This is a genomic window from Gordonia phthalatica, from assembly GCF_001305675.1.
Classification (GTDB): domain Bacteria; phylum Actinomycetota; class Actinomycetes; order Mycobacteriales; family Mycobacteriaceae; genus Gordonia; species Gordonia phthalatica.
Map to the genome: position 1 here is coordinate 4,107,798 of NZ_CP011853.1, position 57,671 is coordinate 4,165,468.

At 66.4% G+C, this 57,671-nt stretch carries 46 protein-coding genes and 2 pseudogenes (2 of these 48 cut by a window edge); 27 read left to right on the forward strand and 21 right to left on the reverse strand.

All coding sequences use genetic code 11. From position 1 onward, the window contains the following. Both ACH46_RS19315 and ACH46_RS20950 read left to right on the forward strand, forming a co-directional pair. The gene (locus tag ACH46_RS19315) for an IS3 family transposase (RefSeq protein WP_417935242.1) occupies positions 1-745 on the forward strand (it extends 526 nt beyond the left edge of the window). Within the gene, positions 1-745 belong to an annotated coding region that runs on past the window's edge; the region does not span the whole gene. Positions 746-782: 37 nt separating this feature from the next. Continuing rightward, positions 783-986 (forward strand): annotated as a pseudogene (locus ACH46_RS20950) (metallophosphoesterase); the annotation flags it as partial. An 11-nt stretch (positions 987-997) separates the two neighbouring features. Here the strand turns inward: ACH46_RS20950 and ACH46_RS19320 are convergent. The 5 genes from ACH46_RS19320 to ACH46_RS19340 all read right to left on the reverse strand — a co-directional run bounded on the left by ACH46_RS19320 (position 998) and on the right by ACH46_RS19340 (position 6,832). Then, the gene (locus ACH46_RS19320; RefSeq protein WP_226995584.1) at positions 998-2,461 is read right to left on the reverse strand and encodes a site-specific integrase; all 1,464 of its coding nucleotides are present in this window, start codon (positions 2,459-2,461) and stop codon (positions 998-1,000) included. 17 nt (positions 2,462-2,478) lie between these two features. Further along, complete coding sequence (locus ACH46_RS19325) at positions 2,479-2,844, reverse strand: helix-turn-helix domain-containing protein (protein WP_062392913.1); 366 nt, start codon at positions 2,842-2,844, stop codon at positions 2,479-2,481. Next, positions 2,841-3,992: a tyrosine-type recombinase/integrase gene (locus ACH46_RS19330; RefSeq protein ID WP_062392914.1), complete on the reverse strand. Its 1,152-nt coding sequence runs from the start codon at positions 3,990-3,992 to the stop codon at positions 2,841-2,843. The genes ACH46_RS19325 and ACH46_RS19330 overlap by 4 nt, the downstream gene beginning before the upstream one ends. Positions 3,993-4,542: 550 nt before the next feature. Next, positions 4,543-6,078 (reverse strand): acyl-CoA synthetase, encoded by a 1,536-nt coding sequence (locus ACH46_RS19335; protein ID WP_058253280.1) that lies wholly within the window; start codon positions 6,076-6,078, stop codon positions 4,543-4,545. Positions 6,079-6,193: 115 nt separating this feature from the next. Continuing rightward, positions 6,194-6,832 (reverse strand): TetR/AcrR family transcriptional regulator, encoded by a 639-nt coding sequence (locus tag ACH46_RS19340; RefSeq protein WP_020171231.1) that lies wholly within the window; start codon positions 6,830-6,832, stop codon positions 6,194-6,196. 98 nt (positions 6,833-6,930) lie between these two features. On the opposite strand from ACH46_RS19340, the gene ACH46_RS19345 reads away from it, so the two are divergent. From ACH46_RS19345 to ACH46_RS19370, 6 genes are read left to right on the forward strand one after another with little or no spacing between them, the layout of a single operon-like run. Then, complete coding sequence (locus ACH46_RS19345) at positions 6,931-7,818, forward strand: CoA transferase (protein ID WP_035734503.1); 888 nt, start codon at positions 6,931-6,933, stop codon at positions 7,816-7,818. Positions 7,819-7,841: 23 nt separating this feature from the next. Continuing rightward, entirely contained in the window at positions 7,842-9,047 is a 1,206-nt protein-coding gene (locus ACH46_RS19350; protein WP_020171229.1) for a thiolase family protein, read from the forward strand. 52 nt (positions 9,048-9,099) lie between these two features. After that, a complete protein-coding gene (locus tag ACH46_RS19355; protein ID WP_006897082.1) occupies positions 9,100-10,773 on the forward strand; it encodes a long-chain-fatty-acid--CoA ligase in 1,674 nt (557 codons plus the stop codon). Further along, entirely contained in the window at positions 10,770-11,567 is a 798-nt protein-coding gene (locus ACH46_RS19360) for an enoyl-CoA hydratase/isomerase family protein (RefSeq protein ID WP_008382197.1), read from the forward strand. Before ACH46_RS19355 ends, ACH46_RS19360 begins: the two co-directional genes overlap by 4 nt. A 23-nt stretch (positions 11,568-11,590) precedes the next feature. Further along, positions 11,591-12,754: an acyl-CoA dehydrogenase family protein gene (locus ACH46_RS19365; RefSeq protein ID WP_062394403.1), complete on the forward strand. Its 1,164-nt coding sequence runs from the start codon at positions 11,591-11,593 to the stop codon at positions 12,752-12,754. Continuing rightward, a complete protein-coding gene (locus ACH46_RS19370; RefSeq protein WP_006897079.1) occupies positions 12,751-13,236 on the forward strand; it encodes a MaoC/PaaZ C-terminal domain-containing protein in 486 nt (161 codons plus the stop codon). Before ACH46_RS19365 ends, ACH46_RS19370 begins: the two co-directional genes overlap by 4 nt. Before the next feature lie 174 nt (positions 13,237-13,410). Here the strand turns inward: ACH46_RS19370 and ACH46_RS19375 are convergent. After that, positions 13,411-14,876 (reverse strand): IS3 family transposase gene (locus ACH46_RS19375; protein WP_375295706.1). Its coding sequence is split into 2 segments (ribosomal slippage): positions 13,411-14,507 and positions 14,507-14,876, totalling 1,467 coding nucleotides; the frame shifts between segments, so codons are not numbered across the junction. 361 nt (positions 14,877-15,237) lie between these two features. Between ACH46_RS19375 and ACH46_RS19390 the strand changes: the two genes are divergently transcribed. From ACH46_RS19390 to ACH46_RS19420, 6 genes are all read left to right on the forward strand, one after another. Continuing rightward, the gene (locus tag ACH46_RS19390) at positions 15,238-16,437 is read left to right on the forward strand and encodes a tyrosine-type recombinase/integrase (protein ID WP_062394406.1); all 1,200 of its coding nucleotides are present in this window, start codon (positions 15,238-15,240) and stop codon (positions 16,435-16,437) included. A 136-nt stretch (positions 16,438-16,573) separates the two neighbouring features. Next, on the forward strand, positions 16,574-18,880 hold the full coding sequence (locus tag ACH46_RS19395) for a tyrosine-type recombinase/integrase (RefSeq protein WP_082399944.1): 2,307 nt from the start codon (positions 16,574-16,576) through the stop codon (positions 18,878-18,880). 53 nt (positions 18,881-18,933) lie between these two features. Then, positions 18,934-19,329, forward strand: a complete 396-nt coding sequence (locus tag ACH46_RS20955; protein ID WP_226995691.1) for a nuclear transport factor 2 family protein — start codon at positions 18,934-18,936, stop codon at positions 19,327-19,329. 128 nt (positions 19,330-19,457) lie between these two features. Further along, positions 19,458-21,227 carry an ABC transporter ATP-binding protein gene (locus ACH46_RS19405; RefSeq protein ID WP_062395657.1) on the forward strand — a complete coding sequence of 590 codons (1,770 nt, stop codon included), beginning with the start codon at positions 19,458-19,460 and terminating at the stop codon, positions 21,225-21,227. An 80-nt stretch (positions 21,228-21,307) separates the two neighbouring features. Beyond that, positions 21,308-22,174, forward strand: coding sequence for a hypothetical protein (locus ACH46_RS21380; RefSeq protein WP_157851103.1), 867 nt, complete (start codon positions 21,308-21,310; stop codon positions 22,172-22,174). A 1,015-nt stretch (positions 22,175-23,189) separates the two neighbouring features. Then, positions 23,190-24,434 (forward strand): IS256 family transposase, encoded by a 1,245-nt coding sequence (locus tag ACH46_RS19420; RefSeq protein WP_062394411.1) that lies wholly within the window; start codon positions 23,190-23,192, stop codon positions 24,432-24,434. 682 nt (positions 24,435-25,116) lie between these two features. Here the strand turns inward: ACH46_RS19420 and ACH46_RS19425 are convergent. Both ACH46_RS19425 and ACH46_RS19435 read right to left on the reverse strand, forming a co-directional pair. Next, positions 25,117-25,350, reverse strand: coding sequence for a hypothetical protein (locus tag ACH46_RS19425; RefSeq protein WP_062394413.1), 234 nt, complete (start codon positions 25,348-25,350; stop codon positions 25,117-25,119). 359 nt (positions 25,351-25,709) lie between these two features. Next, entirely contained in the window at positions 25,710-26,423 is a 714-nt protein-coding gene (locus ACH46_RS19435; protein WP_062394416.1) for a ParA family protein, read from the reverse strand. Between the two features lie 620 nt (positions 26,424-27,043). Here ACH46_RS19435 and ACH46_RS19440 point away from each other — a divergent pair. Further along, positions 27,044-28,063 (forward strand): IS30 family transposase, encoded by a 1,020-nt coding sequence (locus ACH46_RS19440; protein ID WP_193392986.1) that lies wholly within the window; start codon positions 27,044-27,046, stop codon positions 28,061-28,063. Here the strand turns inward: ACH46_RS19440 and ACH46_RS21385 are convergent. Further along, positions 28,003-28,677, reverse strand: coding sequence for a hypothetical protein (locus ACH46_RS21385; protein WP_157851105.1), 675 nt, complete (start codon positions 28,675-28,677; stop codon positions 28,003-28,005). The genes ACH46_RS19440 and ACH46_RS21385 overlap by 61 nt on opposite strands. Before the next feature lie 187 nt (positions 28,678-28,864). Next, positions 28,865-30,010, reverse strand: coding sequence for a glycosyltransferase family 4 protein (locus ACH46_RS19445; RefSeq protein WP_120298916.1), 1,146 nt, complete (start codon positions 30,008-30,010; stop codon positions 28,865-28,867). A gap of 28 nt (positions 30,011-30,038) precedes the next feature. Here ACH46_RS19445 and ACH46_RS19450 point away from each other — a divergent pair, with 28 nt between their 5' ends. After that, a complete protein-coding gene (locus ACH46_RS19450) occupies positions 30,039-30,815 on the forward strand; it encodes a class I SAM-dependent methyltransferase (protein ID WP_062394420.1) in 777 nt (258 codons plus the stop codon). Between the two features lie 293 nt (positions 30,816-31,108). Here the strand turns inward: ACH46_RS19450 and ACH46_RS19455 are convergent, their stop codons facing one another. From ACH46_RS19455 to ACH46_RS19485, 7 genes are all read right to left on the reverse strand, one after another. Next, entirely contained in the window at positions 31,109-31,609 is a 501-nt protein-coding gene (locus ACH46_RS19455) for a hypothetical protein (protein WP_062395659.1), read from the reverse strand. 33 nt (positions 31,610-31,642) lie between these two features. Further along, positions 31,643-34,228 carry an ABC transporter permease gene (locus tag ACH46_RS19460; RefSeq protein ID WP_062394422.1) on the reverse strand — a complete coding sequence of 862 codons (2,586 nt, stop codon included), beginning with the start codon at positions 34,226-34,228 and terminating at the stop codon, positions 31,643-31,645. A gap of 3 nt (positions 34,229-34,231) precedes the next feature. Then, on the reverse strand, positions 34,232-35,041 hold the full coding sequence (locus ACH46_RS19465; RefSeq protein ID WP_062394424.1) for an ABC transporter ATP-binding protein: 810 nt from the start codon (positions 35,039-35,041) through the stop codon (positions 34,232-34,234). A gap of 140 nt (positions 35,042-35,181) precedes the next feature. Next, entirely contained in the window at positions 35,182-37,014 is a 1,833-nt protein-coding gene (locus ACH46_RS19470; protein ID WP_062395661.1) for a phosphoenolpyruvate carboxykinase (GTP), read from the reverse strand. 117 nt (positions 37,015-37,131) lie between these two features. Then, positions 37,132-37,515 (reverse strand): DUF6802 family protein, encoded by a 384-nt coding sequence (locus ACH46_RS19475; protein ID WP_226995692.1) that lies wholly within the window; start codon positions 37,513-37,515, stop codon positions 37,132-37,134. Further along, positions 37,515-38,666 carry a hypothetical protein gene (locus tag ACH46_RS19480; protein ID WP_062394428.1) on the reverse strand — a complete coding sequence of 384 codons (1,152 nt, stop codon included), beginning with the start codon at positions 38,664-38,666 and terminating at the stop codon, positions 37,515-37,517. The genes ACH46_RS19475 and ACH46_RS19480 overlap by 1 nt, the downstream gene beginning before the upstream one ends. Then, positions 38,663-39,406, reverse strand: a complete 744-nt coding sequence (locus ACH46_RS19485; RefSeq protein WP_062394430.1) for a hypothetical protein — start codon at positions 39,404-39,406, stop codon at positions 38,663-38,665. The genes ACH46_RS19480 and ACH46_RS19485 overlap by 4 nt, the downstream gene beginning before the upstream one ends. A gap of 131 nt (positions 39,407-39,537) precedes the next feature. On the opposite strand from ACH46_RS19485, the gene trmB reads away from it, so the two are divergent. The 5 genes from trmB (at position 39,538) to ACH46_RS19510 (ending at position 45,732) form a co-directional block, all read left to right on the forward strand. Then, a complete protein-coding gene (gene trmB, locus ACH46_RS19490; protein ID WP_417935309.1) occupies positions 39,538-40,341 on the forward strand; it encodes a tRNA (guanosine(46)-N7)-methyltransferase TrmB in 804 nt (267 codons plus the stop codon). After that, the gene (locus tag ACH46_RS19495; RefSeq protein WP_082399946.1) at positions 40,341-40,994 is read left to right on the forward strand and encodes an NYN domain-containing protein; all 654 of its coding nucleotides are present in this window, start codon (positions 40,341-40,343) and stop codon (positions 40,992-40,994) included. The genes trmB and ACH46_RS19495 overlap by 1 nt, the downstream gene beginning before the upstream one ends. Positions 40,995-41,110: 116 nt before the next feature. After that, complete coding sequence (locus tag ACH46_RS19500; RefSeq protein ID WP_062394434.1) at positions 41,111-44,101, forward strand: MMPL family transporter; 2,991 nt, start codon at positions 41,111-41,113, stop codon at positions 44,099-44,101. A 33-nt stretch (positions 44,102-44,134) separates the two neighbouring features. Continuing rightward, on the forward strand, positions 44,135-45,313 hold the full coding sequence (locus ACH46_RS19505) for a lysylphosphatidylglycerol synthase transmembrane domain-containing protein (RefSeq protein ID WP_062394435.1): 1,179 nt from the start codon (positions 44,135-44,137) through the stop codon (positions 45,311-45,313). A gap of 23 nt (positions 45,314-45,336) precedes the next feature. Continuing rightward, positions 45,337-45,732, forward strand: a complete 396-nt coding sequence (locus ACH46_RS19510; protein WP_062394437.1) for a DUF3054 domain-containing protein — start codon at positions 45,337-45,339, stop codon at positions 45,730-45,732. A 27-nt stretch (positions 45,733-45,759) separates the two neighbouring features. Here the strand turns inward: ACH46_RS19510 and ACH46_RS19515 are convergent, their stop codons facing one another. Then, complete coding sequence (locus ACH46_RS19515; protein ID WP_062394438.1) at positions 45,760-47,394, reverse strand: NTF2-like N-terminal transpeptidase domain-containing protein; 1,635 nt, start codon at positions 47,392-47,394, stop codon at positions 45,760-45,762. A 130-nt stretch (positions 47,395-47,524) separates the two neighbouring features. On the opposite strand from ACH46_RS19515, the gene ACH46_RS19520 reads away from it, so the two are divergent. Genes ACH46_RS19520 through ACH46_RS19530 form a run of 3 tightly spaced genes read left to right on the forward strand, consistent with a single transcriptional unit; the run spans position 47,525 to position 52,452 of the window. After that, positions 47,525-48,250, forward strand: coding sequence for a pirin family protein (locus tag ACH46_RS19520; protein WP_120298776.1), 726 nt, complete (start codon positions 47,525-47,527; stop codon positions 48,248-48,250). Positions 48,251-48,281: 31 nt separating this feature from the next. Further along, positions 48,282-50,327, forward strand: a complete 2,046-nt coding sequence (locus tag ACH46_RS19525) for a M13 family metallopeptidase (RefSeq protein ID WP_062394442.1) — start codon at positions 48,282-48,284, stop codon at positions 50,325-50,327. A 34-nt stretch (positions 50,328-50,361) separates the two neighbouring features. Then, a complete protein-coding gene (locus tag ACH46_RS19530) occupies positions 50,362-52,452 on the forward strand; it encodes an MMPL family transporter (protein WP_062394443.1) in 2,091 nt (696 codons plus the stop codon). On the opposite strand, the gene ACH46_RS21390 is transcribed toward ACH46_RS19530, so the two are convergent. Beyond that, complete coding sequence (locus tag ACH46_RS21390; RefSeq protein WP_157851106.1) at positions 52,433-53,146, reverse strand: PadR family transcriptional regulator; 714 nt, start codon at positions 53,144-53,146, stop codon at positions 52,433-52,435. The two genes, ACH46_RS19530 and ACH46_RS21390, sit on opposite strands and share 20 nt — an antisense overlap. Positions 53,147-53,182: 36 nt before the next feature. Here ACH46_RS21390 and ACH46_RS21715 point away from each other — a divergent pair. Further along, a pseudogene (locus tag ACH46_RS21715) lies at positions 53,183-53,575 on the forward strand (FAD-binding oxidoreductase); the annotation flags it as partial. Positions 53,576-54,319: 744 nt separating this feature from the next. On the opposite strand, the gene ACH46_RS20965 reads toward ACH46_RS21715, so the two are convergent. Continuing rightward, the gene (locus tag ACH46_RS20965) at positions 54,320-55,333 is read right to left on the reverse strand and encodes a DMT family transporter (protein WP_082399833.1); all 1,014 of its coding nucleotides are present in this window, start codon (positions 55,331-55,333) and stop codon (positions 54,320-54,322) included. A 182-nt stretch (positions 55,334-55,515) separates the two neighbouring features. On the opposite strand from ACH46_RS20965, the gene ACH46_RS19545 reads away from it, so the two are divergent. Then, on the forward strand, positions 55,516-56,406 hold the full coding sequence (locus ACH46_RS19545) for a LysR family transcriptional regulator (protein WP_062394449.1): 891 nt from the start codon (positions 55,516-55,518) through the stop codon (positions 56,404-56,406). Positions 56,407-56,559: 153 nt separating this feature from the next. Then, the gene (locus tag ACH46_RS19550) at positions 56,560-57,453 is read left to right on the forward strand and encodes a R2-like ligand-binding oxidase (RefSeq protein WP_236995139.1); all 894 of its coding nucleotides are present in this window, start codon (positions 56,560-56,562) and stop codon (positions 57,451-57,453) included. A 90-nt stretch (positions 57,454-57,543) separates the two neighbouring features. Here ACH46_RS19550 and ACH46_RS19555 read toward each other — a convergent pair whose 3' ends face one another. Further along, positions 57,544-57,671, reverse strand: the end of a protein-coding gene (locus tag ACH46_RS19555) for a L,D-transpeptidase (RefSeq protein WP_062394453.1). It continues 1,036 nt past the right edge of the window; only the last 128 of its 1,164 coding nucleotides appear in the window; its start codon lies beyond the right edge, outside the window; it ends in the stop codon at positions 57,544-57,546.

Consider the following 57,671-nt stretch of genomic DNA (forward strand, 5'->3'; position numbering starts at 1 on the left):
GCACGACGAGGACACGTCCTACGGTGCCCCGCGGATCACTGCCGACCTCAACGACGGGAAACCCGCTGGTGAGCGCGTCAATCACAAACGTGTGGAGCGGGTCATGCGCGAACACGGGATCGCCGGCTACCGGAAACGACGACGGGTCAAGACGACGGTGCCAGAACCGGCAGAGCAGAAGTACCCGGACCAGGTGAAACGGGACTTCACCGCGCCGGCACCGAACAAGGTGTACGTCGGCGACATCACGTATCTACCGTTGGCGATCCCGGGTATCGACGGGAAGGCCAAGAACCTGTATCTGGCCACGGTCATCGACTGCTTCTCTCGCCGGCTCGTCGGGTGGGCGATCGCTGATCACATGCGCATCGAGCTGGTCATCGACGCGCTACGCGCGGCCGAGCGTGACCGCGGGAGTCTGCGCGGAGCGATCTTCCACTCCGACCACGGATCGGTCTACACCTCGAAGGACTTCGCTGACGCCTGCCAGGACATGGGCGTGACGCAGTCGATGGGCGCGGTGGGTACCAGTGCCGACAACGCGTTGGCCGAGTCGTTCAACGCGGCATTCAAACGCGAGGTCCTGCGCGATTCGGCGAGTTGGCCCGATGAGAGGACGTGTCGACGGCAGGCGTTTCGGTGGTTGACCCGCTACAACACGCGGCGGCGGCACTCGTTCTGCAACAACATGTCCCCGAACGATTACGAGCGGAGCGTCTCCGATAGAATCGGAGACGCAGCTTAATTCACCCCTGTGTCCACTATCCGGGGGGAAGCCCCATCTCCAGGTATCCGGACACACGCACGGCGGGCAGATGTGGCCGCTGCGTTACGCCGCCGCTGCTGCCGCCGACACCGCAGTCACCGGACTCGACTTCTACAAGGACACCACCGTGTTCACCACCTATGGGGCCGGCGCCTGGGGACCGCCCGTCCGAGTGGGTGCGCCGCCTGAAATCGCCATCCTGCAGTTGCGCAGCGCCTGATCGACCGACAGTCATTGCTCGCGTTGGCCGTTTCGTGCTGCAACGTATGCGCCAAACTGACTCGATCCGCGGAGTGCATGATTGATCGCCGTCTGTGTGTGGATGCCGAGTGCGTCTGCAAGGACAGGAGGCGGTGAGGTCTGGGTGATGGTTTGCCAGGTACCGAGACGCGTTGTGAGCGAGGGAAATCCGAGTGCCTTGAGGCGGCGCCTCAGGTGACTTTCGTTGAGATGGTTCCCAGGCTGATAACCGGGGAAGACCCACACCGATTCGCTATGCGCGGCGGTCTGCCGGTTGGTTGTCGCCTCGGCGACCTCGGCGACGAGCCGATCCAATGGCGACTCCAATACGATTGGGTGCTTTCCGAGGGTGATGGTGCAGGTCTCCTCGCGGTTGATCTGATCCCATCGCAATGCGGCGACTTTGTGAGTGGGCTGCCCGAACACCACGATCAGCGCAGCGGCCAGGCGATCGCGCGGAGTCAGCGCGTCGTTGGCAAAGAGCCGTGTGAGTTGTTCGACTTGCATGGTTTCGGTCAGGGCTCGTGTCGTGCCGCGTTGGTGAGGCGCGATCGTCAGCGGGGGCAATCGATACGTGGCGACTACCCACGGGAGAAATCGGCTCAATAGCCGGTTGGTTTCGGTGCCGGACGCGACGAACGTATCGACCTGACTTTGATCGACGTCGGTGACCGATATCTGCAGCATGTCGAGGAAGTTGAGGAAGTCGATTGCAACGGTCACTCCCTGCTTGGCGGCGAGAAACGTTCCGTTGGTGCACTTGTCGTCGAATCGTCTTGACACATGCCACCGAATGTAGCTGCGGATCACGAGCTGATTGTCAGGGTTGGTGAGCGTCGCGAGCTTGCTGTCGGCCCACGCGGTGAACCTGGTCCGGAAATCCACTCGGGCGCCATCGATGCCGTGCTCATCGAGGAGGGCGCGAATGTGCACGGACGAACGGTTCACCGGTAGCGCTGCCAGCAGTCGCTGGTCCACAGTGTCGGCGGCGGCGATCTGTTGGAGCACGGCGCGAACAGTTGGGTTTCGCAGCCACGTGACCCCGCTGTTGGCGCGAGGCATCTGTTTAAGCGCAGCTGCGAGGCCGGCCAGTTGCGGATTGACGACACCGGTGTGCGGGTTGGTGAGGAGTTCGTCGACTTGATGGGCGAGCTCGCAGCGCCAGCAATGACCGCGACGGTAGAGCTCGGCCTCGGCTCCGCATTCGACGCAATCGACGTTGAGTTGGATGCCGCTACAGGTGCGGCACAGGTATTGGCCGGTCGGTGTGCGTCCCGGGACAATTCCTGAGTGTGCGCATTCAACACATTGCCCGACAACGCGTTTGGCTTGGTTGTAGCAATAGCAGCAGATTGGGGTGTCCTGCCACCACGCGGCGGTGAGATAGGCCTCACCGCATCGTTCGCACGGCTCGTACCGGTCAGGTTCGGGTGCGGGCTTCCGGCGTGCCATCATCTATCATCACCGCGGGCCTAGGTATCTCGTGGGCCGTCGTCGGAATCGACCACGCGAACGCGACGAACCCCGGGAGCCTTCTTCGGTCGGGCTTCTCCTGCCGGCAGAATGTCGGGTGCGGTTCCGGTTGCCCTACCTTGCATCACCACGACGGGCTCGAACAATTCGGCGGGGGAGCAGTCGAGGATGTCACACAGCGCGGCGAAGACCCGGCTGTTGATGCGTTCCGGTTTGCCCGTCATCAATCGGTACGCCTGAGGTTGAGAGAGAGTGATACCGCGGCTCCGAAGGAGGGTGACCAGTTCGGTCGACTTCCACAGATTGCGGTCGGCCATGAGTTTTCGCAGGTTCCAATGGAAATCGACGCGCTTCTGAACGTTCATGCCTGGTTGCTTTCGCCGTAGGGGACAGCCGCGGATGCGAGTCGCTCGCGGATCATGCGCTGCAGGGTCTTCTGTCGGTAGTCCGAACTCACCTGGGTGTAGAGCGCCGTGGTGGATGAATGCTCGTGGCCCACCTGTTGTTGCACGAACAGCGGATCGTAGCCGTCCTCGATCAAGTGCGTGACGTACGACCGGCGAAACCCGTGAAGCGACAGACCATCTGGCAAACCGGCACGTCGACGATGGCCTGTGAATCGAGTGGCGTACGAGTTCAAGGTCAACTGGTCACCGCGTTCTGACGGCCACAGCCAGGGCGAGTCCGCCGCATGTCCCATGAGTTGTCGGCATCCTTCTGCGCCCACCCACGCCTCAAACACATCCGGACCCCAGTCCATCAGGGGAACCGTCAAGACAGTACGTCGCTTGTGTGCGGAGCCACGCGACCCTTTGCCGTACCGGACGTAGACAGCACCAAAGGCCTTATATTGCGGCACATGTGGATTCGGTCCGAAGTCATGGATCTGCAGTCGTAGGAGTTCTTGACGACGAAGGCCGTAGCCGTAAGCAACCTTTGCGATGCAGGAATCGCGCAGCGTGGTCAGCCAGGCCTTGTTGTTCTTCGCGTAGAGACGCTCAACTTCGTCGTCGAAGTAGTCGAACAGGGTCTGAACTTCATTGCGGGAGAACGCTCTCCGTTCTGGCTCCGCCTCGTTGTCAGAGACATGGACCGGAAGATTGTAGGCGAAGCAGATCTGCGACGGGTATTCGCCGAAGACCTGGGCGCACAGGTCTGGCCACCGGTAGACCGGCTCGCAGAGAAAGCTACAGAAGCCCCTGACCACCATCAGATAGGCGCGAATGGTTGACTTGGCGGCCGTCCCGCCATTGCGTGCGTTCAGCGTGGTGACGTACTCGTCGACGTCCTGCGGCATCCATCGCCACGGGTAGTCGCCAGAGACTGCCTGAAAATCCTGAAGGACTCGCAGGTAGCCATAGATCGTGGATGCACCCAACGTGCGTGCCATCAGCGCCGATTTCCAACCCTCGAGCATCTCTGTCCAGATCTGCTCTTCGGGACGAAGCAACTCGGCGCCAGACGAGACGAGTCGTAACGGGGCGCTACCAGGCAGTGGGTGTTCACCACTCATAATCCAGCACCATACGCCTCTATTCATCCAATGAATAGAGTTTCGGCAAATATCAGTGGGGCAGACCCGCGCCGGCGCCGACAACGATTCGGGGCCACGCTGTATCGAGCAACCAGTAAGGAGGCAGTGGTCCATACATGCTGCAGAAGAACTGAATCCACTCAGACGTGCAGAATCGTCACAGTGACATATTGCGCGCTCGCGCCAGGTGATGTCAGACGGGAGACCCGGCGAACTCACGGTGCATCGCACCTCATCCCGCGACCTTTCCATGCATCAGATGAATTATCTTGTCATGTCTGCACGTAGATCGGACGGAACCGTGCAGCTGCGTCATGCCGCGGGAGGCGAACAATCCGCGTTCCCGCTGGTTCTGGCGTTTTACCAATGATCTCGAGTATTCACCTGTTTGCGAACTCGATAGATAAGAGTGCCGATAATGTACGTTATGACAAGTAGGCGACGCCGAGTATCCCGCGAACTCGACCTCTCCCAGAGCGGGCCAAATGGCAGGTGGCTTGGTAGAGGAGCCTAACGAGCTATCCGATTGTTAGCTGGTGGCGACTGTGCCTTCCGTGATTGCATCACGCAGCACGTGCTTGAGAATCTTCCCCGAGGGGTTACGGGGAATGGGCCGGGTGATGAGCTCGCGCGGAAGCTTGTAACCCGCAATGAACTGGGATCCGTACTCGCGGAGCAACTCCAAGGTGACCTCGCGGCCCTCGACCGGGGTGACGACGGCGATGAGGCTCTCCCCGAACATCTCGTCCGGCCGCCCGACGACCGCCACATCGGCCACGTCCGGGTGGCCGGCGAGGGCCTGTTCGACCTCCACCGAGTACACGTTGCGCCCGCCCGTGATGATCATGTCCTTCATCCGATCAACGATCGTGATAAACCCGTCGGCGTCCCGGACCGCCACGTCGCCGCTGTGCAGCCAGCCGTCGCGGAGCGCATCGGCGGTGGCCTCGGGCTTGTTCCAGTAGCCCTTCATGATGGTCTCGCCTCGGTAAATGATCTCCCCGGGCTCGCCGACCGCGGTGTCGTTGCCCTCGTCGTCGACGATCCGCGTCTCGGCGTTAGTGATGGACGCCCGTCCGGTGGCATCTGGGCGGGCGCGTACTTCGTCCGGAGTGAGGAAGATGCCGGTCGGGCCGCCTTCGGTTTGGCCGCACAGCTGGAAGAACTGCACGTGCGGCAGGGTGGCGAGCAAGCTGGTCGCCGCGCTCGGCGGCATTGGTGCGGCGCCGAAGAAGCCCAGCCGCCACGCGGACAGATCGCGCGTGCCGAGCTCGGGGTGCTGCAGCAGCATCTGGTACATGGTGGGCACGCCCAGGAACACGGTGATGCGGTGCTTCTCCAGCGCATCCAGGACCGCCTTGGGCTCGAACGCTGGCAGCACCACGTGAGTGGTGCCCAGGCTGAACCCTGACATAACGAACAGGACCAGCTCCGCGCAGTGGTACATCGGCGCGACGTGCAGATTCCGGTCGAAGATATTCATACCGAGTGCGGAAACCGAGTTCCCCACCCACAGCATGCGGTGATGGTCGAACAACGCTCCCTTGGGACGCCCGGTCGTGCCCGAGGTGTAGAGGATAATGCAGTCGTCGTCCTCGATGACCTCCACTTCCGGCGCGGTGGTCGGCATGGTGTCTGCGAGCCGCGCGATGCCCTGCGCGGCGGGCTCGTCCAGCACCAGACTTTGCGGCGCGGACGGCAGCGGATCGAGTTCGTCGAGGCCGGCCACCACCACCGCGAGCCCCTCGGAGTACAGCAGCACCGTCGCACCGGAGTCCTCGAGCAGGTAGCGAAGTTCGCGGGCCGGCACGCGAGGGTTGAGAGGCACGGCAATGGCCCCCAGTCGGAACGCTCCGTACAGGCCCAGGATGTACGCGTCGGAGTTCGGACTCAGCAGTGCCACCCTGTCGCCCTTGCCGACTCCGAGCGACGCCAACGCGTGCGCATACTGATTGATCCGGGCCGCGAGCTGCTCGTACGAGTAGGTGCTCTCGCCGAAGATCAGTGCGGTCTTGTCCGGGTGCCGGCGGGCATTGAGCGCGAGGGCGCCTCCGAGAGTGGCCATGGTGACTCCTGAGGTGTTGAAGACTCCGGGATCGGGTATGTGACCCCGGACACAGCAGAAACAGTAACCGCCAACGCGGTTCTTGTACAGACGTTCAGCGAAAGAGAAACTCGGGTCAGGTGGCTGACCCGTGGGAACGATCGACAGCTCCTCCCCCGGACACGCTCACGCCGAGCTCGGGCTTGCTGTGCCCCTCGGTGTGGGTGAAGGTCCCGAGGTGGGTCCAGACGGCATCCACCAGCGGCTGCAGGAACAGTCGGCCCATCTGGTTGATGATCACGTCGACCACCTGGACGGAGTCGGCGCGGCCCCGCGAGGCCGCGCCGGTCTCGCGCATCGCAACGACCTCCCGGTGGGTAAGTTCGGTGAGCCGCTCCAGCAGTTGCCCCCGCTGGCCGCCGGGTTCGAGTAGCGCCCGTCGGAGATAGTTGACCACCTCCGGGTTTCTGACCAGCATTTCCGCGACGGATTCATTCCGGACGCGAGCGATTTCTTCGCCGGCCCCGTCGGTCGGCGCCGAAGCAAGGGCCGACGCAAAACGCTCCACGACGATCTGCTCCACAGCCTCGCGCAGGCCGTCTTTGGACCCGTAGTGATGGACCACCAGCCCTACGGTAACCCCGGCGGCGGCCGCGACCGCACGCATCGGTGTGCGGTCCTCGCCGTTGGCCGCATAGAGCTCGAGAGCAGCGTTACGGATTCGCGCTTTGGCGGTGAGGTCCTGGTCGCCGGAGTGCTGGGCGGGGCGGTCCACGCGGTCTCCCTTCGGTTGACGAACGAGTCTACTGGGATGTGCCAGCCGTTAACGCTATACAGTGGACAAGTTTACTGACTACTTGTATAGTCGCTGAAATGAGTCTTCGATCGCTCCGACCCCTAGCCGGCATACAGGTCGTCTCATTGGCTACCAACCTGCCCGGTCCGCTAGCCGTGGCAGGCCTACGCGACCTCGGCGCCGCGGTGATCAAAGTGGAGCCGCCGGTGGGTGACGCCTTGGCCGTGGCCGCGCCCTCCTGGTACTCAGAACTGACACAGGGGGTGGAGGTTCGTCGGGCCGACCTCAAGAGTCGTAGCGGACTGGAGGAGCTGACCACGCTGCTCGATACGGCGGACGTGTTGGTGACCGCCATGCGCCCGTCAGCGTTCTGCCGACTCGGCCTCGGCGATCTCAGCGACCGCTACCCGCGGTTGTGCCATGTGGAGATCGTGGGCTACGACGGCGCCGACGAGGAGGTCGCGGGCCACGACCTGACCTATCAGGCGAGATACGGCACCATCCGGCCGCCGCACCTGCCGCTGGTCCCGGTCGCCGACACCGTCGGTGGGGAGCGGGCCATCTCGGCCGCCCTGGCCCTGCTGCTGGCCCGGGGACAGCACGACTCCGGCGGACATCAACGCATCACTCTCGACGCGGCCGCGTACGACTCCGCGGCTGCCCTCCGGCACGGCCTGTTTGGCAATGGAGCACCACTGGGCGGGGCTCTGCCCTCCTACAACATCTATGCCACCGCCGACGGCCACATCGCCCTGGGGGCACTCGAACCGCACTTCGAGGCCCGCACCAGAGAAGTACTCGATTGCGACGGCACATCCGCCGCCTACACCCGCGCCTTCGCCGCGCACACCACGGCCCACTGGGAGGATCTGGCCGCGCGCCACGACATCCCGCTCACCGCCGTTCGCGATGCCCACCCGGCCACAGCGCAGACCACTCACGCGCCCACGGCGCCCACCACCTGACCACCTTGAGGAAGGACCCAGTCATGACCGACTCCCCCCAGCCCCGTAGTTCCCGAGCCACCCGCGAGGCCGTGATCGTCGATGCCGTCCGGACCCCGGTCGGCAAGCGCGGCGGGGCGCTGGCCGCCTGGCATCCCGCCGATCTGCTGGGGGCCACCCTCAGTGAACTGGTTCGCCGCAGTGATGTGGCGCCGGAGAAAATCGACGACGTGATCGCTGGCTGTGTGATGACGCACGACCAGCAGAGCTCCAACATCGCTCGCCATGCGGTGCTCTCCTCCGGCCTGCCCGATTCGGTGCCGGCCGTGACCGTGGACCGACAGTGCGGCTCGGGGCAGCAAGCTGTCGCATTTGCCGCCCACGGTGTGGAGGCGGGGTCCTACGACCTCGCCATCGCATGCGGCGTGGAGTCGATGTCACAGGTGGCGCTGCCATCCTCATTACAACCCGGCGCCCCGCTAGGCCCGCAATACTCCCCCCGCGAACTGGCCCGCTACGACGGCGGACTGCTGGCTCAAGGCCCGTCCAGTGAGCTGATGAACACCCGCTTCGACCTCAGCCGGGAGGAACTCGACGCCTTCAGCCGCCGGAGCCACGAGCGGGCGCTGGCTGCCACCCGCGACGGCCGCTTCGAGACCCAGCTGGTTCCGCTGCGCCGCGACCCGCTCGATGACTCCAGCGAGCCCGTGACCGCGGATGAGGGGATCCGGGCCGAGCTCGACCCAGAGAAGATGGCGTCCCTGCGGGCGGTGTTCGCCGAAGACGGCAAGACCACCGCAGCCAACTCCTCCCAGCTCAGCGACGGCGCCGCCGCACTACTCATCGCCGACCGCGAGTTCGCCGAGGCCCACGGGCTCACCCCCCGCGCCCGCTTCGTGGTCCACGCGGTCGCCGCGGCCGATCCGATCATCCAGTTCACCGCAATCCTCGAGTCCACCCGCAAGGCCCTGGACCGGTCGGGGCTCACGGTGGACGATATCGACCTGTTCGAGGTCAACGAAGCGTTCGCGGGAGTACCGCTGATGTTCCAAAAAGAGTTCGGCGTCCCCGACGACAAACTCAACGTCAACGGCGGCTCGGTGGCTGTCGGCCACCCCCTCGGATCCACCGGCGCCCGCATGATGACGGACCTGCTGACCGAGCTCGAACGCACCGGCAGCCGATACGGGCTACAGACCATCTGCGAAGCCCACGGCACCGCTAACACCACCATCATCGAACGCCTCTGACGAGCCCCCTCCGTCCCAGCCACCGTCCCAACCCCACTTCAGGAGCACCAACATGACGTCCCACCCCATCGTCACCGGTCTGCCGTCGACACACGGTGACAGTTACCAGCTCAACACCACCACCCTGCTGCGGCACTCCGCCCGGACCTACCCCGAGCAGGAGATCGTATTCCGCACCATCGACGGGGGCTGGGACCGCTACACCTACGCAGACATGTTCGAGCGGGTCGGGAAGTCAGCCCACGCGCTCACCGGGCTGGGGGCCGGCCCCGGAACGGTGGTGGGAATCCTGGATTGGAACTCCAAACGCCATATGGAGCTGTACTGGGCGATTCCCGGTATCGCATCGGTGATGCTGCAGATGAACCTGCGGCTCGCCCCGGTGGACCTGGCCTATGTCACCGACCACGCCGAAGCCTCGATCGTGCTGGTCGACGAGTCCCTGCTGCCCGTGGCCGAGGCGCTGGTCGAGCAGGGCGTCGGGGTGAAGACCTGGGTGGTCATGACGGACAAGCCACTCTCGGAGATCTCCACCACCCTGCCCGGGGTCGTCCACTGGGAAGACGCGCTGACGGCCGCGGAATCGACCTTCGACTGGCCGATGATCGACGAAACTTCGGCGTACAGCGCGTGCTACACCACCGGCACCACCGGCCGCCCCAAGGGCGTGTACTACTCCCATCGCGGGATCTACCTCCACACTCTTGCCGAGGCAGCGCAGTTGAAGATGGGCGACGACGACACCGTCATGGTCATCACCCCGATGTTCCACGGCCAGGGCTGGGGACTGCCGCAGTCGGCCATCTACTCGGCCGCCAAGGTCGTGCTGCCCGGACGGTATACGGCCGAGGACACCTCTGTGCTGGTTGACGCGATGATCTCCGAGTCCGTCACCGTAGCCAACGGTGCCCCCGCGATCTTCGAGCCGATGCTCGACTACATCCGCACACTCAAGACGCGCCCGGACTTCAGCCGCGCCCGTCTGCTGTCCGGGGCGACCGAACCGTCGCTCACGCTCATGCGCGGCTTCCATGACCTCACCGGCGCCGACATCATCCACGCCTACGGCGCCACGGAGACCACTCCGCTGGTCACCGTCAACGCAGGCCTGAAGCACACGCTGCGGGACGTGCTCAGTGAGAAGGAGAAGTGGGATCTCAAGCGGGCCCAGGGTCTGCTGGTCAACGGGATCGACATCAAGGTCGTCGGACCGGACGGAACCGAACTACCCCACGACGGTGTCTCCCAGGGCGAGGTGCTCATGCGCGGCCCGTGGATCATCGAGCGCTACCACAAGATGGAAGACAAAGGCGGCGCGTTCGCCGATGGGTGGTGGCGCAGCGGCGATGCCGGCACGATCCGCCCCGACGGCTACCTCAAGCTGACCGACCGCATCAAGGACGTGGTCAAAAGCGGCGGCGAATGGATCTCCTCGATCGACATGGAAAACGCGATCGTCGCCCACCCACAGGTCCGCGAAGCCGCCGTGGTGGGGATCGAGCATCCCAAGTGGCAAGAGCGCCCGGTTGCGATCGTCGTCCAAGAAGACGGTGCCGATCTTGACGTCGACGACATCCACGCCGTGTTGGAAGACAAGTTCGCCAAGTGGCAACTGCCCGACATCGTCATCTTCGCCGACGCGCTGCCGCGCACCAGCGTCGGCAAGTTGGACAAAAAGACGCTACGCACCGACCACGCCGATCTCTACCGGGGAGCCGAGGAATGAACAACCGGAGCGGACACGATGATGTGGTGCGCAGCGAACGACGCGGAGCCGTCGCGATCCTGCGCATCAACCGACCCGAGGCCCGGAATGCACTGAACGCCGCGGTGTTCGCAGCCTTGAACGGGCACCTAGCCGAGCTGCGGACCGATGACTCCGTGCGCGCCATAGTTTTGGCCGGCGCGAGCGGCGTGTTCTGCGCTGGAGCAGACATCACCGCGTTCGACGCCCTGCGGGCCGATCCGTTGATCGGGCAGCGGCGGGCCTCCGGGGGGACTCTATGGGCCGACCTGGAGAACTTCCCCAAACCGGTGATCGCAGCCGTCGAGGGCCTGGCCCTGGGGGGCGGGCTCGAACTCGTCCTGGCCTGCGACACCAGCATCGTCGGCCAGGGTGCCCGCCTTGGATTACCCGAGGTCAAGCTCGGCGTCATCCCCGGCGGCGGCGGCACCCAACGACTCATCCGGGCGCTCGGCAAACCTCGCGCCATGGCACTGCTGCTCAGCGGCGACCTGGTCACCGGGACCGAGGCCGCCACCCTCGGCCTGGTGGGAAAGGTGGTCGACGACGACGAGGTCGTCGAACAGGCGATCGCCCTGGCGCAGCGGATCTCGGCTAATTCCCCGCTGGCCGTGGCCCTGGCCAAAGACGCCGCCCTGGCCGCGCAGACCGGGTCGATAGCCGCAGGGCTCGAGCACGAAAAGCGCAACTTCGTCTATTCACTCGCCTCAGACGACAGCCACGAGGGCCAGGCCGCCTTCGTGGCCAAGCGTTCGCCGAACTTCACCGGCCGCTGACCCGGCCCGACAAGGACAAGATCATGACCACCACCCTGTTCCCCGACCACCGCCCCACCTGGCAAACCGAGTCCCACGAGTTGCTACGGGACCACGCCCGCGCCTTCTTCGCCAGAGAAGTCACCCCCCGCCAGGCGGACTGGGCCCGGCAGGGCCACGTCGACCGCGAACTCTGGAACAGAGCCGGAGCGGCAGGCCTACTGCTCACCGACATCGCCGAAAAGGACGGCGGCGGGGGAGGCGACTTCGGCCACGAGGCTGTAGTGGCCCAGGAACTGGCGTACGCGCACGACAGCGCGTTCGGCTTCACCGTGCACTCCACGATCGTCAGCCACTACATCAACGCCTACGGGACCGAGGAGCAAAAGCGCCGCTGGCTACCCGGGCTCGCCTCCGGCGAGAAAGTGGTGGCCGTCGCCATGACCGAGCCTGGTACCGGCTCAGACCTGCAGAACGTCAAGACCACAGCCATCCGCGACGGCGACCACTACGTGGTCAACGGCGCCAAGACCTTCATCTCCAACGGCACCCACTGCGACTTGGTTGTCATCGTGGCCAAGACCGATCCAGCGGCCGGCGGCAAGGGCATCTCCCTACTAGTCGCCGAGGTCGACAATAACGTCGCGGGCTTCTCCCGCGGCGCCGTCCTCGAGAAGATCGGCATGCACGGATGGGACACCCGCGAACTCTTCTTTGACGACATGCGGGTACCGGTGGAGAACATCCTTGGCGAGGAGGGCTCCGGCTTCGCCGAACTCATGACCCAGTTGCCGCGGGAGCGACTCATCATCGGAGTCGCCGGCGTGGCGGTGGCCGAGGCCGCGGTGATCGAGACCATCCGGTACGTCAAAGAGCGCGATGCGTTCGGCAAGAAACTCCTGGACTTCCAGAACACCCAGTTCGTACTAGCCGAGTGCAAGGCCGAAGTCTACGCCGGCAAGGCGCTGATCGACGACGGCATCCGCCGCCAGATCGAGGGCACCCTGGACGCCGCCGGCGCCTCCATGATCAAAATGTGGGCCACCGACATGCAGTGCCGCGTGGTGGACAAGTGCCTACAGCTGTTCGGTGGCTACGGCTACATGATGGAATACCCCATCGCCCAGATGTACGCCGCCTCCCGCGTGCAGCGGATCTACGGCGGCACCAACGAGATCATGAAGCTGCTCGTAGCCAGGTCACTGTGAACGCCGCGCCCCCGAGTCCGTCCGTCTACGCCGAAGACTTCACCCCGGGCCAGATCCTCGAACTGGGCGATCACACCGTCTCCAAGTCCGAACTGGTCGACTTCGCCACCCGCTGGGACGCCCAGTGGTTTCACATCGATGAGGAAGCCGCTGATCAGGGACACTTCCGCGGACTCATCGCCAGCGGGGTACACACCATCGCCATCGCTCAACGGCTGCTCACACAAACAATGCTCAACCAATGGGCAGTGATCGCCGGGCTCGGATTCGACCGGGTACGGTTCCCGGTGCCCGTCCGACCCGGCAACGTTCTCACCGGAACCGCCCAAATTGCCGAGATCACTCTCGACGGAACACGCGGGCGAGTGAAGATAGAAATGCGGCTGACCGATCAGGACGACCACACCGTCCTCTACGCCGAACTGACCATCGTCATGTGGCAAAGAGAGCAGGCCACGACACCGTCCGGAGGCTTCAACTGACACACGGCAGGACGTCACCAGAAAGAGCCACGGTCCCGCCCTACATCGACGAAGCGACCTTCATCTCGTATCCGCAAGTCAGCGTGGGACGTGACGACCCCACCTCACGACGGTGGCTCAAGGTAGTCAAACCCCCGTCCCGGAACTTGTCAAGGTGATTGAGTCCAACGGGTGTTACGCGGCGGCCTGACCCGCCGCAGGTTCGGTGCCGTCGATTGCGGCAGGCTGGTTGATCCAGGCCTCGGTGGGCAGGTCCAGGATCTTCGGCCCTCGGTCTGTGGTTCCGAATCGTTCGGGGTGGGCGCGACGAGCCTCCGCGAGGACGTCGGAGCGCTCGGCCGCCTTCTGGGCAGCGAGCCCGAAGTGGACGTCTGCGGGGGTGTGCAGACCGATTCCACTGTGCCGGTGGTCGTGGTTGTACCAGGTCACGAACGTTTCCATGAATTGTCGGGCATGGTGGATCGACCCGAAGCGGTCCGGGAACGCCGGACCGTACTTGAGGGTCTTGAACAGCGATTCGGAGTACGGGTTGTCGTTGGAGACCTTCGGCCGCGAATGCGACCGGGTCACCTCCAAGTCGGCGAGCAGAGCGGCGACGGGTTTGCTGGTCATCGACGTCCCACGGTCGGCATGCACCACACTCGGAATGCCATGCACGGCAAAGATTTCCGACATGAACTCCACGGCAAGCGCACCGGATTCACGGGTTTGGACGTGCGCACCGACGATGTAGCGAGAGTAGATGTCGACCATCACGTAGGCGTCGAAGTAGACGCCCTTGACCGGGCCGGGGAGCTTCGTGATGTCCCAGGTGTAGACCTGCCGAGGCGCGTCGGCCACCAGTTCCGGGCACACCCGTGCGGGATGTCTCGCCTGCCTGCGGCGGTCGGTGACCTGCGTGTTCTCCCGCAGGATCCGGTACATCGTCGACACCGAACACAGGTAGGTGCCTTCGTCGAGGAGCTGGGCGTAGACCTCGAGCGGAGCCTGGTCGACGAACCGGTCGCAGTCGAGCAGCGTGAGCACCGCCTGACGTTCGTCCGGTGTGAGCTTGTTCGCGGGCACCTGCGCCGCCGCTGGCGCCGGCCGCGCCGGTGCCAGCGACCGTGCCTTGATCCTGGCGGCGGTTGACCGGGTCACCGACGTCAAGGTCGTCGCCGTCCTTGTGGTGACGCCGGCATCGGTGAGGGCGTGGTGGGCGGTCATCAGCGCTTGTTGTGCGGCTCGTCGGTGTCCGCGCTCTCGGAGAGAGATTCCAAGAGCGCGTGTGCTTTTCCCATGATGTCTAGGGCCGCTTCGGTGGTCGCGAGGCGCTTGGTGGTGCGGTCGAGCTCTCGGCGCAGGCGGGCGATCTCGGCCTGCTCGGCGGTGAGCTTGCCGATCTTCGCGCCGGCTGGTGCGCCGTCGAGGACGCCGGCGTCGCGTTGCTTGCGCCATTCGCTGATCAGCGACGAGTACAGGCCCTCGCGGCGCAGGTAGGCGCCGCCCTCGTTGCTCGCGCAGGCCTGCTCGTATGCGGCCAGGTGTGCGAGCTTGTCCGCCGGGGTGAAGGCGCGGCGTCGGCGCGGGCCGTCGGAGCGTGGCTGCAAGGAGTCCATGCGGGCATTGTCCCCGGACACGGCCAGGCTGGAAATCGTCATCGAAGAGTTGATCCGTATCTCGCCCTGCAGGCGGGGTTGCTGTGAACCGTTGGACTCAACTCACCCTGACACGCAGGGCGGCGGGGTTGCCTGGAGGTCGCACGATCAGGGTCAGATCAGCGAGGCGGGTGCGGGCGCGTGATGGAGAGACACGGCTGACCACTCCCCCGGTGTCGGTGTCACTCACGTGTTGTCCTTCTTCTCCTGGACGCGAATGGCTTCCGGCGGCACCCACAGAGTCAGCGTCATGGAGGAGACTCGGTTGGCGCTACTGACCGTGAGTTCGCAGATTGCGCGCCACAGCCCATTGGTCCTGTTAACTGCACCAACACGTGTACCGAACCTGCGGTGGAGGCAGTTGATGGACGATCTGAGACGTAGCGTGCTCGAGGGGCAGGTCGACGTGCCCGCGGTCGGCGAGGTCTGCCGGCGTCTACCGCCAAACGTTCCGCCGTACGTGGTGGCGATCAACGGCGTTGAGGTCGCGCCGATCGTCGACTATCTGACGAGCCTGACGCTGTCAGATATGAGCCCGTTGACGGTGCGATCGTATGCCCATGACCTGCTTCGTTGGTGGAGGATTCTGGCGGTGGTCAACGTCGACTGGGATCGCGCCACCACCTCTGATGTCGAGCTTCTGGTGGGTTGGCTGCGGATCACGCCGAATCCGCAACGCCTACGCAGCGACCAATCGGCACCGCAACCCGGATCGGTGAACCTGCGCACCGGAAAGCCGCTGCTGGCCAGAGGATATGCGCCGTCGACAATCAACCATGCACTGACCGTTGTCTCCGGGTTCTACGAGTTCCACCTCCTATACGGACGCGGTCCGCTACTTAACCCGGTTCCTGCGTCTGCCGCGCGACGCCGGATGACCCGCCACCACAGTCCACTCGAACCTGATGCGCCGCAGCGGCGAGGACCGCTGCGTCAACGGAGCCCACGTCGCGTTCCTCGATCGATCCCAGATGGCCTGTGGGACGAGCTGTTCACGACGATGTCTCACGACCGTGACCGTGCGCTGCTGGCCTTCTACGTCTCCTCGGGCGCCAGGGCCAGCGAACTATTGGGCGTCACTGGAGCAGACGTGGACTGGGCGAACAAGAAGCTGTGGGTGGTGTCCAAGGGCAGCCGCGAACTGGCCGCAGTACCGGGCTCCCCCGAGGCGTTCACCTACCTGGCCCGGTATCTCCGACAGTGCGGAACACCAGGACCCGCCGAACCGGTGTGGCGGACCCTTCGTGGTGATCCCCGGCCGCTGACGTACTGGGCGATGCGGCGAATCATGCAGCGCGCTAACGTCGTATTGGGCACGAACTGGACTCTGCACGACCTGCGGCACACCGCTGCCACCCGGATGGTCAACGACCCCAATCTGACGCTTCCTGAGGTGCAGACCATCCTGCGCCACCGGCACCTGTCAGCGACCGAGCAGTACCTGCAACCACGGGTCGAGGAACTTCACGACAAACTCCAGGAGCATTTCACCCGTTCCCGCCCCGAACCCACCTACAGCCCCGGGTACGACGCCGACGACATCGCGACGGTGTTCGGTGAATAGAAGCAGCGAACGTGCCCGGATACCCCGCCAGCCCGACGACGCAGTGCCACCCACCCGGTACACCAGACCCACGATCATCGCTCAGCCCGCCGCGCCGCGGGCAGTGCACCGCTACGGCGACCTGTCAGCGGCCCCGATGTCGACGATTGTTGCCCTCGCTACCAGCGTGTGGCCCGAGCCAGTCCATCGGCGGCGCAGCCGTAACCGCGGGCTGGACAAGATCGGTGACTACCTGCGCGGTCATCCCGGCGACACGTGGCAACAACGCTGGGACGCATGCGAACTCAACACTCGACTGTTGCCCGCCGGCGACGCCTCCCCCACAGGCACAACGACTGCCCGCGCCGAGTTCGCGCAGGGCCTTGAAGCGCTGTTCGCGCTGCGCGTGATCCGCCCGACATTGCAGGCCTTTCGGGCCAACAAACTGATGCGCTACTCCCACGAGTTTGCCCAGGCCGAAGGCGATCCCGAGCTGGAGCGCTTCATCACCGCCGTCAACGAGACCGATGCCGGCGACAAGTTCAAACGGTGGGCGATCTTCGACGTGTGCACCGCTCTGACCTACCAAGGCATCCCGATCGCCGATCTCACACCCGAAGCATTCATGGACTACGCAGTCCGCACACGCGAAACCACCGGGCGCAACGGTGAACACCTCGGCAAGTACGTCGGACACATGGCCTGGCAGGTCCTGCACGGATGCGGGCACTTCCGAGCCTCAGCACCACCCACCCTGCGGGGCGCCCTCCGTGCACCGCAGCTGACAACCACACAGATGGTTGACCAGTATCCGGTCGCCAGCCAGCCGGTACGGCATCTCCTCATCGACTACCTCGATCGCCGCGGCGCCGAGATCGACTACGCCTCCCTGGCACGACAGGCACACCTCATCACGAAGCTGTTCTGGCTGGCGATCGAACAGCTCAACCCCGGACAAGCCGACCTCCGTATCTCCCAAGAGCTCTATGCCCGGTGGCGAGAACACATCATGGTCTGCGATGACGGCAGCCCGCGCACCGACCAGGCAACTGTCCTCGGCGCGGTGCGGACCATGTACTTCGACATCAACCTGTGGGCCACGCACGAACCGGAAAAGTGGGCGCAGTGGGCCGCGCCTTGCCCCGTCCCACGCAGCGACATCCGCATGCTGATGAACCACAGACACCGCGTCCGCGAGCGAACCCACGCCACCATCCGCACCCTGCAACCGCTGCTACCGGCACTCATCGACGCCGTCGCCACCCGGTACGAGACGTGGCGCACCCTCCTCGACGCCGCCAGTGGCGTCGACGATCGCCTTCAGTTCAGCGTCGGCGACCGGACCTACACCCGCATCTACTCCCGTGAAGACCGCAGCCTAGCCGCCCAAGGCGCCACACCACGAGTCCGGGTGCACGACCACCAGGCCGACAAAGGCATCGATGTCACCCGACAGGAAGACGCCGCGTTCTGGGGATGGGCCATCGTAGAAACACTGCGGCACAGCGGACTACGCATCGAAGAACTCACCGAACTGTCCCAGCTCAGCGTGCGACAGTACCGACGACCCAACGGTGAAGCCATCGCGCTACTGGTAGTGGCACCGTCCAAAACCGACCGCGAACGAGTGATACCCATGTCTGCGGAACTGTTCCACGTCATCGCCTGCATCATCCGCCGCATCGCCGCCGGAAAGTCGACAGTGCCGCTGGCCACCCGGTACGACGACTACGAACGCATCACCAGCGTCCCGCAGCCGTTCCTGTTCCAACGCCGCATCGGCCAACGCATCGAAGTAATGACCACCGGCGCGATCGGCACACACCTGCGGGCCGTGTGCGCCGACATCGCCACCACCGACCCCCGCTTCGAAGGAATTCACTTCCGGCCCCACGACTTCCGCCGACTGTTCGCCACAGAACTGGTCAACAACGGCCTACCCATCCACATCGGCGCCGCCTTGCTCGGCCACCTCGACCTCGAAACCACCCGCGGCTACGTCGCCGTCTTCAACGACGACGTCACCCGCCACTACCAAGCCCACCTCCAACGCCGCCGCGCACTACGCCCACCAGAGGAATATCCGTCCGTCACCGACGCCGAATGGGCCGAGTTCGAAGCGCACTTCGACAAACGCAAAGTCGAACTCGGCGGCTGCGGTCGCCCCTACGCCACCCCATGCAGCCACGAACACGCCTGCATTCGCTGCCCCATGCTCCACGTCGACCCCACGATGCTCCCGCGCCTCGACGACATCGAAGCCAGCCTTCTCAAGCGACGAGACCGCGCCCACACCGAGAACTGGCTCGGCGAAATCGAAGGGATCGATCTCACCCTGTCGTTTCTGCGCAGCAAGAGAACCGAAGTGCAGCGCCGACTCCGACGACACACCGACCTCGGACTGCCAACGACAGCCCACCCACCTGCTGGATCGGCGGCGCCCCCTAGTCCGTCAGCTGGGTGAACAGCTCAGCAAATCTAGAGTGTCGGCGCTTCCGCCTCCTGCAGGATAAAGTCGTGAGCAGCGATACCGAGGTAGACCGAGAATTGGCGACCCTGGAACCGATCTTCCATCGCCTCCCGCCGCGAACTGATCGTCGGGCGATCGAAGCACTGCTCGAGCCTGACTTCCTCGAGGTAGGCGCATCCGGAGTGGTGTACACCCGACACTTCGTCCTCGACGTCGTTGAACAGCGGTATCGCGATGGCCAGGATCCGAATGACGCAGCCTGGACGATCACTGACTTCCGCTCCATAGCTCTTGCCACCGACGTGTATCTCGTCACCTACCGTTTGCGCTTCCAGGAGCGGTTGTCGCGGCGCTGCACACTGTGGAGGCGGCGAGGCTCGACGTGGAAAGCCGCCTACCATCAGGGAACGACATGCGATCCAGCCGATGCCACCCCGAGTTGAGATGACACCATCGGCGGCTGGTCTCGCGTTCCACCGTCACGTCTGAGCCAAGGCTGCCAGGAGTTCAGCCGGCACGACGAGGATCTTTGCCGCGACAGCGAGTTGATGGCGGCTTTAGTGTGGCGAACATGTCGGGGAAGACAAGCAGTGATGATGTGTCCGAGCACGGTGGTTGGGGTTTGCTGGCCCGGTGGATGCGCCCAGAGCTGGCGGTGCTCAGTGTCGGGCTCGTTCTGGGTCTGGTCAGTACCGCCGCGCAGCTGATCAGCCCGCTGGTGACGCGAGAAGTGCTGGAGAGGCTGGAATCCCGTAGCTCGGTCCTCGGGGCCGCACTGGTACTGGTGGCGGTGCTGGTGGTCTCCACCGGTGTCGGATATGTGCAGATGGTAATGCTTGGGTCGATGGCTGAGCGGATCGTGCGGGCGACTCGGCGGTCGATGCTCGCCGCGCTGTTGCGGGCGCGCATCGGCGCGACCCGTACCGCTGGCGAGATGGCCTCCCGGGTCACCTCCGACACCACGCTGATTCGCGAGGCCGCCACCAGCAGCGTTGTGTTGCTGGTCAATGGGGTCGTGTCTTTGGTGGGCAGCCTGGCGTTAATGGCCTACCTCGATGTCGTCCTGCTCGCGGTCGCCGCAGTGGTCATGGGGCTGACGCTGGCGTTGTCGCTGGCGTTGATGCCCCGGTTGTCTCGGGTGCAGCAACAGGTCCAAGAGCAACTCGGCCAGCTCGGCGCGCGACTGGACGGCACCGTACGCGCGATCCGCACCGTCAAGGCCTCACGCGCTGAGAACCGCGAGCTGGAAGCTCTCAACCGCCACGTCGAGGATGCCCGGACCCTCGGAGTTCGGGCGATCCGGCTCGAAGCCGCGGCCGACGTGTTCAGCGGGCTGGCGATCAACCTGATGCTCATCAGCGTGCTGACTGTGGGGGCGTGGCGGGTATCGACCGGCGCGCTCGACGTACCCAGCCTGGTGGCCTTCCTGCTGTACGTGTTCGCCCTCAACGCACCCATCGGAATGATCATGGTGAGCATCCGGTCCGCGCAATCAGGGTTGGCCGCAGCGCGGCGCATCGACGAAGTCACCACCCTCGAACGCGAAATCGACCCGCCCAGCGCGGGGGCGGATCATCGCATCGACCCGCACCGGCCGGTGCTGGAGTTCGACAGCCTCACCGTGCGCTACACCCCCGATCAACACCCCGCGCTGCGGTCGGTGAGCATGCGTGTCCCGCGGCGCGGGCACCTGGCGTTGGTCGGGCCGTCCGGAGCGGGCAAAACTACGGTGCTCTCCACACTGCTGAGGTTCGTCAATCCCACCGCCGGCCGCGTCCTGCTCGACGGCATCCCGTACGAGCAGTGGACCATCCCCGCGGTGCGGTCCCGAATCGGCTACGTCGAACAAGACGCGCCGCTGGTGCCGGGCACCGTGCGCGACAACATCACCTACACCGCCGCCGAGGCTTCCGAATCAGACATCTGGCAGGCCCTCGACACCGTCGCCCTCAGCGACAAAGTCCGGTCCCTGCCCGAGGGTCTCGACCACGAGATCGCCGCGACCACACTCTCCGGTGGTGAACGTCAACGCATCGCGGTGGCCCGCGCGTTGCTGGCCCGCCCCGAGGTGCTGCTGCTCGACGAAGCCACCGCCCAACTCGACGCCCGCACCGAATCCGCCATCACCACCGCCATCCGTCAACTATCTGAACACGGAGCAGTCATCACCATCGCCCACCGCCTGTCCACGATCATCGACGCCGACCACATCATCGTTCTCGACAACGGCACCATCCGCGCCCAAGGCACCCACACCGAACTCCTCAACCAGGACGCCCTGTACCGGGAACTGATTGCAGCACTACGCATCTCAACACTGTCATCTACAGACGCCAAGTGAGTCAACGTTGCCTCCGAGGCCGCGGTATGTCCGATTGAGCAGACCAAGGTCCGGAGCCCACCATGTGTTAGACAGGCGTTATGCATCGGTACACGATCCGCGACGCCAGACCTGACGATGCGCAACAGATTGCTGCCGCTGCGCTCAGCACGCTGTGCGTCATCACTGCAGTAGGTGAAGCATCAGCGACTCCTGAGGCAAAGGAGTGTACAGCGCGTGCCTATAGTGCCGGCAGTTGCCTAGTTGGTCTTCAATTGCCGGGTGTCTCCCCACTTACGTCCGCCGTGCAAGCAGCAATCAGGTCTGGGCGCGGTGATGTCGTAGATAAATTTTCGCGACGACTACCCTCAAACGACGCCGGCAATGCACAACGACGAGAGATTGAGGCGGCAAGAAAGTCGGTCTCAAACACCGTTTACGTAAGCCCCGAGTCCGGCGAAGGCTCGATCAACCGAGCCCCTAAACCAGGCACTATATCCCCACGTGGCGGCAATGACGGTACAGCTAATGGTTACGTGTGGACTCTCCACAAAGAGTACCCAATCGTCCGGATCGTCAGCGGCGGAGGAACGGTCACCCTGGATACCATCGATATCGACTTTCGTCTAGACCTTTACACCTTGAACACGGCGCAATTGTCGCAAGAATTTGAGGCGCGAAACGGAATCGGCACGTTCGGGGTGAAGGATTTCACCTGCCAAGTCAAGATGGATCGGCCAATCCTGCCCGACCCGGTACGCGGAAGTTTTTCTGGATGCATCGGCTCTCCGAAAACCACTCATCTCGGCCCGATCGACTCCCAAGTCTCACACAACTACTACAATGAACCGAACTGGGTCCATATTCGATTTGAGTCGTATGATGGCGAGAAGGGCGTGTCCTTCGGGACATTTGAGTACAAGAGCCAGAATTGGACGAAGAATGGTAGCGGTGACCAGTATTTCTGACGATATGTCGCGTGAACGTCGCCGTAAAGTTGTAGAGGCGGCCGCATGGGCTAGCGAGAACTGGCGGACGGTAGGTGAACTGGTCGCCAGTTCGGACGACGCCGGCGCAGCGGCCGCTGTACTTTCTGAACGGTACGGTTTCGACGCCATGCAGGCCGATGTGTGTCTGTCTGTGAGCTTTCGCCGGCTCACGAAGTCGGATCGAGCTGCGTATAAGAAAGAGTTGGAGGAGCTAGACAGGCTGGGACAGACTGGCCAGCCTCGAGAATAACCATCTGGGTCTCAATATCCGGCACGACTCCAATGAACCCGTGCCGTCCGAGCTACGCCGATCGCTCGGACGGCACGGGTTCTGCCGCGCGGGCTACCGGCCCGTGCGACGTTGGAAGGCATCGCGACGGTAATCGGACGCACCTATCAGTCGGTCCTGGAGGCGGCACTGCGTGACGCCGGATACCTCGACGGTCCGTGGACCACCTCTGCCGACCATTAATTGAGTAGCTTCCGGATCGACTGAGACGTCGGGGGCGACGAGAAGGAAGGCCCATCAAAGATGACAGTGCCCGCAATAGGCGCGGCCCGATCCGCGCGGCACCCGACGACGTGAACTACTACCTTCAGCAATCCGATTGCGCCGACTGCCCGAAGACGGGACACTCAGGCTCCACGCTCGCTGCAACCACCTGTTCCATCTCGACGACGAAGTGCAAAACTCGGTCGACGGTCCGACAGACTTGACTAGTGCAGAGAAGACAGTTGGAGCCAGGCGAGCTGTCGCGCTGGCATGGTTGGCTCGATACGGGCACCGGATGCTCTCACCCGCAGGGAGACCCCTTCGGGCGCTGCCGAGTACGGGCGTCCGCAGTTGGGGTCGAGCCGCACCAGGTTGCGTCCATGAAGATGGTGTACGAACCGGACCTGAACGAACTGGCCGGCGTGTCGTAGCCGCACGAAAGACGGTCACCGCGTGATTCTTCGAGAGAGCTACCAACTCGACTCGACGAAAGAGCACGCGATGACCACTGCCCACGATATCGACCTCCGCCAGCTTGTCGAAGGCCGACTCACCGGCGCCAGCCCCGACCTGCTGCGCGAGCTGCTGACGATGTTCATCCACGCCCTGATGAGCGCCGAAGCCGACGCCCTGTGCGGCGCGGGCTACGGCCAACGCTCCGACGAACGCGTCAACGTCCGCAACGGCTACCGGCATCGGGACTTCGACACCCGCGTCGGCACCCTCGACGTGGCCATCCCCAAGCTGCGGCAGGGTTCGTACTTTCCGGACTGGCTGCTGCAGCGGCGCAAACGCGCCGAACGTGCCCTGACCTCGGTCGTTGCGACCTGCTACCTGCTCGGCGTCTCGACCCGAAGGATGGAGAAACTCGTCGACACCCTCGGGATCACCTCGCTGTCGAAGTCCCAGGTCAGCGTGATGGCGAAAGACCTCGACACCCAGGTCGAGGCCTTCCGGAACCGACCCCTCGATCAGGGGCCGTACACGTTCGTCGCCGCCGACGCCCTGGTCCTCAAGGTCCGCGAGAACGGACGGGTGGTCAACGTACACGCCCTGGTCGCGGTGGGGGTCAACGGCGACGGCTACCGCGAGATCCTGGGGCTGGACGTCACCTCCGCCGAAGACGGCGCCGGCTGGCTGACCTTCTTCCGCGGGTTGGTCGCCCGAGGCCTGTCCGGGGTGCAGTTGGTGACCTCCGACGCCCACGCCGGCCTGGTGTCCGCGATCGGCGCCACCTTGCCCGGCGCGTCCTGGCAACGATGCCGGACGCACTATTCGACCAATCTCATGGCGGTGACCCCGAAGTCGTCGTGGCCCTGGGTGAAGACACTGCTGCACTCGGTGTACGACCAGCCCGACGCGGATTCCGTGCACGCACAATACGATCGAGTGATCGATGCCCTCGAAGCCAAGCTGCCGAAGGTCGCCGAGCACCTCGACGCCGCCCGGGTCGACCTGTTGGCGTTCACCGCGTTCCCCAAGCAGATCTGGCGGCAGATCTGGTCCAACAATCCCCAGGAGCGGCTCAACAAGGAGATCCGCCGTCGGACCGACGTGGTCGGTATCTTCCCGGACCGCACCGCTCTGATCCGACTTGTCGGAGCGGTGCTCGCCGAACAGCACGACGAGTGGATCGAAGGCCGCCGCTACCTCGGACTCGACGTACTCGCCCGCTCCCGCACCGACACGCCCACCGACAGCGTCACCGAAGACACCGAGGAGGTGACACCGGCCTTGACCGCCTGACCCACCGACGAGGAATCACGCGACGACGTCGTACACCACCTCACGGGACTTGACCCCGCACCATGTCCACGACGACAGGCCGGGGCGGGGTGAACAGCCGTAGGGTCCGTTGATCGGGCCACGACTCCCACATGCTCGACCTCGATGCCTCCGCCGATCCGCCGGCGGTTCGCTCTATGAAATGTGGATGGGATGCGCGGAACGCTTCCCGTTCGTCCACACATCCCATCCATCGCTCAGCATAACGCACGATCGAACGAATGTGCGAACACGGGTTTGTGGTTCTGGATTAAATCCAGCAGGCGCCTCCAGGGGCCACCCTCCCCCTCCCCCGCCGAATCGCCGACGTGGCAACCGACCAGGACGGGAGGGCGGCAGCGCAGCGCAGCGGAGACTCACCCATTAGCGGCAATACAGCAATACAGCCTTCGTGCCGCGCATCTCGCCTGCATACGTGATGCGTGCACGTGATGCGTGCACGCACCTAGCGGAACGACTCAGCGCACATCAACGAGATCGGGATGGCCTTCACTGGGCACATCAGGAACGTCGGGACTCGCTACGAGGCGCTGGTGGTGCTGCAATCACCACCACAGGACCGCCGCTTCTCCCCTATCCCCCGCATGCATGGGTTCATGGAGCGGCTGACGTTGCAACGTTGTAGCGGTACAACGTTGCAATGTCAGAAGTGTCGAGGGCGACCAGGTTTTCCCTGACTGAGGCCAGCAGCTTCGCCTTCAGCGCGGATCGCGGCGATCACTTCTTCGGGCGACATCTCCGCCATCAGCTTGCGCATCGCGTACCTCGCGATGGCACTCCGGGAGTCGATTCTGGGCTTACTGCGGCGGCCCGCGATGCACACTTCCTCGAGAAAGTCGTCGGTGGCTTCATCGAAGTAGATCGTGCTTGGCCCCACAGTTCGCCCCTTTGTAGTGGTAGCTGGAGGCGCTGCCACTGTTGGCGTCGTCGCCTTCTTCCTCGCCTTCGGGGCCACAGGCTTTGCTGTCGGCCGTGAGGGTGCTGATGTGTCCGCAGCGGGAGCGGGGTCCGAGGAGCGGTTGCCTGCGGTCGCGGCGGGTTCCGCTGGCGCCGCGGAAGTCCTCCCCTCGTTCAGCGTCTCGTTCTCCGTCTTCTGAGCAACAGGGTCGGCCACTAGCTGTGCTGGCGACGGTTCGGCTGGCTTGGGCGCTGGGTGCTTCGCCGGCGGCATTGGCCGGACCCGGGTGCGCTTCTCGCGCTGCCTCATCATGGCTTCGAGACCATTCGCACTCGTACTCATCCGACATACTCCTGAACAAACTTGGCGGTTGCTTCGTACGCCTCGGCGACCGGCTGCAACACTTTGGCGGGTGGATTCTCCGAGGTGATCGCGATTCGCTTCGTCCGACGTTCGACAGCAGTGACCCGAGGGATCGGTGGCCCGACCCGGACCGGGGTGCCCTCCACCGCAGCAGCCAGTCGACGCAGTTCGCCGGCCGGAGGAACGGGCGGAATCATGGTCGGCGAGATAATGAGTGGATAGTCAGGCATGTCGTTGATCAGCTCTTCGGTGGCCGTCAGGTCAAGGTTCCGCAGAGGAGTTGGAACGATGATCGCGTGCGCTACCGTCAATGCCCCGAATGCAGCAGGCGAGATGCCGGGATGCGTGTCCACCACAACCCACTCGGTGTCCCACTCACTCGCCCACCGTTCGAGGGCATCGGCAACAACCTCTTGCTGGGGCATCTGGTCGTAGAGGTCTGGATGCCCCGGCACTAGCCGCGGTTTGCCGTGACCCTTCAGTGGATGGGGTGTCCTGCCATGCGCGAAAGCGTCCAGAATCGGGATTCGTGTCCTCGTCTGCGGCCGATAACCCCACTTGCCGGTGACTCCCCCGCCATCGTGCTCGAAGTCGACCAGGACCGCATCGAGCAGGTAGGCCAACTCGTACGCGCCGGTGCTCTTACCAACCCCTCCCTTCCGGGAGTGGTGCACGACAATTTTCGCCATTGTGGCCCTCCATAGTTAGAACGTTGTAACCGCACAACCCTGTTGAGGGTGTTGCACTAAAGGTGGTCAGTTATGGAGCGTTTCGCGGTTATAGCGGCATACAGTTGTAACTGCACAACCTGGCACCGTTTGAACATTGCAACGTTGGAACCGTACAACGCTGTAACCGGACAACAGTGTGACGCTACAAGGTTGTCACGTCACAACAGCACAACTTTTGCATGGTGAAACGTTGTCCAGTTAGAACTTTCCACGGTTGAAACGCTATAGCGTTTCAATGCTATAGCCTTGTTCCAGGGTAACTCTACAACATTCTAACAGCTTAGCCCTGTAACGCCACAACGTTAAAACGCTGCCACTTTGTAACGTTACAACCCTACTCGGCACCCGAAGCGAGAAGCCCCCTACACGGGCGGGTTTGTAACGTTACAAATGCTCCAGCTACCGTGTTTCGGCCGCCGACATCTGGCCGGCAGGGGAGAGGAAAGGGAGAGAAAACCCGCGTCAGTTGTCGGAGTTCGCATGATCACACGGCGGTGTCATACCGTCGTAGCAACACTGCAGGCCACGAGGGGTTGCGGGTGACGCGGTAGGAGAGCCTGGTGGGGTTGGGGCGGATGATGCTGACGTCGGCGGATCGGACAGAGATCGCGGTCGGACGGCGGGCCGGGATGACGATTACAGCGATCGCCGAGCAGATCGGGCGGGACAAGTCGGTGGTGTCGCGGGAGATCAAACGCAACGCCACCAAGACGGGCGCGTATCAGGTGGTGCACGCCGACACGCAGGCACGGGCGCGTCGGGCCCGTCCGCAGGTACGGGCGATCGATGCGGACTCGGTGCTCGCCGACCGGGTGCGGGCGGATCTGTCGAGATCGCGGACGCCGAGGCAGATCGCGGGACGGTTGAAACTCGAGGCCGAAGTACCCACAGTGGATCCCATGAAGGGTTCGCCGAGCGCGCAGGGGCGCCGTGTGTCGCATGAGTCGATCTATCGGTGGATTTATGCTCTGCCGAAGGGAGAGTTGGCTGCTCAGGGCATCCTGTTGCAGTCCAAGCGGACCACGCGTAAGCCGCGTAAGTCCGTTGGTGAGCGGTCGGCGCGGATTGTGGGCATGGTCAGCATCGATGACCGCCCCGAGACGGCGACCGATCGGCGAGTGCCGGGCTGGTGGGAAGGCGATCTGATCGTCGGGAAAGCTGGCCAGTCCGCCGCGGTGACCCTGGTCGAACGCACGAGCCGGTACACGCTCGTCCTGGGGCTGCCGGACGGGAAGAAGGCGCCCGGGGTCGCTGATGTGCTGATCGATCACCTGCGGGGACTACCGGAGTTCATGCGACAGGGGCTGACGTGGGATCAAGGCACCGAGATGGCCGAGCATGCCAGCGTGACCGTTGCTGCCGAGTTGCCGATCTACTTCGCCCATCCGCGTTCGCCGTGGGAGCGGCCCACCAACGAGAACACCAACGGACTGATCCGTGAGTACCTGCCGAAGGGCACCGAGATCCCGTCCGACCAGCTGTACCTGGAAGCGATCTCCCGCGAACTGAACGAACGGCCACGCCAGTGCCTGGGCTTCTACACCCCGAGGGAGGTCTTCGAACAGTTACTGAAGGAGAACGTTGCTTCGACGAGTTGACACCGCCGAGGCTTCAGGCCTCGTTGCGTGAATGCCCCTGAATCCCCCGAGTCCTGCCACACACTATTCGCTGATAACGCGCAACTCTCGGTGAACACCCTTCCGCTGTCGTTCGTCGAGCGTTTGGCGCTCGGCGTCCCCTTCTCACTGAAGTCAGAATTGTCGTACGCATACATGTCGACCTCATACGCCAGTACTGTCAGCCCTCTCAGTCGCTCGGCGACCTCCGCATCATCGCTGGAATCACCAGACTCGTCGTCCGAGGGATTCAGCGCCGAACTACCGTGGCTACGTAGATCAGCCTTCACCGCGTTGAGCGCGCCCAACGGCAGATCACGAGGGTCAGCCAGCGGACGGGCATCGGTGTCCCCGCACCTCATCGACACCTCCGAGCCGCCGGGCGCCGCAATGTAGTAGACCAGAGTGCGCACTCGCGGATGCTGTGGATCGTTACTTGAGAACGCCAGACTGACTTGCGCGTCGCTCTCCATCGAGAACGACTGAGTAACTCTCAGGGCGAGCTTCTCTCCACCACCGGACGATGCGATCAGAAATAGGCCCCGGCCTCCCGAATCGAACGCCGATCCAGTGACCATCGCCGGTTTGATATACATTCAGAAGGCTGCACCGAGCAGCGCGATCACGACGATGCTGCCGTACAGTTTGACTCGGGCAACACGTCGAGACTCATCAGTCATGCCGACTTCTTTCACTAAGAAGACATTGTCCTGAATCTTACGATGACCAGTACGCAGCCCCAGTCATCCAATCGACCTAAATCCCCGGACCCGAATTCTATTTCTAATTCGAGGAGTTCCGACGAGCGACTCCGTCGAGGACTTCGATGAAACCGTCCGTGGTGCTGTGCCAGGAGAATCCACGTGATCGCTCCTGCGCCGCAGCGCCGAGCGCAGTCCGACGCGCCTCGTCGACGGCCAGGCCCGCGGTGGCCTCGACGAGTCCGTCGACGTCGTCGACCAGCACACCGGTGACCCCGTCGACGACCGAGTCCGTCAGCCCCGCCGAGCTGCGGTAGCCGAGGGTGGGGACGCCGTGCTGCGCCGCCTCGATGACCGCGAGACCCCACCCCTCCTTGCGCGACGGCATCAGGTGCAGGTCCGCACCGGCGAGGATCTCGTGCTTGCGTCGGTCGCTGACGTGGCCGTGGAAAGTCACGCGATCGACGACTCCGTGATCGGCTGCTGCCTCGTGCAACTGCGCCGACCACCAGCCGTCGCCCACCACGTCGAGGTGCACGTCGATCCCGACTGCGGACAGTCGTGCGACCACCGTGAGGGCATCCTCGATCTGCTTGTGCGGAACCAGCCGGGACACCGCGACCAGGCGCAGCCCGTCCCCCAACTCCGCTGCGATCACACCGTCGGGCACCGGATCGATGCCGCCGCGAACCACCGTGATCCGCTCGTGGTCGACGCCGAGGGCGGCGAGCTCCACAGCAGACGGCTCGGAGACGGTGACATAGCGGTCACGTCGATGCACCCACGGTGAGAGCTTCGATTCCACGAACCAGCCGACGCGCGACAGGATCGGACCGGCGACCGGCCACTGCTCGCGATGGCAGTGATGCACCAGCACGACGGTCGGCGCGGTCACCACGAGGCGCGCGAAGAACGGGACGCCGTTCTGGGTGTCGACGACCACGTCGGGCCGGTATCCGGCCAGCCGACCGCGTCCCAGGCGCGCAGCGACGAGCGTGGCCAGGGCCCGCGGGTACACGCTGAGCCGGGTGCCGGCGCGGAGGACCCGAACGCCGTCGCGCATCTGCTTGCGGGGAGCGCCGGGATAGCGGGCGGTCAAGAGGGTGACCCGGGAACCGCGTTCCGCGAGTTCGGCTCCGACGCGTTCCAGGTAGCGTTCACTGCCGCCGCCCTGGGGATGGCCGGTGTCGCGCCAGCACAGCAGCAGGACGTCGGTCGGAGAATTCACTCGGCCCAGGATATGCGACGCTGACACCATGCCGCTTCGCTCCCTGTCGTGGACCCGCACCCCGACGACCGATTTCGCTCGGCACGCGACGCTGCGGCGCGCCGTGCACCTGTTCCGCGAGTTCCGGTACGAGCAGCCCGACCCGGCCCGCTTCTACTCGGCCCTCGCCGACGACACCGCCCTGATGGTGGCCGCACTGCACCCCGAACCGCTCGACGGCGCCGTCGTCCTCGACGTCGGCGGCGGCCCCGGCTTCTTCGCCGACGCCTTCGCTCGGCGCGGTGCCCGGTACTTGTCGGTGGAGCCGGACGCCGGCGAGATGTCGGCCGCAGGCATCGATCAGCGGACCGCCGTGCGGGCTCAGGGCGAGCACCTGCCGTTCCGGACCGGCAGCGTGGACGTCTGCTATTCGTCGAACGTCGCCGAGCACACGCCGACGCCGTGGGCGATGGCCGACGAGATGGTGCGGGTGACGCGCCCCGGCGGGACGATCATCTTGAGTTACACCCTGTGGTGGGGTCCGTTCGGCGGCCATGAGATGGGGCTGACCCACTATGCGGGCGGCCACCGGGCTGCCCGCTGGTACACCCGCAAACACGGGCATCTGCCGAAGAACCTGTTCGGAGTGTCGCTGTTCCCGATCACGGCGGCCGCCGGACTGCGGTGGGCGCGCTCGGTCCGCGGGGCGGAGTTGTCGACAGCCTTCCCGCGATATATCCCCAGATTCGCCTGGCCGGTTGTCCACATCCCGTGGATCCGCGAGGTCGCGTCCACCAACCTCGTCCTGGTGCTTCGCAAACGCTGAGGTCAACGCTGCTTTCTGCGGTTCATTCACAGGGCTGAGATTCATCCACACTGTGGAAATCACATGTGTGTAATTCATGCACACTGTGGATGAATACTGTGGATAACTTGGGCGACGGTCCCGAACGAGTGTTCACGTGCACGATCGTGCACACCACTCCAGCCGTCGACTCTACTCGAAATCATGTTCGATCTCTGAGAACGTGAAAAGCCGGCCGGGAACACCCGACCGGCTTTCTCGCACAGTCACCACGAATCGCGCCGATATCGCCCGTTTTCGCGCAGGACACTAGCTCATCGCGGCAGCTTGCCCGCACAGCGCAGCGGACCGCCGCGGCTGGTGCTGGAGGCGACGAGTTCGTCACCCTGCAGGATGGTGCACGTGACCACACCGCGGACCACCATCGCGGTCATCTCCACCTCGCGGTCGGAGACCGTGGTCCGATTGGACCAGGGCGTACCGGTCGCCGCGACCACCTCGCGGCCGTTGTCGGTGCGGAAGGCCAGCGCCACCACATCGCCCGAACCGGTGAGTTGGTACGTCACCGAACCGGGTTCCGCCGTCGGTCGAGTGTGCTCCGAGGTCGGCGTCGGCGACGCGGTGGTCGTCTCCTCCGTCGTCGCGGTGGTCGGTGTCGTGGTCGTTCCGGTGGTGGTCGCCGCCTGGTCGGAGCCCGGATCGTTCAACTGCTGCCCGAACACCAGGAATCCGACCAGCCCCAGCACGACGACGGCGAGGATCACCACCAGCGACAACAGCACCGTGCGTGTTCGACCGCCGCTGGAATCACTCATGCCGATCACCGTATACCGGACAGCTGCACTGCATCATTCGGCCGTGATCGCTTCCAGCGGACGCGTGCGCGCGGCGGTCACCGCCGGCCACAGCGCGGCCACGACACCGACGACGGCCGCGCCGACCAGCGTGCCGCCGATCAACGCCCACGGAACGACGACGCCGTCCAGGCCCCAATGAGCGAGGGTCCGGACCAGCGGAACGCCGATCGCCAACCCGAGCACCGTGCCCAGCAGGGCGCCGAACACCGCGATGTACGTGGACTCCAGGTAGATGGTGCGCCGCACCTGGCCGCGGCTCATGCCGACGGCGCGAAGCATGCCGATCTCCTGCTTCCGCTCCACCACCGACAGTGCGAGGGTGTTGATGATGCCGAGGACGGCGATCACCAGCGACAGTCCGAGCAGCGCGTACAGGGTGATCATCATCTGGTCGATCTGCGACGAGATGGAGTTCTTGAACTGCGACCGGTCCTGCACCTGGGCGGTGAGGAATTCGGCGGTCGCGTCCTCGAGCTGTGTTCGCAGGTCGTCGGCCTTGACACCCGGTTTCGCGACCACCAGGACGGGGCCGCTGATCCGCTTCATCACGTTGGGGACGAGCTTCTCGTACGAGTCCCAGCCGACCATCATCGAGGCGATGGCCTCGTTGGCGGCGAAGACTCCGGTCACCGTGGTCGGCACCTCGTCGCCGTCGGTGCTGACGAACATGACGTGCTGTCCCAGCTTCCACCCGTTGTCGCGGGCGGTGGTGTCGCTGATCAGCAGGCCGTCGCCCGGCAGTTCCTGCTTGCCCTGCAGGACGTCGATGGAGGCGACGTCGCCGATGTTCCCGCCGTACGGCGAGCTGAGGTAGACGTCGTGGCCGTCGTACTTCGCGGCACCGTAGGCCTGTGCGACGACCTTCTCGGCGCCCTCGGCCTCCTTCACGTAGTCGACCACGGACAGCGGCAGCGGCATGTTGTTGGTGCCGGTCACGACGAAGTCCGCGCGCAGTCCCTTGTCGACGGCGGAGTCGACGGTGCCCTTGAACGACCATCCCAGCGTGCCGATGATGACCACCAGCATCAGGCCGAGGGTGAGCGCGAACGCGGTGGCCGCCGTGCGGCGCGGATTGCGGACCGCGTTGGTCCGGGCGAGTTTGCCGACGGTGCCGAACGGCTTCTCAAAGACGGCGCCGAAGGCGCTGACGACCGGCCGTGAGATGGCGGGTGCGGTGAGGACCACGGCGACGATCGCCAGGACCGCGCCGAGGCCGACGGTCATCGCCGGTCCGGTGCCCTCGCCGAGGCCGCCGATCACCAGCGCAGCGATGCCGAGGACGCCGATGATCGCCCCGATCAGGGTTCGCGTGCGCAGTGAGCCGGCCCCCGGCTCCACGGTGCTCTCCCGCATGGCCTCGACCGGCGGGATCCGTGAGGCGCGGCGCGCCGGGATCCACGCGCTGAGCAGGGTGACCACGACGCCGACGAAGATCGCGGCGCCGATGGCGCCCGCCCCGACCTCGATGCCGTTGGACGGCACGCCCTGCGATTCGGTGAAGGCGATCATCGCAGCCGCGATGCCGATGCCGAGCGCAAGGCCCAGCACACCGCCGATGACGCCGACGATGAGGGCCTCCAGCAGCACCGAGCGTGAGACGTTCTTGCGGCTGGCGCCGATGGCGCGCAGCAGGGCGAGCTCGCGGTTTCGCTGCGCGACGATCATCGAGAAGGTGTTGTAGATGATGAAGGTGCCGACCAGCAGACCGATGCCGGCGAAGGCCAGCAGGATGGTGCGGAAGATCGTCAGGAACTGATCGATGCTCGCCTTCTGGTCCTCGCGGACCTGCTCACCGGTCCGCACCTGGTAGACCTTGTCGAGGTCGATCTTCTGGCCCTGTTGCTCGATGAGCTTCGCCAGGTGAGCGTGCACGGCGTCGCGCAGCTGCGTGTCGGTGACACCGGGTCGTGCGGTCAGATCCACGGTGGCCACATGCTTGCCGTCGGAGAACAGTTTCGCAGCACTCGCACGATCGAACAGGACGCCGACGTAGCCGCCGGTGGACGACGGCATCTCGGTGATGCCGACGACCGTCACCTCCATCGGCTTCGACAGCCCGGCACCGACGACCACCTTGGTCTTGCTGCCGACCTTGAGGTCGCCCTTCGACGCCGCCTCGGAGTTGACGGCGATCTCGCCGCTGCGCTCGGGGGCGCGCCCGTCGACGATGGTCGGCTGCTCGCCGACGGCCGTGTCCGCGGGCTCATAGCTGAGGCCGACGCTGGGGGCGCCGCCGGTCTGGATGGCCCGTCCCGACGCGTCTGCGAGGGTCACCGATCCGGTGTTGCCGGTCGAGAGGCGGTCGATGCCGAGCTGCTTCTTGTTCTTCGTGAGGTCGTCGACGACGGCGTTCGGGATACCCGACGACTGCTGCTCCACGGCGCTGATCTCGACGGAGACGCCCTTGGCGACGTTGTCGAAGATCGAGTTGAACGCACCGCCGACCGTCGAGGTGAAGATGACCGCTCCGGCGACGAAGCTGGTGCCGAGCACCACCGAGAACACCGTGAGGATCAGGCGGAGTTTATGGGACGCAAGGCTCCTCAGGGAGACCTTGCGCATCACAGTCGATGCCATCGATCAGTTCACCCCGCCGGTCTGCTCCGGCGCCCCGCCGTCGGCGGTCTGCTGCGCGGGATCGTCGAGGTTGCGCATCACCTCGAAGACGTCGTCGGCGGTGGGACGCTGCAGTTCGCGGACGATCTGGCCGTCGGCGAGGAAGACCACGCGGTCGGCGTAGGACGCGGCGCGCGGATCGTGCGTCACGATGACGACGGTCTGGTTGAACTCGTCGGTCGCGGCCCGCAGGATCTCCAGCACTTCGGTGGACGAGCGGGAGTCCAGGTTGCCGGTGGGTTCGTCGCCGAAGATGATGTCGGGGCGCCCGACGAGGGCGCGGGCGCAGGCCACGCGCTGTTGTTGGCCGCCGGAGAGTTCGCTCGGGCGGTGCGTCAGCCGCTGACGGATGCCGAGGCGGTCGACGACGGTGTCGAACCATTCGCGGTCCACCTCGCGACCGGCGATGCCCTGGGGAAGGGTGATGTTCTCCTCCGCCGTCAGGGTCGGGACCAGGTTGAAGGCCTGGAAGACGAAGCCGATGCGGTCGCGCCGCAGCTTGGTCATGTCCTTGTCGGAGAGTCCGTCGAGGTTCACGTCACCGATCGCGACCGAGCCGCCGGTGACGGTGTCCAGTCCCGCGAGGCAGTGCATGAGGGTCGACTTTCCCGAACCCGACGGCCCCATGATCGCGGTGAACTCGCCACCGCGGAAGCCGATCGAGACGCCGGCGAGGGCGTGTACGACGGTGTCGCCGCTGCCGTAGGTCTTGACCACGTTGTCCGCGCGTGCCGCGATCATCGCGTGCCTGCCTGCCGGTGCTGTTTGCGTCATGGCATCAACCGTGTCAGACGCGGCCCGCCTGCGCATCAGGGAGTCCCCGGAAACTCCTGTGATCAGGCTGTGAAAATGGCGACACGGAAGACGACAGCGGCCCGACCGGAGAACCGGTCGGGCCGCTTCGCGTCAGTGCGTCAGCCGAGGCGGGTGCGCAGTTCCTGAAGCTGAGCGGTCATCTCGGCGGGGAGCTTGCCCTTGCCGTCGTCGATGAAGTTGAACCACTCCTCGATGGTCGGCAGCTCTTCGCGCCACTCGTCGGCGTTGACTGCGAGAGCCTCCGCGAGGTCGGCCTCGGCGACGTCCAGACCGGTCAGGTCCAGCTCACCCGGGGCGGCGACGGTGCCGATCGGGGTCTCGATGCCCTCGACGTTGCCTTCGATACGGTCGACCATCCACTTCAGGACGCGGCTGTTCTCGCCGAAGCCCGGCCACAGGAAGCGGCCGTCCTCGCCGCGACGGAACCAGTTGACGTAGAACACGGCGGGGAGCTGTGCGCCCTCCTTGTTGCCGATGTCGAGCCAGTGCTGGACGTAGTCGCCGACGTGGTAGCCCATGAACGGCAGCATGGCCATCGGGTCGCGGCGGACGGTGCCCACCTTGCCCTCGGCGGCGGCGGTCTGCTCAGAGCCGACGGTGGCGCCCATGAACACGGCGTGGTCCCAGTCGCGGGCCTGCGTGACCAGCGGGATCGTGGTCTTGCGGCGGCCGCCGAACAGGATCGCCGAGATCGGCACACCCTGCGGGTCGTCCCACTCGGAGGCGAGGGTCGGGCACTGCGACATCGGGGTGCAGTAGCGCGAGTTCGGGTGCGCGGCCTTGTTCTCCGACTCGGGGGTCCAGTCGTTGCCGCGCCAGTCGGTCAGGTGCGCGGGCTTGGGGCCGTCGATGCCCTCCCACCACACGTCGCCGTCGTCCGTGCGCGCGACGTTGGTGTAAATGGTGTTGCCCGCGTCGACCGTCTTCATGGCCGTCGGGTTCGAGTCGTAGCTGGTGCCGGGCGCGACGCCGAAGAAGCCGAACTCGGGGTTCACCGCATACAGGCGGCCGTCCTCGCCGAAGCGCATCCAGGCGATGTCGTCACCGACGGTCTCCGCCTTCCAGCCGTCGAGGGTCGGCTCGATCATCGCGAGGTTGGTCTTGCCGCAGGCCGACGGGAACGCGGCGGCCACGAAGTACACCTTGTTCTCGGGGCTGGTGAGCTTCAGGATGAGCATGTGCTCGGCCATCCAGCCCTCGTCGTGCGCCATCGCCGACGCGATGCGCAGGGCGTAACACTTCTTGCCCAGCAGCGCGTTGCCGCCGTAGCCCGAACCGTACGACCAGATGACGCGGTCCTCGGGGAAGTGCACGATGTACTTCTCGGTGTTGCACGGCCACGGGACGTCTGCCTGGCCCTCGTCGAGGGGGGCGCCGACCGAGTGAAGGCCCTTGACGAAGAAGCCGTCCTCGCCCAGTGCCTCGAGGACCTTGGGGCCGACGCGGGTCATGATGCGCATCGACAGAACGACGTACGCGGAGTCGGTGATCTCGATGCCGAGCTTCGGGTCGTCGGCGCCGAGCGGACCCATGCAGAACGGGATCACGTACATGGTGCGTCCGCGCATGCTGCCGCGGTACAGCTCGGTCATGGTGGCGCGCATCTCGGCGGGCTCGACCCAGTTGTTGGTGGGACCGGCCTGCTCCTCGGTCGCACTGCAGATGAAGGTGCGCGATTCGACGCGAGCGACGTCGGCGGGGTCGGACAGCGCGAGGAACGAGTTGTGCTTGTGCTCCTCGTTCAGCTTGCTGATGGTGCCGGCCTCGACGAGTTCTGCGGTGAGACGGTCCCACTCCTCGTCGCTGCCGTCCGACCACACCACGCGGTCGGGCTGCGTCAGTTCCGCAACCTCGGCCACCCAGGCGATCAGCCCGGCGTGATTGGTGGGGGCGTTTCCGGGCTCGACGCCCGGAATGGTCGCAGCGGTCATGCGGATCTCCTCATCGAAATTCACGGGTGCCTGCGCGCAGTGGCTGTGCGAACGCATACTGGCCACAGGATACGCTCGTTCCCTGCGTCGGGAACCCGGGGGCGACGCAGGGTTGCCTTACTCAACGCGCCCGAGGGCGGTGGGATTCCATTCTCCCCCCGAGTCCTCCAGCTGCCACGCGGCAACTCGCCCATCGGAGCGCAGAACCGACATGCGGTCCACCCGCCCGTCACCGTCCGCGTCGGTCAAGATGGCGCTGAAGCCTTCGATCTCGCTGGTCAGCGAGTCAGCCCGCCCGTCCCCGTCAGCATCGAACTCGGCGGGGCCCAGGTCCCACACCGTGCCATCGGAGTACCACCACAGGTTGTCGTGAGCGTCGGCACCGAGGTCATCCGAGGTGGCATCGGTCACCATCCATGCGGGGACGGGGCTCGGTTCACCGGGTGCCGCAGTGAGACGATCTTCACTCTGTGAGATGGGTTCGTGCTCGAATTCGTCCATCACTTCTCCCCAACGCGCGACGGGCGCGTTCGGTTCCATATCTCTCGGCTGACGTGGGCTTCCGACGCTCCGGCGTGAACGCCGATCCAGTGTTCGACGGCGGCCCGGCGGTGGGCGATCGATTCGACGGCCCACCGGTCGACACCGGCGCGCACCGAGGCCTCCCGTCGCGCCGACACCACCCAGAGCGCGAGGAGCAGCCCCGTGATGATGCTCAGCACCGTTCCGGCGGCACCGAAACCGGCCCACGCGAGGCTCGGCGCCACGATCATGCGACCGATGCCGAACCCCATCGACGCCCCGACGAGCAGGACCATCAGATCCTCGGGTCCGGCTCGTCGGCGCGGCGGCGGCATCGGCGGATCACCTCCCGCGGTCGAATCCGGCGACGGGAGCTGACCGACGGTGCCCAGCCCACACAGTGCTGCGGCCCGCACCTGTGCCAGCCGCTGCAGGAACAGCGCCCGCGACCGCTGCTCCACCCCATCGAGAACCGCAGGCAACCACTCGGTGAAGGTGTCTGCGGCACCGGCCGTCGACGCGTGCCGATGGACCTCGGCGAGGGCCGCGCGGGTCGACGACGCAGCCTCGGCCCGCGCCGCGACGATCCCCGCGCGGAGCCCGGCGAGCCGGTCCGCCCGCACGATGGCGGTCGCTGACCCGGTCGGTCGCCCGGAGACCGTCGGTGGCTGTGTCGGAACCGTCGGGACACTCGTCGGATCCGGTCCGGCCGCGCACCAGGCCGCCAGTTCCGGGATCCCGGAGGCGACGTCGGGCTCGTCGGCCAGTGCGGCGGCGGTCGCAAAGACCGCCAGTCTGCGGTCCGGGTCGAGTCGCCTCCGGGAGGCGGCGAGGGTCCGCGGCCACGCGGGGAAGGCGTCCACGCAGCAGGCGACAAGCGCGGTGGGGAGCCCGGCCGCTGCGAACGCCTCGAGCAGGCGATCCTCCTCCTCGTCCGCCGGCATCGACATGTCGAGCGCGAGGAGAGCTCGGTTCGGCCGGACTGCGAGGCGCCCGATGTCTGCGGGCGCCCCGATGACGACGATGCTCCCCGCCCAGCCACCGCCGCACAGGGCTCGGGCCAGCCGTCCGGGTTCGGCGCCTGCGGTGCCTGCGATCAGCAGGGTCGGGGGCTGTGCTGCCGGGGTCATGACAGCGACTCCGCGAGGAGCCGCTGCTCCATCGCCGCCCGATCGGGACCGCGGGCGGCGCGCAGCCGCAGCTCGAACAGGCGGCGGACACGACGGCCTTCCGCGATCTGACCGGCCGCCCCCGCGATCGGGTCGGCCAGGGCATCGATGCCGCTGCGCGCCCGCAGCATCCCGGTGAGGTCCGCGGCCGTCGCTGCGGGTCGTTCGCCGAGGTCCGCGAACGCCGCGAGGAGGCCGCACCGTCCGAGCCTGCCCATCATGCGTGCGCGGTCTCGCTCGGTCGGATCGTCGCCCGCGAACTCGGCCGCGGCCCGCGGCACCCGCACTCCCGCCTGCTCCCACCGGCGCAGGAGTTCCACGTCGTCGGCGTCGAGGCGGACCGCGGCGAGGAGCCCTGACACCGGGTACACCGGACGGCCGAGTTCCGCCGCCGCTTCGGCGGCGAGCCGCCGCGCGTCGGTGCGGGTGTCAGCCTTACCGGCGACCACCAGCACCGGCGTCGCCGCCGCGTCGATCAACGCGCGGTCCCGGCTGCGGAGCTGGGCGCCGATCACGCGAATCAAGAGATCCGGCGGCACACTCGCGTCACCGATCGTCGTCTCGACGCCGAACCGCTCCCGCAAGGCTGCGGCCATCGTCGTGCAACCGGCACCGGCCAACCCGGAGACGCCGAGCACCACCGGCCGACTCCGCGGCCGGACCGATCGAGACCCGAGTGTGTTGCCGAAAGGCTCTTCCACCCCGTCCACCTCCCCCAAGGCGATTGTTATGAAGTGAACCTACCTCTCGGGTCCGACATAATTCGTCACTCTGGCGAAAGCGGTCAAGAAACTGCCCGTAAAGGCGCGTCCATTGTGATCGAGCAGTGGAAATAGGACACCATGGAGGGGTGAATACCGACGCCGCCGAGGGATCGGCGCCTGATACCGACCGCTCTCGTCTCTATCCGCGAGTCACCAGTTTCCGCTTTCGTCGCGGCAGTCTGACCACCGGACAGCAGCGGAATTGGGCGAATCTGTGGCCGACGCTGGGCCGCGATCTCCGGACCGGCCCCGACCGCGTCGACGAACCCGCTCTGAACGCTCCGGAATGGTTCGGCCGCGAGGCTCCGCTGATCATCGAGGTGGGCAGCGGCACCGGCATCTCGACCGCCGCGATGGCCGAAGCCGAGCCGGAGGCCGATGTGGTGGCCGTCGAGGTGTACCAGCCCGGCTTGGCGCAGCTCATCGGCCTGGTCGACCGCGCGGGTCTGACCAACGTCCGGATGATCCGCGGCGACGCGACCGTCGTCCTGACCGAACTGGTGGAGCCGAACTCGCTCACCGGCGTCCGCGTGTTCTTCCCCGACCCGTGGCCCAAGTCCCGCCATCACAAGCGGCGCTTCCTGCAGTCGGGGACCATCGAACTCATCGCCGATCGACTGAAGCCGGGCGGCGTCCTGCACATCGCGACCGACCACGCGGACTACGCATTGTGGATCGCCGAACTGATGGCCACGCAGAACCCCGACCGTCCGCACGTGGTCCCGCTGACCTTCGATTCACCGATCCTGTTGGAGCGCCCCACCACCAAGTTCGAGGGACGCGCCCAGGTGGAGGGCCGCGAGGTCAACGAGTTCGTCTACGTGAAGCCGCACCCCAAGGCGGCCCGCAGCACCGACAGTGAGGATCAATGATGTCACCGGAGTTCTCCGAATCGATCTCCGGCGTCAGCGGCACGCCGCGCGTCCTGCTGGTGTGGGACGCCCCGAACATGGACATGGGACTCGGCGGAATCCTCGGCGGCCGACCGACCGCCGCGCATCGCCCCCGGTTCGATGCGCTCGGTCGTTGGATCCTCAAGCGCACCGCGACGCTCGGCGCCACGCTCCGCACCGAGGTCGAGCCCGAGGCCACCGTCTTCACCAACATCGTCCCGGGCAGCGCCGAAGTGGTGCGGCCCTGGGTCGAGGCCCTCCGAAATGTCGGTTACTCAGTCTTCGCCAAGCCGAAGCTCACCGACGACAGTGATGTCGACTCCGACATGCTCGACCACATTCAAGTGCGACGTCACACCCCCGGCCTCGCGGGCGTCATCGTCGCGTCGGCCGACGGCCAGGCCTTCCGCGAGCCGCTTCTGGAGCTCGCCGCCGAAGGCGTCCAGGTCGTGGTCATCGGCTTCCGAGAACACGCGAGCTGGGCGCTGACCTGCGACGACATCGAGTTCGTCGACCTCGAGGACATCCCCGGAGTGTTCCGCGAACCGCTGCCGCGCATCAGCCTGGACTCCCTGCCCGACGAGGGCGCCTGGCTCACCCCGTTCCGTCCGCTCAGTGCCTTGCTCAAGTAGCCCGCACCTTGAAAAACCTGCAACGACGTGGGTAAAACCTGAAACGGCGTGGGGTTTTTCTCAGGCAAGCCTGCGACAATCGCACTTCTGTACCCGAAAGTAGGAAGGACACCGGCGTGTTCGGATCCATCGGCTCATTCGTCTATCGGATGCGCTACACCGTCATCGCCGTCCTCATCGCACTGATGGGCGGCCTGGGACTGTACGGCATCAATCTGCCGCAGTACCTGTCCCAGAGCGGATGGTTCGACCCGAACTCGGAGTCGGTCGCAGGCTCCGTCATCGCCGACCAGGCGTTGGGGCGCGACCACAAGTCCGATGTCATCCTGCTGATCACGCCGCCCGACGGCACCAAGGTCGACGACGCCGCGTTCGGCGCGAAGATCGAGAACATCGTCGACGACCTGGTCAAGGAACACCCCGACATCGTCAGTCGCAACAGCGACGACGGGCACCCGGGCATCATCGACCCGTTCGACCAGGGCTCCGCCGGTGCGGGTGCCACGGCAGCGGAGATGAAACAGGAACGGATGTGGACGGCCGACCGAAAGCACGGCTTCGTCTCCATCGGTGTCGCCGGTGACGACGACACTACGATCCTGAACAACTTCAAGACCATCCAACCGTTCTTCGACAATCTGGCCGAACGTTACGACCTGCCCGGCACCGAGTTCCAACTCGCCGGTCTGCAACCGATCGCTGCGGGCATGAGCCAGGGCATGGACGACGACATCCATCGCGCCGAACTCATCGCCCTGCCGGTGGTGGCGCTCATGCTCTTCTTTGTCTTCGGCGGCGTGGTGGCCGCCGTTCTCCCGGTCTTCATCGGCGGTCTGACGATCGCCGGCTCCCTCGGCATCATGAAGGTCCTGGCCCAGCTCACCGAGCTCAACATCTTCGCCCAGTCGGTGGTGACACTGATCGGCCTGGGCATCGCCATCGACTACGGACTCTTCATCGTCAGCCGATTCAGAGAAGAGTTAGCGGAGGGCTATACGGTCGAGGCCGCGGTCAAGAGAACCGTCATGACCGCCGGTCAGACGGTGGTCTTCTCCGCGACGATCATCGTCGCCGCCCTCGCCTGCCTGCTGATGTTCCCGCAGGCCTTCTTGAAGTCGGTCGCTTACGGCGCCCTCGCCTCGGTCTTTCTGGCGGCGATGCTGTCGATCACCGTGCTGCCCGCGATCCTCGCGATCCTCGGCAAACGGATCGACGCGCTCGGCCTGCCGTTCCTGCGGCGCACCAAGACCCGCGAAGAGGTCGAGGCGGGTTTTTGGGGCAAGCTCGCCGGTTGGGTGATGAAGCACCCGGTCAAGACCGCGGCCCCCACGATCATCCTGTTGCTCGCGCTGATCATCCCGTTCGGCAACATTCAGTTCGGCGGCCTGAGCGAGGCCTACCTGCCGCCCGACCACCCGAGCCGCGTCGCTCAGGAGAACTTCGACAAGCAGTTCCCCGCCGAACGCACCGAGGACCTCAAACTGGTCGTCCTCTACAACCAGAACGACCAGGACGCGGCGGCCAAGATCGAGAAGATCGCCGACGAGGCCAACAAGATCCCCGGCTTCACCCGGCCGTTCTCGACGAGCGCCGACGGCGGCGGCATGGACGGCGTCTACGGCGATGAGGCGACCGGCTGGGGTGTCCAGCAGATGTCGGCGGGTCTCGTCGACCGCAACACCGCGGCCGAGGCGATCAAGGAGTTGCGCAGCATCGACGATCAGGGTCTGCACGTCTACGTGGCAGGCACCCCCGCGTTGACGCAGGACTCGATCGACTCGCTGATCTCCCGGCTGCCGTTGATGGCGATCCTGCTGGTGCTGGTGACCGGTCTACTCATGTTCCTGGCGTTCGGCTCCATCATCCTGCCGATCAAGGCGGCGCTGATGACCGCCTTGGGTCTCGGCTCCACGCTGGGCATCCTGACGTGGATCTTCATCGACGGTCACGGTGCGTCGATCGCCAACTTCACGCCCGGTCCGCTGTTCGCCGCGGTGCTGGTCCTGATCATCGCGATCATCTACGGCCTCTCGACGGACTATGAGATATTCCTGCTCTCCCGCATGGTGGAGGCCAGAGCCCAGGGCGCGTCGACCACGGAGGCGATCCGCGTCGGCACCGCGCACACCGGTCGCATCATCACCGCGGCCGCGGCCATCCTCGTGGTCGTGACCGGCGCGTTCGGTCTGTCGGAGATCGTGATGATGAAGTACATCGCGTACGGCATGATCGCGGCGCTGATCCTCGACGCGACGGTGATCCGCATGCTGCTGGTGCCGTCGATCATGAAGCTGCTGGGCGACGACTGCTGGTGGTCGCCCCGATGGATGCAGCGACTGCAGCAGAAGATCGGCCTCGGCGAGACCATCCTCGACGACGACCCGAGCTTGAAGCGTCCCGACTACTTCGATTCGCTGCCCGGCGGAACGTCGGGCGGCGTGGTGGCCGCGGCCGAGGCACCGACCACCGCGATGCGCGCCGTGCCCCCGCGACCTGTCGCCGGCCGCGCCGAACCCACCGGCCGGTGGCGTTCCCTGTCCCGTCAGGACGGCCCCGCCGAGGCGGACAGTGGCCCCGTTCCGACCGCCGACAGCACGCTCGACGAACTGGTAGACGACGTCGTCGAACCGCCGAAGCGGCCCGGCCGTCGCGACTCCGGCCCGGACACCGGCTCATGGAAGCTGGGCCTGAGCGGGGTTCGTCAGACCGCGCCCGAGCAGCGGCCCCAGCCGGCCAAGCCGGAGGCCCCGGCGCCGCGGCCGATCTCCGAGGTCGGTCGCCCGCAGGCAGGGCGACGTCCGGTGGGCGCCCCGGTTCCGCCGCGTCGCGTCCCGTCACCCCGTCCGATGCCGGGACGGTCCGGTCCGATGCCTGCACCTCCGCGTCCGGCTCCTCGACCGGCACCGCAGCCCGAGGCCCGTCCGCAGGCGCCCGCACCGCGACCGCAGGCTCCGGTACCGCCCGCTCCGGTCCCGGAGACTCCGGAGTCACCGGTGTCCGCGCGGGAGCTGCGGTCCGACCGAGGCGACGAAGGCAACCAGATCAGCGTGCAGGACCTGCTGCGCCGCAGCCGGGCTCAGCAGCAGCGCCCGGACGACAGCGAATAGGCACTGCTCCACCGGGCGGTTAGGGTGGAACCCATGCCTGACGACGACACCGACCAGGGCGCCGAGGGGGCTCCGGGACACCGGACCGCCTCGAAACCCTGGCGTCGTTGGCTCCGATGGGCGCTGCTCGTCATCGTCGTCGGCGTCCTCGCGACCGAAGCCGTTCTGATCTGGCCCAAGCTGTCACAGGCCTGGGACCAGCTGCGACACCTCCGGTGGGAGTGGGTGCTGGTCTCGATCATCGCCGCGATGCTGTCCATGGACAGCTACGGGCATGTGCAGCGCGTCCTGATGCGGTCGGCGGGCGTCCGGGTGCGGCAGCGCGAATCGCTCGCGGTGATCCTGGCGTCGAACTCGGTCTCCCAGACCATGCCGGGCGGTCAGGTCCTGGCTCCCGCCTTCATCTATCGCGAAAGCCGCCGCTGGGGCGCGACGCCGGTCGTCGCGTCGTGGCAGCTGGTGATGTCCGGGCTGCTCGCCGGTTCCGGCCTGGCCCTCCTCGGACTCGGCGGCGCCCTCCTCGCCGGCGCCAAGACCAGCCCGTTCTCGGTGATCTTCACCGTCTCGATGTTCGTCGTCTTCGTCGCCGTGGTCCAGTACATGGCGAGCCACCCGCAGGCGTTGGAGATCATCGCCGCCCGCCTGCTCTCGTGGTTCAACCGGTTCCGCGACAAGCCGTCCGACCACGGCGCCGACAAACTGCACCAGATCATCACCCAGCTGCAGGCGGTGAAACTCGACCGCCGCAACGCCACCGAGGCCTTCGGCTGGAGCCTGTTCAACTGGATCGCCGACGTCGCCTGTCTGGCAGCCGCCTGTTACGCGGTCGACGCGCACCCGTCCATCCCCGGGCTGATGGTCGCGTACGCGGCGGGCAAGGCGGTCGGAACCGCGATCCCGCTGTTGCCCGCGGGCATCGGCGTCGTCGACAGCGTCATGTTCGCAGCCCTGGTGCAGGCCGGCATGACCGGCGCGGACGCGGTCACCGCCGTCCTCGTCTACCGCATCGTGAGCTACGTGCTCGTCGCCCTGGTCGGCTGGGTCATCATCGCCATCCGCTACCGCGGCCGGTTCAAGTCGGGCCGGAGCCTCGACGACGAGATCGCCGACGACACCACGCAGAAGCAGCCGGCGATCGATCCCGGCACTGCGATGCCCATCCGCCCCAAGCCGGAAGACCCCCGTCCTCCGACCGCCGGAGGCGGCTCGTAGGGCCGGCCTCCTAGGCTGGAGCCATGACCGTTCCTCCGCTCTCCCGCCGCGTCGTCTGGCCCACCGCCTTCGATGTGCTCGCGATCGTCGTCTTCATCGCGATCGGTCGCCGCAGCCACGACGAGTCGGGTTCCGTCACCGGGTTCCTGCACAGCCTGTGGCCGTTCCTCGTCGGTGCCGCCGTCGGCTGGGTGATCGCCGCCGCGGCGACGAGAGACCGCCCTTCGTTCGCTCCGGCCTCCCTGTGGCCCGCAGGCGTGATCGTGTGGGTGTCGACCGTCGTGGTCGGCATGCTGCTGCGCGTCGCCTCCGGCCAGGGCACTGCGCTGACCTTCTGCATCGTCGCCTCGGTCGCGACGGCCGTTCTGCTGCTCGGTTGGCGCGGCGTCGCGCGGCTGGTGAGCCGCACGACGACGTGACCGAACCCGGTCACGTCGTCAGAACCGCTACTTCACGCGGAAGTACTTCTGCAGCACCTGCAGTGCCGCTGTCCCCGACCGATCACCCTCGCAATAGATGACGATCACCGTGCCGCCCTGCGAGCCGACGAACCAGCCGGGCCCCTGCGGGCCGTTGGTGCCGACCAGGGCACGCAGTCCGGGTGCCCCGGTGATGTCGCTGGCGTCGCCGGACTTCGCGGTGACAGCCATCTTGTCGCGGATCTGATTCACGACGGCGGGGTCGAGCTGCCCCAGATCGCCGCCGGCCACCTTGGTCTTGGCCCCGTGGATCACGAAGGGCGCGACCGCACTCTTCTGGCCGTCGGCCGCCCGCTCCAGGGCCACGCCGAGGGCGGCCATGCTCATCATCGACGCGGTGAAATCCTTCGGCCGGTACGCGGCGGCGGCGATGCGCGGCTTCCGGTTCTGCGGGAGGCTCATGCCCGGAACCGTGTACTCCAGGCCGATGCCGAGGGAGTGCAGGGCGGAGTCGACGGTCCCCTTGTCCTTGGCTTTCCCCGCCGCCTCGATGGCGTCGAAGACCGGGTCCAGCGTGCTGCCGACCGGGTAGGCGATGTCGGCGTCGACCTTGTTCTTGGCTGCGGCGTCGTTCTGCGCCATCGCCAGGATTCCGCCGGTCTTGGCGTCGAGAGTCATCATGGTGGCCGGCTGCGCCACTTCGACGACGGCGGCCCCGAGCGCCAACTGCTGGGCCGCATCGACGGTGGTCTTCACATCGGGGGCCGCACCGCCCTGATGTCCCGCCAGCTTCTGCGGCGGTGCGCCGGGCGCCACCAGTTGCACCTGCCAGCCGGCGGTCGCATCGCGGATCGCGTTCCAGTAGTTGGTGATGCCCGCGCTCAACGGGGTCGACAGGCGACGGTCGCTCATCACGAGCATGCCGGTCTTGTTGACGTTGACGCCCGCGATGCGCGACGGGTCCGAATCGACCATCTGCATGTCGGAGTCACGCAGCGTGACCGCGATGATCTCCTGACCTGGCGCGGCGTCCAACTGCTTGTTGATCGACTTGACCGTCACCTTGGGCGCCACGGGGGCGACGGCGGCAGCGAGGGCCCGGACTGTCTTGTCGAGGTCCTTGGTGGTGGCGGGATTGATGGTGATCTCGTTGACCGGTTCCATCTGCATGAACGGTTTGCCGTTGTCCGCGCGGACGGTGGGGGCGGGCTTGGCGTCGGTCCGCACCTCCTGCAGGCGGCCGTCGGCGGTCAGTCCGGTGTACAGCAGACCCGGATCCCACTGGACCTTCCATCCCGACGAGAGTCGCCGCGCCGAGCCCGACGTCTTGGTCTCGAACTCGTGGTCGCCGGACCAATTCCAGGTGGTGGTGAGGCTGAAGGAGGCGCTTCCGTCGCTGTACTCCACCAGGCGCCCGGTCTCGACGGACAACTCCTTGGCGTGCATGCCGGCGAACGTCACCCCGAGCGACTGCGCCGCCTGACTGGGCGAGGTCGTCATGTCGGCGGCACCCTGGGTGTCCTGCCTGCTCATCGCATCAGCGAACGCCTGTACCGCGCGTGAAGCGTCGGTTCCGTCATCGGAGGAGCAGGATGTCATCGCGAGCACCATGGCGAGCACGGCAACGATCGCGGCGGCCCCTCGTGCACCCCGCAAACTCATGGTCCCAATTATCACTCTATTCCCACCCGTTTTGCGCCCCACTGCTTCCTTTCTAGAAACTATGTGGTCACAATCGCACAACGCCGCCTACTACCGCACCCTCCACGCCGACGCGAGGACAATGAGGCACATGAGCAAGTACATCACTCGTTCGGGTGACCGCGCACGGACCACGACCGACTGGCTCGATTCTGCGCATTCGTTCTCTTTCGGCGATCACTACGATCCCGCGAACACCCATCACGGGGTGCTGCTGGTCCAGAACGAGGACATCGTCGTCCCCGGTCAGGGCTTCGACACCCACCCGCACGCCGAGACCGAGATCGTCACGTGGGTGCTGTCCGGGTCGCTGGTCCACCAGGACTCCGAGGGACACTCCGGCGTCATCTACCCCGGACTCGCACAGCGGATGAGTGCCGGCCGCGGGATCCGCCACTCGGAGCGGAACGACGACGCCGAGTCACCGGACGAGCCTGTGCATTTCGTCCAGATGTGGCTGATGCCCGACGAGCACGGCATCGAACCCGGCTACGAGCAGCTCGACATCGCCGGCGAGCTACAGCCCGGGCGGCTCGTCACCGTCGCCTCGGGTTCCCCCGATCACGATTCGGCGATCCGCATCGCGAACCGCAGTGCCACCCTGTCCGCGGCCCGACTGAGCGCCGACCAGCGGGTGACCGTGCCGACCGCCCGCTTCACCCATCTGTTCGTCACGCGCGGTGAGGTGGAGGTGGACGGCGACCGCCTGGCCGCCTCCGACGCCGTCCGGGCCGAAGGCTTCGGCGGCTCGACGATCCGCGCAACCACCGACGCCGAGGTCCTGATCTGGTCGATGGACGCCCGCCTCGGCGAGTGAGCCCGACCCGGCACCGCGATTCGATGTCACTATGGAGGGCGTGACTATCGAGCAGACCTCGGGTCTCGACCTGCAGTGGGTCGACGCCTCCATCCGCGCCGCAGACGATCTCTTCCTCCACGTCAACGGGAAGTGGGTGGACAGCCACCAGATCCCCGACGACCGCAGCATCGACGGCGCCTTCCACGTCCTGCGCGACAACGCCGAAGCCGATGTCCGCGCGATCGTCGAGGAGTGCGCCGACGGGTCGCCGGCTGAGACACCCCCCGTCGCTTCGCTCGCCCCCGAGGCCGGCACCGCCGCCGCCAAGATCGGCGATCTGTACGCGTCGTTCATGGACGTCGACCGCATCGAATCGCTCGGTATCGAGCCGATCGCCGACCAGCTGCGCGAGATCGCCGCCGTCGCCGACACCACCGAGCTGGTCGCGCTGCTCGGCCGGATGCAGCGCGACGGCGTCGGCGGACTTTTCGGCGTCTACGTCGACACCGACTCTCGCCAGTCCGACCGCTACCTCGTGCACGTGGTGCAGAGCGGTCTGGGTCTGCCCGACGAGTCGTACTACCGCGAGGAGAACCACGCGGCCGTCCGCGACGCCTACCGTGCGCACATCGCCGCGATGCTCACGCTGACCGGCGCCGACGACGCCCAGGCGCAGGCCGACGCGATCTTCGCGCTCGAGACGGCCATCGCCTCCCACCACTGGGACGTGGTCCGCCGCCGCGACGCGGAGGCCACCTACAACCTGCGTACGCTCGCCGAGTTCACTGATCTCGCCGCCGGTTACGACGTCGCCGCCTGGCTGGGCGGGATCGGATCGGCCGCGGCGTTCGCCGAGGTGAACCTCGGGCAGCCGTCGTTCATCGAAGGTGCCGCCGCGCTCCTGGCGGCGCAACCGCTGGACGCATGGAAGAGCTGGCTGTCGTGGCGGCTGCTGCGCACTGTCGCGTCGTACCTGCCCGCCGCGTTCGTCGACGAGAACTTCGCCTTCTACGGCAAGACACTGACCGGCGCCGAGGTGATCCGCGACCGCTGGAAGCGCGGCGTCGGCTTCGTCGAGCAGGCGGCGGGCTTCGCCGTCGGCGAGGTGTACGTGCAAAGGCACTTCCCGCCCGAGGCCAAGGCCCGGATGGACGAGCTGATCGGCAACCTCGTGGAGGCGTACCGCCGCAACATCGACGACCTGCCGTGGATGACGCCCGCGACGCGCGCCAAGGCACTCGCCAAGCTCGACAAGTTCACCCCGAAGATCGGCTACCCGGCCACCTGGATCGACTACTCGACCCTCGAGGTGGACCGCACCGACCTGATCGGCAACGCCCGGCGCGCCGCCGCCTTCGACACCGCCCGCGACCTCGCCAAGATCGGGCAACCCGTCGACCGCGACGAGTGGTTCATGACCCCGCAGACCGTCAACGCCTACTACAACCCGGGCATGAACGAGATCGTCTTCCCTGCGGCGATCCTGCAGCCGCCGTTCTTCGACCCGAACGCCGACGACGCCGCCAACTACGGCGGTATCGGTGCGGTGATCGGCCACGAGATCGGACACGGCTTCGACGACCAGGGCGCCAAGTACGACGGCGACGGCAACCTCGTCGACTGGTGGACCGACGACGACCGCGCCGAGTTCGGCAAGCGCACCGCCGCGCTCGCCGCCCAGTACTCGGCGTTCACCCCCAACGGACTCGACGAGAAGTACAAGGTCAACGGCGAGTTCACGCTGGGCGAGAACATCGGTGATCTCGGCGGCCTGTCGATCGCCCTCGTCGCCTACGACGTCGCCCTGGAGAAGTCGGACGCACGGGAGTCGGGAGCAGGGGAGTCGGGAGCAGGGGCCCCGGTGATCGACGGCCTGACCGGCATCCAGCGCGTCTTCTTCAACTGGGCGCAGATCTGGCGGACCAAGACCCGCGACGAGGAGGCCATCCGCCGCCTGTCGATCGATCCGCACTCGCCGCCCGAGTTCCGCTGCAACGGCGTGGTCCGGAACGTCGACGCGTTCTACGACGCCTTCGACGTGGCCCCCGGCGACGCCCTGTACCTGCCGCCGGAGGAGCGCGTCCGCATCTGGTGATGCACCGCGCCCCGCCGACGTGTAAACACGAGTCATGGCATCCCAGCGGTTCGTCCGCATAGCCTTGCCCGCCGCAATCGTCGTTCTCTGGGTCGTGATCGGCGGATTCACCGGCTCTCTGTCGGGCAAGCTGTCGACCGTCACGATCAACGACGCGAGCGCGTTCCTGCCGCAGTCCGCGGAGTCGACGCGGGTCGCCGAGCAGCTGCCCGAGTTCACCGACACCGACTACTTCCCGGCGATCGTCGTCGCCGAGAAGAGCACGCCGATGTCGCCCGCGGATCGCGCCTTCGTGGCCGACGCCGTCGCTCCGCTGGCGGGGACGGCAGGTTTCGGGAAGCAGTTCTCACCCCCGATCCCGTCAGCCGACGGTGAGGCCGTCCAGTTGTTCGTGCCCGTCTCGACGGATGCGAAGCCGAAGGATCAGCTCGCGAAACTGACCGCCGTCCTGGCGAATCCGCCGCCCGGGGTCAGTGTCGCGATCACCGGACCGGCCGCCCAGGCCGCCGACCTCTCCAACGCCTTCGCAGGCATCGACGGCATCCTGCTGCTGGTGGCCGGCGCGGTGGTCCTGCTGATCCTGATCGTCGTGTACCGCTCCCCGATCCTGCCGTTCGTGGTGCTCCTGTCCGCGATCTTCGCGCTCGCCCTCGCATCGGGCGTGGTCTATGGACTCGCGAAGGCCGGCACGCTGGAGTTGAGCGGTCAAAGCCAGGGCATTCTCTTCATCCTGGTGTTCGGCGCGGCCACCGACTACGCATTGCTGCTGGTGGCGCGCTACCGGGAACTCCTGGCCGAGGAACCCGACGCCCGCAGCGCCCTGTGGACCGCCTGGCGCGCCACGCTCCCGCCGATCGCCGCGTCCGCCGCAACGGTGATCCTCGGCGTCCTGTGCCTGCTGCTGTCGGATCTGAACTCCAATCGGAGTCTCGGCCCCATCGCCGCGCTCGGCATCGCCGCGTCGTTCCTCGCGTCCATCACCTTCCTCCCCGCGATGCTCGCGCTGATCGGTCGTGCAGCGTTCTGGCCGCGGGTCCCGCACGGTGAGACCGGTTCGGGTCACCGCATCTGGCAGCGCGTCGCGGTCTTCGTCTCGCACTCGCCACGCAAGGTCTGGGCGGGGACTCTGGTGGTCCTGGCCCTCGGTGCGGCCTTCGCGCCCGCGTTCCGCGCCGACGGCGTCTCCACCGACGACTTCTTCCTGGGTGAGGCGGCCTCCGTCTCGGGATCACAGATGCACGCGCGGCACTTCGACGCCGGCTCCGGGACCCCGACCTGGGTGCTTGTGAACCAGGACTCGTCGACCGCCGTCGCGGAGAAGGTCCGCGCGGTGGACGGCGTCGCCGCCGCCGAGATCCTCACCGGCGACCTCGGCCCAGTGACGCACGAGGGCCGCCAGGCCGTGCAGGTGACGCTGTCCGACGATCCGAACTCGCTGACCGCGCAGGACACCATCGTCGACATCCGCGACGCCGTCCATGCCGTCCCGAACGCCGACGCTCTGGTCGGCGGCGGCACGGCCGTCGACCTCGACACCCGGATCAGCGCCCGGCACGACCGCAACCTGATCATCCCGATCGTGCTGCTGGTGGTCCTGGCCGTGCTGATCGTCCTGCTCCGCAGCCTCCTCGCGCCGCTGATGCTGTTGGCGACGACGGTGCTGTCGTTCGGGACCGCGCTCGGCGTGGCCGCCCTGCTGTTCAACGGTCCGTTCGGCTTCCCGGGCGCGGACCCGGTGGTGCCGCTGTTCGCGTTCGTCTTCCTGGTCGCACTGGGCATCGACTACAACATCTTCCTGATGACCAGAGCTCGCGAGGAGGCGCAGCGGCACGGCACCCGCGAGGGCATGCTCCGCGCCCTCACCAGTACCGGCGGCGTGATCAGCGCCGCGGGCCTGGTCCTCGCCGCCACGTTCAGCGCACTCGCGGTGATCCCGCTGATGTTTCTTGCGCAGGTCGCCTTCCTCGTCGCCTTCGGCGTCCTGGTCGACACCTTGATCGTGCGGTCGCTGCTGGTCCCCGCGCTGACGCTCGACATCGGGCCGCGGATCTGGTGGCCCGGCAGGCCGGATCCCGGACTCCCCTCGGCGACGGCGGAGACACCCGCTACTCGGCCCCGCGCCTGACGACCTCGGCGAAGATCGCGTCCGCCTCCGGCCACTCGGTGTCGGTCGCGTCCCAGCCGCCGACCTCGGTGCGCGCCCAGGCCGCCCAATTCTCGATCGTCTCGGTGAGGTCGGCGACGAGCTTGATGCTGAGTGCGTTGACCGCAGCGCGTCCGGGCATCGCCGTCTCCTCCGCGTCGCCCGCCACCTGGCCGAGATCCCGGCGCGACGCCGCCGCCTGCTCGCCGATGCGCTCGATGTTCCGCCGCAACTGCTCCACGTCGCCCTGCTCCGCGTAGAAGACCCTGATCAACTGTTCGACGTCGAAGCGCCGACCCGCCCCTTCGGTGTCGAGCCACTCGCGCAGCGCGCGCCGGCCTGCGTCGGTGATCGAATACTGCATGCTGCGCCGGTTGCCCGTGCTCGCGGGCGTGGCGACGGCGTAGCCCTGCTCCACCAGCTTCTTCGGAATGTCGTACATCAGCCGCTCAGCGCGCGGCCACACCCACCGCACCGACCGCCTCGCCTGCTTCGCGATCTCGTACGTGGTCCATGGTCGTTCCCACCCACTGATGCCCAACAGTCCGAGCACCGGACGCAGACCGGGCCGTTCCGGAACATCCCCGCCGCCCTCGCCGAGAAGTTCCTCATCCGGGACCACCTGGTTCGCGTGGTCCCGCCGTGGACGCCCGGCCCGCGCGAGTCCGAACTGCATCTGCCCGGAACCCGCTCGCCCCGGACCTCGCACCGGGTGGGCACCCCGGAGTACGACGCGGCCTGCGCGGCGTTCAACGTCGCGGCAGTCCCCGCCCCGGAGCTCGCGGTCGCCGCGGCATCGCTCGCCGATATCCGCGCGGCCGTCCGGTACGCCGCCGAACACGGACTGCCCGTCTCGGTGCACGCGACGGGCCACGGCGCTGCGCGCCCCGTGGACGGCGGACTGCTGATCAACACGGCGGCACTCGACACCGTGCGGATCGACCCCGACCGCCGTACCGCGACCGTCGGAGCCGGCGCCCGCTGGCGCGAGGTGATCGCCGCAGCGGCGCCCTACGGACTGGCACCGCTGAACGGGTCGTCGTCGGACGTGGGCGTGGTCGGCTACTGCCTCGGCGGCGGCATGGGTCCGATGGCGCGGACCTTCGGCTTCGCCGCCGACCACGTGCAGAGCCTGACGATGGTCGACGCCGACGGCGACCTGCGGTTCGTCGACGCCGACCGCGAGCCCGACCTGTTCTGGGCCATGCGCGGCGGCAAGCACCCCCTCGGTGTCGTCACCGAGATGACCGTCGGCCTCGTGCCCGTCGCCGACGTGTACGGAGGCGCGATCTTCTTCCCCGGCGACGACGCACCGACCGTGATGCATGCCTTCCGCGAATGGGCGCCCACCCTCCCGGCCAGCACCACGACGTCGATCTCGCTGCTCCGCCTCCCCGACATCGATCCGGTTCCGCCGCCGCTGCGCGGTCGGCTCAGCGTGCACCTGCGGTACGTGCATGTCGGCGATGACGACACAGGTGCACGACTCCTCGCACCGATGCGAGCCGCCGCGACGCCGATCGCCGACCTGGTCTGCCGCATGCCGTACACCCTGATCGACTCCGTCCATCAGGATCCGACCGACCCGATGCCCGCGTGGGACAGCGGCTGTCTGCTCAGCGAACTGACTCCGGACACGGTCGACGCGATGCTGCAGATCGCGGGCCCCGGTGCCGACGTGCCGCTGGTGCTGGCCGAGTTCCGACTGCTGGGCGGGGCCCTCGGCGAGGAACCCTCGATCCCCAACGCGGTGTCGGGGCGGGGAGCACCGTTCCTGGCCTGCGCGATCGGCCCCTACCCGCCTCCGCTGCGGCAGGCGGTCGACGCCGTCGGCGGCGCCCTGATGCACTCACTGCAGCCCTGGTCGATCGGCGCACAGGCCAACTTCCCCGACCGCGTCGTCGCTCCCGGAGACCCGCACCGGATCTGGCCGCGCGACGTCGTCGACCGGCTCCGCTCCATCGCGGCCGACGTCGACCCGGACCGCCGATTCGCGGCCGCGTGGTGACGTCCGCGCATCGTTTCCGATGAAGCAGGCCACCGCTCCGACGAGCAGCCCGATCACGACACCGACGTCGGGCCGTTCGCCCATCAGAGACCAGGTCAGCAGGGCGGCGATCGACGGGATGACGCCGAACAGCAGCGACACCGCGGCGGCGCCCGCCTGTTTGATCGCGGCCAGGTAGAGACTTGCGGCGATCACCGAGTTCGCGACCACCAGGATCGCGACGGCCCAGAAGGCCTTGGTCGGATCGGTGACGTGCTGCGGCGTGGCGGCGGCGAAGGCCACCGACGGCACCAGCGCCACCGCGACGCCGATGGTGTTGACCGCGATCGGATGCCCCTGGGTCAGGAACCGCTGCTGGTAGACGCCGCCGACGGCGAGACCGACCACTGCCATCACAACCCAGCCGACGGCGGCGTCGACGTGCCCGACCTCGATCACCCGGCCGGCGAACGCCGCGCACACCGCGACGAGCGCCAGGACGACGGCGACCATACGCCGCAGCGACAGCCGTTCGCGCAGCATCAACGACGCCGCCGCGGCCGTGACCACCGGGTTCATCGCGATCACCAGGGCCACGAGGACCGGCGAGACGCCGACGTACATCGCCTGGTAGCAGCCGACGAACTGCAAGCCCTGCGACAGGAAGCCCACGACGACCGCATGCCACGCCTGCACACCGCGCGGCCACTCGAGTCGTCGGACCCGCACGATCACCAGCAGGATCGCCACCGACGCGATGAACCGGCTCACCAGCACGGTGCCGGGAGTCGCGCCCTGGACGGCGAGCGCACCCACCGGGTAGCCGAGAGCGTAGAAGAAGGCGGTCGAGGCACCGAGCGGGAATGACAGTTTCACGAGTCTCATCGTCGGACCGCGACCGCATTCGCGTCCAACGACTTTTCGTTCACTCATTGATTACAGATTCTTATCGAAATACGGCACGGCACCAGGAAACCCCAGGACGATGCCGGCACGATCGTCGCCATCCGCACATGAACGATAAGTGAACGGCGTCGATCGGCGCTACCCTGTTCAGCATGACGCGCACGTTCGACATCACCCCGCTGCGCTCGCTCGCCGCGGTCGCGAGCACCGGCGGCGTGCATCGTGCCGCCGAGTCCCTGCTCATCACCCAGTCGGCGGTGAGCCAACATCTCCGGAAGCTGGAGCGGGAGGCCGGAGTTCCGCTCGTCAGCCGCAACGGCCGACGCATCGCCTTCACCGCCGAGGGCGAGGAACTCCTCTCGCATGCTCGGGCGATCCTGTCCGCACACGACGCCGCCGTCGCCCGCTTCGACAACCGCTCCGACGGCGCGGTGGTGATCGGCGCGGCCCAGAACAGCGCGGCGGTGGTGCTGCCGATCGTGATGAGCCGGCTGCGAGAGCGCTTCCCCGATCGAGAGGTCCGCTTCCACCTGGACCGGAACGCGACGGTCCGATCCATGCTCGACGACGCGCAGGTCGACGTCGCCGTCACCTCCCGGGTCGCGCCCGAGCTGACGGCGCGCACCGACGGCTTCCGCCTGCGGTGGCTGTGGTCGTCGACCGCCGAGCAGCCGCCCGCCGACGCCTCGGTCCCCATCGTCTCGTTCTCCCCTCCGTGCACCCTACGCCAGCCCAGTTTCGACGCGTTCAGCGCCATCGGTCGCCGCTGGCACCTCGCCGCCGAGGTCAACGACCTCGCCACCGGACTCGAAGCCGTCCGGGTCGGCGTGGGCACCATGCTGGTGCCCGTGCTCGACCGGCTGCCCGACGGGACCGTCGCACTGTCGTGCGCGCCGGAGCCGCCGGCGATCCAGCTCGGCGTCGCCTACACCGACGTCACTCGCACGGATGTCAGCGAGACCGTCACGCAGGTCCTCGCCGAGCACATCGGCGTCGACCGCGTCGAGCTCCTCCACAACGCCGCGTTCCCGCGCCCCGCGTAACCGGGTCGCCGCGGCCGAATCCTGCTCCCGCGCAACCGCGAGGGACTAGCGTCACCATCACGAGCCGGACTCAACCCTCGGAAGTGACTCACCGTGACCGCATCCTCGAACTCGACTGCCAGGCAAGGCTTCACCACGCTGCAGAGGGGAGGGATGAACTGGGACTCGTTCCCGCTGAAGCTCTTCACCAAGGGCAACGCCAAGGTCTGGAATCCAGCGGACATCGACTTCTCCCGCGACGCCGCCGACTGGGCGGGCCTCACCGACGATCAGCGCCGCAACGCCACCTACCTGGTCTCACAGTTCGTGGCGGGCGAGGAGGCCGTCACCCAGGACATCCAACCGTTCATGGCGGCTATGGCGTCCGAGCACCGCTTCGGCGACGAGATGTACCTGTCGCAGTTCTGCTACGAGGAGGCCAAGCACGCGCAGGGCTTCCGGCTGTGGATGGACGCCGTCGGGCTGACTGACGACCTGCACCCGTACGTCGCGGAGAATCCGTACTACCGGGAGCTGTTCTACGAGCAGCTGCCGAACTCGCTGCGAGTCCTGCAGACCGATCCGTCGCCCCGGAATCAGATCCGAGCCAGCGTCACCTACAACCACGTCATTGAGGGCAGCCTGGCGTTGACCGGCTACTACGCGTGGAACGTGATCTGTGTGGAGCGCGGCATCCTCCCCGGAATGCAGCAGTTGATCGGTCACATCGCCGACGACGAACGCAGGCACATGGCGTGGGGCACGTTCACCTGCCGACGGCACGTCGCCGCCGACGACACCCTGTGGGACGCGGTCACCGAGCGGATGGGCGAACTCCTGCCCTTGGCGCTCGGGATGATCACCTGGGTCCAGGAGCGGTTCCCCGTGTCCCCGTTCGGGGTCGACAACTCGGTCTTCGCGACCTACGCCGCCGATCGCGCCCAGCGCCGACTCGGTGCGATCGAGTCCGCTCGCGGTCGTGCCGTCGAGGACATCGACGTCGACTACTCCCCCGCGACCCTGGAGGACACGTTCGGAGAGGAGGATCGCGCGTCGCTGGGCGGCTGACCTCGCACGGCCACCGCGTGTCGCCCCGCTTTCACGGCGTGTCGACGAAGGTCGGTTGCTATACGCGTTGGTAGTGCGAGACGACGCGGATCACTTGGCCGCGCCGGCCTGCCACTGCGCCCAGCTCAGCTCCCAGTCGCCGTAGGTGTCCCAGACCGGCAGCGGCGGGCCGCCGGAGTTGGTGATCTCGACGACGTCGCCGAGGCCGAAGTTGTCGA

Bases quoted from the DNA above. Each gene is read 5' to 3' on its own strand.
- ACH46_RS19320 (WP_226995584.1), bottom strand. From the start codon at position 2,461: ATGATGGCACGCCGGAAGCCCGCACCCGAACCTGACCGGTACGAGCCG.
- ACH46_RS19325 (WP_062392913.1), bottom strand. From the start codon at position 2,844: ATGAACGTTCAGAAGCGCGTCGATTTCCATTGGAACCTGCGAAAACTC.
- ACH46_RS19330 (WP_062392914.1), bottom strand. From the start codon at position 3,992: ATGAGTGGTGAACACCCACTGCCTGGTAGCGCCCCGTTACGACTCGTC.
- ACH46_RS19335 (WP_058253280.1), bottom strand. From the start codon at position 6,078: ATGGCCACTCTCGGAGGCGCCCTCGCGCTCAATGCCCGCCGGCACCCG.
- ACH46_RS19345 (WP_035734503.1), top strand. From the start codon at position 6,931: ATGAGTCTTCGATCGCTCCGACCCCTAGCCGGCATACAGGTCGTCTCA.
- ACH46_RS19350 (WP_020171229.1), top strand. From the start codon at position 7,842: ATGACCGACTCCCCCCAGCCCCGTAGTTCCCGAGCCACCCGCGAGGCC.
- ACH46_RS19355 (WP_006897082.1), top strand. From the start codon at position 9,100: ATGACGTCCCACCCCATCGTCACCGGTCTGCCGTCGACACACGGTGAC.
- ACH46_RS19360 (WP_008382197.1), top strand. From the start codon at position 10,770: ATGAACAACCGGAGCGGACACGATGATGTGGTGCGCAGCGAACGACGC.
- ACH46_RS19365 (WP_062394403.1), top strand. From the start codon at position 11,591: ATGACCACCACCCTGTTCCCCGACCACCGCCCCACCTGGCAAACCGAG.
- ACH46_RS19390 (WP_062394406.1), top strand. From the start codon at position 15,238: ATGGACGATCTGAGACGTAGCGTGCTCGAGGGGCAGGTCGACGTGCCC.
- ACH46_RS19395 (WP_082399944.1), top strand. From the start codon at position 16,574: ATGTCGACGATTGTTGCCCTCGCTACCAGCGTGTGGCCCGAGCCAGTC.
- ACH46_RS19405 (WP_062395657.1), top strand. From the start codon at position 19,458: ATGTCGGGGAAGACAAGCAGTGATGATGTGTCCGAGCACGGTGGTTGG.
- ACH46_RS21380 (WP_157851103.1), top strand. From the start codon at position 21,308: ATGCATCGGTACACGATCCGCGACGCCAGACCTGACGATGCGCAACAG.
- ACH46_RS19420 (WP_062394411.1), top strand. From the start codon at position 23,190: ATGACCACTGCCCACGATATCGACCTCCGCCAGCTTGTCGAAGGCCGA.
- ACH46_RS19435 (WP_062394416.1), bottom strand. From the start codon at position 26,423: ATGGCGAAAATTGTCGTGCACCACTCCCGGAAGGGAGGGGTTGGTAAG.
- ACH46_RS19440 (WP_193392986.1), top strand. From the start codon at position 27,044: ATGCTGACGTCGGCGGATCGGACAGAGATCGCGGTCGGACGGCGGGCC.
- ACH46_RS21385 (WP_157851105.1), bottom strand. From the start codon at position 28,677: ATGTATATCAAACCGGCGATGGTCACTGGATCGGCGTTCGATTCGGGA.
- ACH46_RS19450 (WP_062394420.1), top strand. From the start codon at position 30,039: ATGCCGCTTCGCTCCCTGTCGTGGACCCGCACCCCGACGACCGATTTC.
- ACH46_RS19455 (WP_062395659.1), bottom strand. From the start codon at position 31,609: ATGAGTGATTCCAGCGGCGGTCGAACACGCACGGTGCTGTTGTCGCTG.
- ACH46_RS19460 (WP_062394422.1), bottom strand. From the start codon at position 34,228: ATGGCATCGACTGTGATGCGCAAGGTCTCCCTGAGGAGCCTTGCGTCC.
- ACH46_RS19465 (WP_062394424.1), bottom strand. From the start codon at position 35,041: ATGACGCAAACAGCACCGGCAGGCAGGCACGCGATGATCGCGGCACGC.
- ACH46_RS19470 (WP_062395661.1), bottom strand. From the start codon at position 37,014: ATGACCGCTGCGACCATTCCGGGCGTCGAGCCCGGAAACGCCCCCACC.
- ACH46_RS19475 (WP_226995692.1), bottom strand. From the start codon at position 37,515: ATGGACGAATTCGAGCACGAACCCATCTCACAGAGTGAAGATCGTCTC.
- ACH46_RS19480 (WP_062394428.1), bottom strand. From the start codon at position 38,666: ATGACCCCGGCAGCACAGCCCCCGACCCTGCTGATCGCAGGCACCGCA.
- ACH46_RS19495 (WP_082399946.1), top strand. From the start codon at position 40,341: ATGTCACCGGAGTTCTCCGAATCGATCTCCGGCGTCAGCGGCACGCCG.
- ACH46_RS19505 (WP_062394435.1), top strand. From the start codon at position 44,135: ATGCCTGACGACGACACCGACCAGGGCGCCGAGGGGGCTCCGGGACAC.
- ACH46_RS19510 (WP_062394437.1), top strand. From the start codon at position 45,337: ATGACCGTTCCTCCGCTCTCCCGCCGCGTCGTCTGGCCCACCGCCTTC.
- ACH46_RS19515 (WP_062394438.1), bottom strand. From the start codon at position 47,394: ATGAGTTTGCGGGGTGCACGAGGGGCCGCCGCGATCGTTGCCGTGCTC.
- ACH46_RS19520 (WP_120298776.1), top strand. From the start codon at position 47,525: ATGAGCAAGTACATCACTCGTTCGGGTGACCGCGCACGGACCACGACC.
- ACH46_RS19525 (WP_062394442.1), top strand. From the start codon at position 48,282: ATGGAGGGCGTGACTATCGAGCAGACCTCGGGTCTCGACCTGCAGTGG.
- ACH46_RS19530 (WP_062394443.1), top strand. From the start codon at position 50,362: ATGGCATCCCAGCGGTTCGTCCGCATAGCCTTGCCCGCCGCAATCGTC.
- ACH46_RS21390 (WP_157851106.1), bottom strand. From the start codon at position 53,146: ATGCAGTTCGGACTCGCGCGGGCCGGGCGTCCACGGCGGGACCACGCG.
- ACH46_RS19545 (WP_062394449.1), top strand. From the start codon at position 55,516: ATGACGCGCACGTTCGACATCACCCCGCTGCGCTCGCTCGCCGCGGTC.
- ACH46_RS19550 (WP_236995139.1), top strand. From the start codon at position 56,560: ATGAACTGGGACTCGTTCCCGCTGAAGCTCTTCACCAAGGGCAACGCC.